A 54,816-nucleotide genomic window follows, 5' to 3' on the forward strand; every position below is an offset into this window, starting at 1 on the left:
CGTGCCCATGGATTCTCCTTGCTGTTCTCCGGCGGCCAGCCGCCCGGTGGTGGTTCCACCGATCTTGGCACCTTCTAGTCTGAAACTCAACTAGTCGAGATGCTGATCAGTCCAGTTGGCAGCCCCGCCCCGCCCCCTGGACGCCTATCCCGTCTCATTTCACGGGACCAGCCACCCGACAGCTAGGCTGGCCCGGTGATTTCCGAAAACCTCTTCGCCCGCCAGGCCACCCTGACCACCGAGCGGCTGCGCCTCGAGCCGCTGGGCCCGGAGCATTTCGACGGCGCCTGGGCGGGCCTGCAGGATGAGGAAGCTATGCGTCTGACCGGAACGCACGCGAATTTCGCGCCGGCGCAGATCCGGACTTGGCTGGCAGGACTGGCCGGACGGCACGACCGGGCTGACTGGGCCGTCATCCGGATCGCCGATGACCGCAACCCGGATGAGCGGTACCGCCGGGAGCAGTATCTGGGCGAGGTCGTGCTGAATGACCTGGACCCGGACAACGAATCCGTCGGCTTCCGGATCGCACTGGCACCGGCCGAGGTGCTGGGCCAGGGGTACGGCACGGAGGCGACCCGCGCCGTCGTCGCGCATGCGTTTGATGATCTGGGCCTGCACCGGGTGGCACTGGAGGTTTTCGCCTTCAATCCGCGGGCGCAGCGCGCGTACGAAAAGGCAGGCTTCACTGTTGAGGGCCGCCAGCGCGAGGCCCTGTTCTGGGAGGGCGAGTGGGTGGACGCCATCAGCATGGCGATGCTCGCGGGTGACTCCCGGCCCTAAGCCATTCAATGTCCGGATGCGGCTCTAGGCGATGCGCCGGCGGATCTGCACGGCCGCCAGCAGGGTAAACACCACCGCCATGACGCTCAGGACAGCCACCACGTAGCCGTTGCTGATCTCCCAGTCCCCCATGGTTGCCGTGATGCCGAAGAGCTCCTGCAGTTCCGCCACCGCGCCGGGCTGGTCACCGGCCATGGCCTGCAGCGAATCCGCCGTCATCTCCTGCCGGACCGGAACCGACGCCTGCATAAACGGCAGCGCGTTGATGACCGTCCGGACACCTTCGGGCAGTGCGCCCACGGGAATGTAGGCACCGGCCAGGAAGCCCAGGATCGTTCCCACAATGGTGGACAGCGCGGAATAGGCTCCGGCTGTGCGGACAAAGGAAACCACAAACGCACTCAGCGCCGCGAATGCCAGACAGCTCAGCGCCAAAAAGCCGTACACCGTGGCAATTTGCGCGGGACCGAAGCTCACCCCGTCCACCAGATACAGGTATACGAGGCTGATGATCAGCACCACGGTGGTCATGATCAGGGCCACGACGCCGGCGGAGAGCAGATAGCCGAGGATCAGTTTTTCGCGGCGGATCGGTGATACCAGGAAGTCCCGGAACCGGCCGGACGCCGAATCCTCCACAAAGACGTTCATGGCACCCAGGCCGGTGGTGATGGAGGTGATCCCGACAATGCCGGCGAACATCCAGGTGTCCACAAAGCCCTTCACCTCGGCCTCGGTGGCGCCGGGAAAGGACTGCTGCAGATCATCCACCTGCCCGCTGCCGAGGAACAGGGTGTAGAGCAGGAACAGGATCAGCGCCGAGAGCAGCGAAAAGAAAACGCCCAGCCGGTCGCGGAAGAAGAGGCGGAGGTTGCGGGACATCAGGGTGAGGACCACACTCATGCTGCTTCCCCCTCGCGTCCGGTGAGCGCCAGGAACACGTCGTCCATGGTGCCGTGCCGGAACTCAAAGTCCAGGACGTGGTCTCCGTGCCGGTTCAGGATGCGGCGCGCCGCGGCGGCGTCGCCGGCCACCAGCCGGAGCACGCCGCCGTCGTCCGCATCTCGGACTCCGACACCCTCCTCCGCCGCGAGAGCCAGCAGCGCGGGGCGGTCGTCGGTGGTGATGCTGAGGATTGAGCTGCTGTGCCGTGCGCGCAGCTGCGCGGGAGTGCCGTCGGCAATGATTTGGCCGCGTTCAATGATGCAGACCCGGTCTGCTTCTTCGGTTTCCTCCATGTAGTGCGTGGTCAGGAAGACGGTGAGGCCGTGGCGGTCCCGCAGCTCGCGGATGGTGGACCAGACCAGGGCCCGGCTGGCGGGGTCCAGACCGGCGGTGGGTTCATCCAGGAAGAGGATCGACGGCGAATGCAGCAGTGCGCGGGCAATGTCCACGCGCCGGCGCTGGCCACCGGAGTACGTGCCGTAGGGGCGGTCCACAAACTCCTCGAGACCGATCAGCGCGCTTAGCTCCGTAATCCGGGCCTCGTTGGCCCCCGTGTCCGGGGAGTAGAACCGGGCACGCGTCCGCAGGTTCTCCCGGCCGGTGAGCAGCGGGTCCAGGACCGAATCCTGAAAAACCACGCCGATGTTCTTCCGCACGGCGCCGCCTGCGGTGCGCACGTCGTCGCCGTCCACCGATGCCTCTCCGGCGTTGAAGGGAATGACCGTGGTCAGGCAGGAAATGGTGGTGGATTTGCCGGCTCCATTTGTGCCGAGGAAAGCGAAAACCGTGCCGGCCTGCACGTCGAAGGACAGATCGTCGACTGCGGTGGTGGCGCCGTATTTCTTTGTCAGTCCGCGGACCGAGATGGCCGTTTCCGTGCTCACAATTCCCCCGAATTTCTCGGCCGGCGGCCGGTTATTTCTCCAGAGTCTACGGGCAGGCGGGCGGTTCCCCGGTCAGGCCGGCAGGTCATCCCATTCGAACCATGTGGTGTCCTTGCTTTCCCAGTCCTGGCGCAGGATGGCGTAGGCGACGGAGGCTACCCGGAGACCTTCAGCGGTGGGCCAGCCCAGACGGTAGTGGGCTTCCTTCAGGAATCCGGTCCGGAGGAAGGTTTTGCGCATGGCGATGTTGTCCTCCCGTGTCTGGCCCTCAAACCGCACCGGTTCCGGGAACTGCTCAAACACCTTGGCGCACAGCGCGGTGAGCACCTTCGGCCCCAGACCCTTGCCGCGGAACTCCTCGGCCAGGCGTAAATCAAACATGGGAGTGTCCTCGTCGAGGTCTTCCAGGACCACCAGCCCAATCCGGGAGGCGCCGTCGTTAATCCAGTAGCCGAGGGATTCCTCCGACCAGAAGCGCCCGCTGGCCACGGACTCCCGCGCCGACTCCTCCGAATGCCGGGCCCGCACGTGGAACGGAAACCGGTTGGACGTGAGGAACTCCACCAGGTCACGGGAATCCTGCTCGGAGTTGGCCATGGGGCTGAAGGTAATGGGCATGGTCGAACTCTAGAGAACGACAGTAGGGTGTGGAAGCAACACCTGCTTTATGACTTTCCAACCCACCGACGGGGGAACCATGAAACGCGTTATTTCGACGGGCGAAATCACCGTTGATACGGCAGCGCAGAATCTGCGGGATTTCTTCACCGAGATTATGCCGCGCACCGGAATGGTCCGCAGCAGCTCCCGGTTCGATTCCTGGGCCGGCGGAGGTGATGCCCCCGAAACCGTGAACCGGATTACCGCCGATGACCTCGTAGCAGCATCCTTCAGGTCGGTGAAGATTCCGCCGCGGACCGCAGTAGCCGTCTTGGAGACGCGGGCGGAGGAAATCTCCGATCTCCTGGCGCAGATTCCCGCAGACGTGGACCTGCCCGACGCCGATCCGGTGCGGGACCTGGGCGCTGACAGCCCCGCCCGCCAGCTGTGGAACCTGCTCCGCGGCAAGGCTGGCGACGCCGGGTGGGGAGTTGGCCCCAGCACCACCAGTAAGATCATGGCCCGGAAAAGGCCGCGGCTGATCCCGGTCTACGATTCCATCATCCGCCGGGTGACCGCGCTGCCCGGCCCCAAGGACCAGTGGCTCTACTGGCACACGTCCTATGCCGACGGAGTGCTGACCGAGCGGCTGGCCGAGATCCGAACCAAGTCAGGGATCACCGAGCCGATTACCGACCTGCGGGAGCTGGACATCGTGCTCTGGATGCACGGCAAGCGGCAGGGTTTCGAGCCGCAGGCCGAGGACATTGAAACCTGAGCCGTCCACCCGCACAACTACCCAACTGAAGGAACTGCCATGAACGCGGACGCGGACACTCATCCCGAGCACATCGTTGCCCACCCCCTGGTCCGGGCGTATCTGCAGGATCTGGACCGGATGCTGGCCGGGACCGAAGACCGCGCCGAAGTCCTCGACGCCGTGACGGAACACATCACCTCCGCTGCGGCCGCGCTGCCCGGCCCGCCCACCACGGCTCAGGTGCAGGACATTCTGGCCGGCTTGGGTCCGGTGGAACGCATTGCGGCAGCAGGAGCCCCGGCTAGGGACCGGGAGGAAGGCACCGCGCCCCAAAGCGTGCCGCCGCAAAGGCAGGCCGACGGCGCGTGGCTGGGAACGCCGTCGGGCATCGTGGCGCTGGTTTCACTGATCCTATCGGTGTTCCTGTTGCCCCTTTTCCTCCCGCTGGCAGGCCTGTCGCTCGTGCTGGCAATTATCGCCCTGGTCAGGCGCCGTCCCCGCCCGCGCAGTGCCCTGGTCATCACGATCAGCAGCAGCGTGCTCATCGTGGCGTACCTGGCCATCGGAATCCTGGCCACGCTGGCGCTGTTTTCGGTTACCACCGGCGATGGGTCCACCTCCGAACCAGCTATGCCCAGCCCCGCAGTTACGTCGGCGCCGGCTTCGGCTCCCGCAGGCCAGCCCTAGCCGATGACTAAAGCCGCGCTTTGGCTGTTCCTTGCTAGCGAGACCATCCAGCAGCAGAGAGAGGGTTAACGCCAACAGGCCAACGATTGCACGGCAGACCCGCGGGAACGAAAATGCAGCTGCCTCAATGCGCCTTATACGGGACGGGCTCGGGGAGGCCCGCTTCCCGCCGCACCCGCCGGGAAAAACGTTCGATGGACTTCAGCGCCGCCACCACATCCGCGGGACCAACGTCAAACGGCATCGACTTCATGGTTTCACCCGGCACCGTTGCGGCCTCCGCCACCAAATCCAGTTCCCGCGCGTCGTCCACGGACAAGCCCACCTCGGTGAGAGTGTTCGGCAGGCCGACCCGGGTAGTGAATTCGACAAAGTCCCTGATCTCCGCGGTGGGGGCGCCTTCAAGCACCAGCTGCGTCAAAGACCCGATGTTGACCTTCTGCCCGTGGGCGAGTCCGTGCGTCTGCGGCGCGGCGGTCAGGCCGTTGTGGATGGCGTGCGCTGCCGCCAGTCCCCCGGATTCAAACCCGAGCCCCGAGAGCAGCGTGTTGGCCTCAATGACCTTCTCCAGCGCCGGCGTGACCACATGGTCACGGGCCGCATCCAGCGCCGGCAGCGCGAATTCCCAGAGCACGTCCCAGCTCAAACGGGCCAGGGCGGTTCCGGTCTCGGTCGGAAGCCCGCCGGCCATGGTCAGCGAGAAGGAGGCTGCCGTGGCCCGCGCTTCGAGCCAGGTGGCAAGTGCATCCCCCACCCCGTAGGCGAGGAACGACGCCGGGGCGTTGGCGACAATCTGTGAGTCCACCAGCACCAGGTCCGGGTTCCGGGAAAAGAACCGGTACTCCTCGAACGCGCCGTCGGCGGTGTACACGACGGCGAGGGCGGAGGTCGGCGCATCGGTTGACGCAACCGTCGGCACCGAGGCCCAGCGGGCCCCGGCCGCATCTCCGGCGGCCTTGCACGCATCGATGGTGCTGCCTCCGCCGACGCCCACCACCACATCGGCTTCGGCTGCACGAATGGCCTGGGTCAACCGGTCAATCTCGGCAGCAGTGGGGGTGCCGTTGAAGACTTCCCGGGTCACCGGCAGTTCCTGCACCTGCAGCGAGACGGTGATGTCATGACTCACGAAACCCCAGACGACGTCGTCGGCCACCAACAGCGGTTTCTTCCCGATCTGCGCCAGGAACTCGCCCAGGCGGTGAATGGCCCCCGCCCCCTGGACGTAGCGGCCGGGACTGATCACGGTACGAACTGGTGCCTGCTTCATATTGAGCTCCTGATCCACGTCTGGGACGGCTGCGCCGCCGCCCGGATTTCAGCGTAGGGGGCGGGCCATAGCCACGGCTAGGGAACAGTACTGCAGCCCGGGGCGGGCCCACCCAAGTGAACGTCAGGCGGAAGCTTCCGGTTCGGTGCAGGAATTGCGCGGCGGCAGCCCGGCCCGGCGGCGGCGGTGCTAACCTGAAGTCATTCGAAAGTGTGTTCTAGGGAGGCGGGTAATGGCAGTCTTTTCCTCGAACCCTTCCCCGCGCCCGGGCGCGGGGGAAGCGGCAGCAGCAACCCGCTCCTCCACCCTGCCGGCCGGCTTCGCCTCCCCGGCCCAGGACTATTACGACGCCGGCATCGACCTGAACCGGCATCTGATCCGGGATGTGACGTCAACGTTCATCATGCGGGTTTCCGGCGATGCCATGGACGGCGCCGGCATCAGCGACGGCGACGAGATTATCGTGGACCGTTCCCTGACGCCCAAGGACGGTTCCGTCGTCGTCGCCGTCCTCAACGGCGAGCTGACCATCCGGCGTTTGCTGCTCACCGGCCAGGGCATCTTCCTGCATGCGGACAGCCCCGGTTCAACGGATATTCCGGTGCCGGATCCGGCCGAACTGTCCGTGTGGGGCGTGGTGACCCGGTGCCTGCACCACGTCTAGCTTGCAGTATTGCCGGTTGGTGCGGCCGCAGCCGAGGAGCTCGCCGTGGCTGAGCAGCAGCGGTTCGCCCTGGTGGACGTCAACAGCTTTTATGTTTCCTGCGAGCGCGTTTTTGATCCGTCGCTCGCCGGCATTCCGGTAGTGGTGCTGTCCAACAATGACGGCTGCGTGGTGGCGCGCTCCGATGAAGCCAAGGCCCTGGGCATCAAAACCGGAGAGCCGTGGTTCAAGCTGGCCGAGGCCGCACCAAAACTCGGCCTGGTGCAGCGCTCGAGCAACTATGAACTGTACGGAGACCTGAGTTCGCGGGTGATGCAGCTGCTGGCCCGGTTTTCCTCGGAGCAGGAAATCTACTCCATCGACGAGTGCTTCCTGCACCTGAACGGAACCGATGAACAGCTGCGCAGCCGCGGAACCGAAATTCGGGCCGCGGTGGCGCGGAACATCGGGCTGCCCGTCTGCGTGGGGATTGGCAGCACCAAAACCCTGGCCAAGTTCGCCAACCGGATTGCCAAGCAGAATCCGCATCTGGGCGGGGTGTGCAACCTGGACGCCCTGGGTCCCGCCGTCGTCGACACCATCATGTCCCGGGTGCCGGTCACCGGACTGTGGGGTGTGGGCGCGCGGAACGGAACCCGGCTGAACGCTCTGGGCATTCACACGATTGCGGACCTGCGCGACGCCGATCCCACTATGATCCGCGCCAAGTTCTCGGTGGTGCTGCAGCGGACGGTGCTGGAGCTGAACGGCACCGCGTGCATTCCAATGGAAACCGAATCCGCCGACAAACAGCAGGTGCTCTTTTCGCGCAGCTTTGCGACGCCGGTGACCACCCGCGAATCCATGCGCCAGGTCATGAGCCTCTACGCACAAAAAGCAGCCATCCGGCTGGCGAAGGAGGGGCAGCTAGCCACGGTGATGACCGTGTTTGCCGCTACGTCCCGGTTCAATACGACGGCGGCATCATCGCCTTCAGCGACAGTGCGGCTCGAGCGGCCCACAGCCGATCCGTTGGTGCTGACCCGCGCCGCCATCACCGCCATGGACTCACAGGTGGTGGAGGGTGCGCCCTACGCCAAGGCCGGCATTATGCTCACCGGCCTGTCCCCTGCCGGGGCGGAGCCGGTGTTTGATCTCTTTGACGCCGGCCCGGAGCAGCCGGACATCGGTCCGCTGCTGGCGCGGGTCACGGACAAGTACGGTGCCGCCAGCATCGGCCTGGGACTGGCCGGGATGGCTTCCGCAAAACCGGACTGGACCATGGCCCGGAAGTTTGCCTCGCCGCGCTTCACCACGGAGTGGTCGGACCTGCCGGTGGTGAAGGCGGTTTAAGCGGTCACATGCTCCTCGCACAGCCAGGCACGGAGACGGAACAGTGAAGTGCAAACTATCCCTGGCTGTGCACCGTGACGGCGTATCCTTCGGAATCGAGGAAGGTGAAAGTAATGCCGAACGGCCCCTCGAAAGGCGGCTGCACGATCCGCACTCCCGCGTTGGCCATGGACCGGTGAAGCGTCTCCGCCTCCGGGTCATGCAGCCACAGCGCCACGCCCAATCCCGGCTGTTCGACAGCGTCCAGGTTCACTCCGGGCGCCGCTTCACGCACGGCAAAAGCTATAGGCGAGGTTGCAAAGACAACGGCGCCGGGAGGGGAAGCAGGCGCCCGGGTCAGGCCGACCATATCCTCATAAAAAGCTGCGGCCTGTTCCAGACTTCGCACCTGAAGGGCGATGAAATCGGGTCCTGTGACGGTCATGGTGTCTCCTTGGATTATGTGTCAGGTTCCTGACATGCGTCATCGTATGTCAGGATATTGACATGAGCAAACCTGACCGTCCACAGATCGGATATCTCCTCAAAGAGGCCCAAGCTCTGCTTCGGGTGCGCATGGATGAGGTGCTGCGGCCGCTGGGCCTCAGTGTTCCGCAGTACGTATGTCTGCATCTGCTCGAGCGCGAGCCGGGGATTTCCGCGGCTGAGCTCGCCCGGGGCGCCTTCGTCACGCGGCAATCGATGAACACCCTGCTGCAAAACCTGCAGGACCGGGGTCTGGTGGAGCGTCCGGCGCGGCCGGTGGCGGGCCGGACCTTGCCGGCGGTTCTTACGGGGCCGGGAGCTGAGGTGCTTGCGGACGCGCAGGCTCTGGTTGACCAAGTGGAAACCCGAATGCTCTCCCGCCTTGATGCGCAGGGCGTCGAAGGGCTGGGCGCGGCACTGTCCCTGTGTATCGAGGCCTTGGAGACGCCGGCGTCGGACAGCTGACAGCTTGGGGCCCCCGCATAGCCGGACCCGGCATGGGACGCTGGTGACATGGATTTGATTGTCTCGCCCGCGCTCACGATCCCGGCGTCGGAACTGAGCTGGCGGTTCTCCCGCTCCTCCGGGCCGGGCGGACAGCACGTGAACACCTCGGACAGCCGCGCTTCCGTGTCCTGGAACATCGCCGATTCGGCGGTGTTGTCGGAGACCCAGCGGGTGCTGCTGCTGAGCCGCTTGCAGCGGCGCCTGATCGACGGCGTGGTGACGGTAACGGCGTCTGAACAGCGCTCACAGCTACGCAACCGGGAGATAGCTCTGGCCAAGCTGGCCGACCTCGTGGCGGAAGCCCTTGCCCCCGAAGCTGCCCTGCGCAGGAATACCAAACCCACGCGGGGCTCGAACTATCGGCGGCTCGACGCCAAAAAGCAGCGGGCTGCGACAAAACAGCAGCGCAGAAGGCCGCCGACGGACTAGCGGCTGCTTCGGAGGTGACACGTTCAGCTCGCCTGCCCGGACAACAAAAAACCCCCGGTATCCGGGGGCATCCTGTGGAGCTTAGGGGAATCGAACCCCTGACCTTTTCATTGCGAACGAAACGCTCTACCAACTGAGCTAAAGCCCCTTCCCCGGCACCAGCCGGGCGGCTCCGGAGAGCTAACCCCGATTCTAGACCCGCTCCCATGCCCCCGCGCAAATCGCAGCCGCCAAACGAGCGCCGGAGGCCCCCGAACCGAGCCCGACCCTGCCTCCGGAACCGCACCCCGGGCTATCCTGACAGCCCGGCCGCCAGCATCCGGCCGGCCGGAAACGCACCTCTATTCCGCAAGCGAAAAGGAGCAGTGCCATGTCCCTCATCGAAGATGTGATCAGTGAACGGCCCGACGGCGCCGGAACAGACCTCTTGGCCGTATCCACCTGCGTTATTGCCTGCTTTGACTGCGTGCAGGTCTGCAACGCCTGTGCGGATGCCTGCCTCAGTGAAGACATGCTCGGCGACATGGTCGAGTGCATCCGCATGGATCTGAACTGCGCCGACATCTGCGCAGCTACCGGCGCCACCGTGGCGCGCACGGGAACCCGGTACGGCGGATACGACGGGAGCACGGCAACCCTGCTGCGCGCCTGCGCCGCAGCCTGCCGCCGGTGCGCCGAAGAGTGCGAACAGCATGCCGCCGCACACGGGCACTGCCGCATCTGCGCGGAAACCTGCCGCCGCTGCGCCGCCATGTGCGAGGAACTGCTGGTGGTGCTGGAACGCGGCTGAGGATCCCCCAAAAAGAACCCGGCGTACGCACAAACTAGGCCCCCGCCCAACGCCGGCACGACGGCGGGGCCGGGCTATGTGCTCGACGCCAGAACCATCCCGCGCAGGTAGGCTGCCTGGCCCGCGTGCTCCAGGCCATCGCCCAGGATGCTGACCAGCCGGACACCCAGAGTGACGGGCGGATCCCAGGCGGTGTCCACCACCTGGTCAAGGTCCCCGCCGTTCACACCGGAGACAAAGGCGGCCGTACGCGAATGCACCGCCTCGTAGTAGTCCAGCAGCACGTCGGCCGAATGGACCTGGACCAGGGCCACCTGCTCCGAATCGTGCCCGTAGCCGGTGTCATCCACCGCCAGCGGCAGCCCGACGCGTTTGTACCAGCCTTCTGCCGTCCACGCCTGCTCGTGCCCGGCCAGTGGAGCAATCTGGGCATCTTCGCTCCGCGCCAGGTGCCAGACCAGCCAGGTAATCGAATTTCCCGCCGGGTACGGGCGGTGGTTCAGGGCTGCAGCATCCAGGCCGTGCACAGCCCCGCGCACGGCCTGGGGCAGGCGGCCGAAAGCATCAATGAGAAGATCGCTCTGTTCCATGGCGGTTGACTCCGTAGGTCGCGTTTCGGCGCCGGACTGCGGCGGGGGATCGCGGCCATCCTTTCACGCCCGGTACCGCCGGGAAAGGGAGGAAGCACAGAAGTGCCCTCCTCAAAAAATTCGGCGGCCGGCCGGTTCCATCTGCCGGCCGCGGCCCTAAAATTGCCAGATGAGTTGGACTGACGAGCGTCCTCCCTGGCTTCCGCCCCTGCCGTCGCCAAACCGCGGGAGAGTGCGGATCATCGTGGGCATGACCCTGATTATCGCCGTCATGCTCGGCATCCTCGTGGTCGCTTTCCTGGGCGAAACACTGAGCATGTATTCCTGGTGGCCGCTGGCCGCCGGCCTGGCGTTCCTCATGTCCGGGCTGTTGAGCCGCCGCCGGATGCCGTGATGTTCCAAGCGGGTTAGGCAAGCTTTCTCTTGCTGGAATTACCCCGCCGGCAGGCCTATAACGAAAGCATGAAGAGACTCTCAGCGATCCGGCGATACCCGGTGGTGGCGGCAACAATCGCCGTCGGGCTGGCAGTCCTGGCGCTGCACGGAGCCGGCCTGCCGGCTGCCGCCGCCTGGCTCGCTTCCGGCTACGCCCTGCTCGTCGCCGCAGCCACCGGCGTCCGGATGATTCGTGACCTGCGCCGCGGCCACTGGGGACTGGACATCCTCGCCGTACTGGCCATTCTCGCCACCGTTGCAGTGGGCGAATATGTTGCTGCCCTGATCATCGTGCTGATGCTCTCCGGGGGTGAAGCGCTCGAAGACTATGCGGCCAGCCGGGCCCGTAGCGAACTAGATGCCCTGCTGGAACGGGCACCGCAGACAGCGCACCGGATGCAGCCCGGAACGGAGACGCCGACGGACATCCCGGCCGCCGAGGTCAGTGTCGGGGACATCCTGCTCATCAAACCCTCCGAACTGGTGCCCGTGGACGGCATCCTGCTCAGCGCTGAAGCTTCCTTTGACGAGTCGTCACTGACCGGCGAATCGCTGCCGGTCTCCCGCACCGCAGGAGAGACGGTGCTGAGCGGTTCCGTCAACGGCTCGCAGGCTGTCCGCATCCGGGCCGCGGCCACGACCGAGGACAGCCAATACCAGCGGATCGTGGCTCTGGTCCGGGAAGCCTCGGAGTCCAAAGCACCCGTGGTGCGGCTGGCGGACCGGTTCGCGGTGCCCTTTACTGCGGTGTCCCTGCTTATCGCCGGCGCCGCATGGTTCCTCAGCGGTGATCCGGTGCGCTTCGCCGAGGTGCTTGTGCTGGCCACGCCCTGCCCGCTGCTGATCGCCGCCCCGGTGGCTTTCCTGGGCGGCATGAGCCGGTCCGCCCGCAACGGCATCATCGTCAAGGGCGGGGCCACCCTGCAGCAGCTGGCACGGGCCCGCAGCATTGCCTTCGACAAGACCGGCACCCTGACCTACGGCAGGCCCCGCCTGGTGTCCGTTCACCCCGAGCCGCCGTTCACCGCCGATGAGGTGCTGCAGCTCGCTGCCTCCGCCGAGCAGTACTCTTCCCATGTGCTGGCTGCCGCCGTGCAAACTGCCGCCCAGGACCGCGGACTGGCCCTTCGCCCGGCCGCCTCGGCATCGGAAGTGGCAACTAACGGAGTGCAGGCCAGCATCGGGGGCCGCACCGTGCTGGTCGGCAAACAGCGTTTTGTCGCGGCTGCAGTGCCAGACGAGGTCAGTGCACCGGCGGCCGGGCAACTGATGGTTTATGTGGGAATTGACGGGCGGTTCGCGGGCACGCTGGCCCTCAGCGACACTCCGCGGGAAAACGCACAGGCCACCCTGGACCGCCTGGCGGGAATCGGGCTGCAGTCTCCGGTGATGCTGACCGGAGACGGCAAGGCCTCGGCGGAAGGCACCGCCGCCGTACTGGGCATCAAAACCGTCCATGCGGAACTGCTGCCCGAGGACAAGGTCCGCCTGGTCGCGGCCCTGCCGCAGCGGCCGGTGATCATGGTTGGCGACGGCGTGAATGACGCGCCGGTGCTTGCAGCCGCCGACGTCGGAATTGCCATGGGTGCCCGCGGATCCACGGCCGCCGGAGAATCCGCCGACGCCGTGATCGTCACCGACGACATCTCCAAAGTGGCCGACGCCGTCGACATCGGCCGGCGGACCATGCGCGTGGCGCTGGGCAGCATCTGGCTGGGCATCAGCCTCAGCGTAGGACTGATGCTCACCGCAGCCTTTGGATTCATCCCCGCCGTTGCCGGGGCCCTGACCCAGGAGCTGGTGGATCTGGCAGCCATCCTGAACGCACTGCGGGCGCTGGGCGGCGGAAGAAGCGCGGCGCCGGTGCCCTCCGTTCCGCCGGAGCCCCGGAAAGTCCGCGAAGTGCGGGCCTAGGGAAGAATGGAGGCCGCTTCGCAGCCCGGGGCAAACCCTGGATCCGCACCACTCCGGCATGAGTTTGCATGAGGACGGCAGGCCAAAAGCCTTTACCCACCGGGCTTCCCCGTACCCCTGGCCGGCGGAATCCCTCCCCGGAACCTCGACCAGCCGAGGGCAGGAACTGTGAACCGTCAGAAGCCGGCATCTTTCTCCCCTACTTCAGAGTGGAGGATGCCGGGCAGGTGCGAGCTGTGTTTCTGGCGGCCGGCCGCGCCGAAGGGTATGAGTCCTTGTCAGACTTGATCGAAGCAGCAGTGCTCCGCGAGGTGCGCAGGCTGCAGCCCAAACACAACAAGGGCAGGAAGTGGCAACCGGTCAAAGCCGGCGCCCTCCGCCCCGGCCGGCGCACCCTCACCGAAGAGGGACGCCAGGCACCATAGATTTCCTTCGTTGGTTGCGGAGGACAGTAAGGGAAGTGGGAACCGTTGGCGCGGTTCCCGTTGTGCCACCCTTTAACGGCACAGCGGCATAACGGCGCCGGCAGCTGGAGAACGACGTGCGGCACCACCGTGGCGGAACCGGCCAAGATTTGCTTGGCTACGGCTATGACCCGCACCTCAACCCTGGATCCCGCGACCCGGAGTCCTGGACCCCGCAGCACTGGTCCCGGGAAGAGTGGTTCTACATGTGGACCAAGGGCCTGGATCCGTGGCGCATCGCCGTGCTGTGCAGGGTGCCGTATCGGAAGGTCTACGACCATATCCGGACCAGGATCACCTATGACCCCGAACTGTTCGGGCAGCGCCTCGTGGTCCATGACCAGCCGGCCCCTCCCCCGGGCAGCCTGAAGAAGCCGAAACCCACGTGGGAAGAACGAGCCGCGGACCTGGTCGACTTCCGCCAGGTCTATGGGAGGTTCCCTCGCGGGTACCTCGAGGGTGAGAGCTCGCTGTACAGCTTCCTGCAAAGCGAGCGCGGAAGGTACCGGACAGGCAAACTCCTTGAATCCAGGAAACGCTATCTGGATGACAGAGTGCCTGGATGGCTGACGCCCCCGAAAGCAGAACGAGAGCGGGCCCTGTGGCAGCAGCGGGTGAAAGAACTGGAGACGTTTTTCCGGGAAAATCAGCGCTACCCTCGCTACAAAACTGCCGCGGATTCTTCGGAGAAAGTTCTGGCCGTGTGGCTGGAACGCCAACGGCACTGCCTCCGCACAGGCAAGCTGGGTCGGAACAGGGAAAGCCGGCTAAACGCAGCTGCACCAGGTTGGCAGATCTTTCGTGGCCGCCGGAAAAACTCTGCCTAAAGTGCTCTCCGTCTATGATGTGAGGCTTCGTGCAGAGATTGGCCCTCAACACCTAGATAACCGCTGTCCGTCGAAGAAGTACGCACCGTCATAGAGGTGGCGTACGTGTCGCACCGTAGGTGATCGTCATCGGATCCGGGTCCATCCTGTCCGGGCTGCACAGGTCAGCTCAGATGGCGTGCCCAGAACTCGTTCTCCGCCCAGTCGGCAGGCACCCCCATACCCCTGAGGTTCTCCGGCGGCCGCGTGGCCAGCAGGTCATGCAGCCGCTGCGCCCAAGAGCTGCGCGGGGACACCACATCCAGGACAGCCTGTAGCGAGACCAGGACTGGATACAGCCTCTGCCTGGACTGCAGGGGAAGGGCATTCTCACCTTTCAGCCAGGAGATCCTTGGACTCCCGGGAATCATCGGGTAAACGCCGAGGCCGACATTCCACAGCCGGCCATGATGGGCACAGATGTTCCGCACGCGCACATACGTCTGCAGCCAGGACGTCAGCACCGGCTCGTTCAGGCCAATGCCGCCGGCGATCGCCGTCTTGTCGGATCGGCGTTTCAGATTGCGGATCAAATTGTTGAGCTGGCCGATGGTCAGCATCTCTGCGATCAGCCAGGAGGGCGGCAGCTCCGGCTCGCCGTAGGTGACCAGATAGTGTTCGAGAGCAGACCGGTCCACAGGGTACTTCCGGTCCGAGCCTCTCTGCTCAGGCGGCCTGGAGAGCCGTTCCTCGACCTGGCGGCGAACGATGTCCAGTAGTTCATTGTGCTTGCGCAGATCTTTGAAGTGCGCAGGATCGATGTACCAGCACGGATCCTGATACACCGTGGCCATATGATCCGTCAGCGCTGCGCGGATCGCGACCTCCGCACGCTCCAGAGCATCTATGACCAGCAGCCGCAGCGCCCGGTCAAAGACGTACAGATTCAGCACATCGTCAAAGACAGTGCCTTCGCGGAAGAGATGCTGAACCCGGTCGCTCTGGAAAGGAATCGTGTAAGGCGAGAGCCGGAAGTAGCCCAGATGCCTCAAATAACGCACCGCACGATCATGGTCAGGCACCACCAGGCCTCGATTTTCGAGCTGGACGGCAAGGTCTTCGACCTTCACCGCCGGCTTCGTGAAGACGAGAGCACCGCGCGGCCGTGTACTCCTGCGGTGCCGGCCTGCTCCAGCTCCGTTCATCGGGGCCTCTCTGTGTCGTCCGGTGCGCTATCTGTCTTTCTTTACTGCTGTGTTCCCTGCCAAGGAGGGGACTACAAAAGCACAAAAAAATGCCCCAGGTGCGCGTCTACAAATATTTGCAGAGAGGCGAGGGGCATGTAGTGCTCCCGACTGTATCACGGGTACGCGCGGAGGTGCAGACTCTGCTGAAATTCAGCCCCACCCAGCGCACGATGGCTACTTGGCATACTGGCGCTTCACCTGATGAGCGCTCAGCCTTCAACTTCCAGAAGGATCACGTGACAGAGGATGCGTTCGTCAGCCGATCCCCTTAGTCAGTTCGAGATCCTAGGGACGGACGAAACAGACTATGAGCCGACTAAGGTCTATCGGGCCAAGAGCAAAGTAGTCAACGGCAAACCAGTTAAATCGAACACCGGCTCCGGCGGCGGCTACATTCGCACTGAATCATTCGGGACTGGGACCTATTTTGACGTGGGCTATCCCGTGAAGCGAATGTTCAAGCGAATCTTCATCCGCCACGTAAAGGGAACCTCATGAAAACCGAGCTCAAGCACTACACAATCGGCGAGGTGCTGGCAGGTTTCGTCTACAACGAGCTAGAAGGCAAGGGCCTTTTCGGCCTCTCTGGCCGGCTTGTCATCCAGCCGGAATACCAGCGCAACTACATCTACAACGACGGCAAGCGCGACGTCGCTGTCATTGAATCGCTGTTGAAGGGGTATCCGCTCGGGTTGATCTACTTCAACGTTGCAGGCGACGTTCTGGAAGTCCTTGATGGCCAACAGCGAATAACCAGCGTCGGACGATTCGTGGGCGGCAAGTTCGCGATCAAAGTCAAGGGTAAGGAACAAACGTTCTCGTCGCTTCCGTTAGAGGACCAAGTGCTGCTGAAGGAGAGCAGACTGCTGGTCTACGAATGCCAGGGCACCGAGGCCGAGATCAAAGAGTGGTTCCAGACGATCAACATCGCCGGGGTCCCACTCAACAAGCAGGAGCTGCTGAACGCCATCTACTCCGGGCCCTTCATCACCAAAGCCAAGGCTGAATTCAGCAACTCACACAACGCAAACATGCATAAGTGGTCGTCATACATCAAGGGTGATGCGAAGCGGCAGGAAATCCTCGCAGTCGCGCTGGACTGGGTTTCATCGTCCGAGGGCATCAGCATCGACGCTTACCTGGCACAACACCGACAGGACGCCGAGATCGTTCCGCTGAAAACCTACTTCACGTCCGTCATCGATTGGATCGGCAGCGTGTTCACCCGTCCGCCAGATACGGAGATGCGCGGACTCGAGTGGGGACGGCTTTACGAGCTCTACCATTCGACTTCGTACAACGCGGGTGTACTCGACAGCGAAGTCGAAACTCTCCGTGGTGACCCAGCCGTCCGCAACAGCAAAGGGATCTACGAATACCTGCTGGGCGGAAAGAATGATCCGCAGCTGTTGTCGATCCGGCTGTTCGACGACACTATGAAACGTGTCGCTTACCAGCAGCAGACCACGCAGGCCAAAGCGGACGGCACCTCGAACTGTCTGTTGTGCGCAATCGGAACTGATGCCAACAAAGCCCGTGTCTACAAGCAGAATGAGATGGATGCCGACCATGTGACCGCTTGGTCCAAAGGTGGGGCCACGGATCTCGCCAACCTAACGATGCTTTGCCAGACCCACAACCGAGCTAAGGGAAACAGGTAGAACGGTAGAACCGCCAGACCCTGCTTACCGGTCAGAGACGATTTCGCGCCGGATTGGGTTCGCATGAATCGCAGCAGTGAATGACCTGGTTTTTGTAGCGGTTTGTGGCCGACCAGTCTCGTAAGCCCATGGACCCCTGGGACAGCACGTGGTCCGACGGCCGGCACCGAACCTGGCACAGCGCCGCGGCTAATCCCGGCATTCTGCCGCCGGTACGCAGTAACTCCCTGGGGCGGGCCAATACTGAAGACATTCCCCGGTCTTGGCATGAATGCTCACTGAGAGGGTGGCTTCACGGTGTGTGGCCTCTCCCGGTGTGGTGGGCGGGATTTTGCCGACCGCCGCGAGGGTTAATGCCTTCTCGAAGCATTGGTTTACCGGGTCCATCCGATCCAGCCAGATCAGCTCCTGGAACCGTTTTAGGTCGGCTTTGAAGAGAGTTTCCCTGGGGGATTTCCGCGTCTAAGGCGGAGGAGATATCCACGCCACAGACCCGTATAACCCACATGCCGTTATCATTGCTGGAGCCGCGAGTCGAGGGCCGCTAGGACGGGCCGCGGGCGGGTTTCTTGGCCGTGGTCCGTGATCTGATCTGGCCCGCTCTGTTTCCCACCCGATGGCGTGACCAGGCTCGTGAAGGCTCAACAGCACCGTGACGAGCTGTTGGACCAGATCAAAGAGGCCGAACGCGAATACAAACGCGCATGCTCCCGTGCCCTTTGAGATGGCTGGAGCCAAGACGAACTGAAGAAGTTAGGACTCGATGACACGAACGGCGTTCGCCGCCGCTCCCGCAATCCGATTGATGCCGGCTAGTCCTGCACCAAGGGTTCATGCAGGTGGCGAGAGGTCATCCTGTAGAAGTGTTCATGAGCTCCTACACCTCAGCCGCTGCGGAGTCGTCCTCTGCAGTCTTCCGATCACGCTGCAACTTTTCGATAGCCCACTCATAGGGCTTCTGACCCCTGTCGTTCGCTAGCGGCCGCCCGAATATCTTCTGAGCGAATTCGCGGCGGAGATCATTTGCCTCATCTTCGTCCAACTTAGTCAGGAACGGATCAAGTGCATTCAGATCAAGCTGGGTTCGTCTAGCATCCCGTGCTTCCTTGCGGTGCCCCGAAGACTCGCGTGACATGAAGCCGGCCCCGAGAACAACAAGAGATGAGACGGTGGCCTTGATGATCGTCTCGGAAACTGTCGCGTCATGAACCCCGGTCAAGACAAACGATAGATATAGAAACCCTCCAATGGCGGCTGCTACGGCCCCTGCGCTCCACCAAAACGCTGCCCTCTCCTGGTTCCTGGCATATATTCCGTACTCGGCAGTAATCGTGTGGCGCGAGGTCGCATCGACGAGATTCCGGGATTGGCCTTCCATCTCATCAAGTTTCGCCAGTTGTTCTTCACCCCGGGTGAGTATCGAAGCAGCAGCCCTATCCGAAGCCTGTTTCCACTCCTCAACGCGGCTCATGAACGTGTTGTTCTGGTTATTCAGCGCCTCATCGAGTCTCTTTACCTGCTCGGCAATCTTGGTTTGCTCCGCAGTAATGACCGTCTGGAGACCCTCCACAGATTGACGCTCGTCGGCGACCGCACCATGTAACCACTGAACAGTTTCACCCAGGAAACTGCGGTGTGATGTCAATGCCTCCTCCAGCGCCATAGCAGCGTCCGACTGCACTAAGTAGAGAGGGAAGGGTTTCAAATCCTCTACAAGTTCATCGAGCAGCATCGGCAGATGAGGATTGTGTTCCGTTGGGTTTTCGACGAGCTCGTTAAGTTCCTCATGCACGCGCAGCAGCACCGATGCGAGAGCGTCTAAAGAGCCGGACCTCGGGATACGCCACGATTGGATGCTGAAGAGGCTGCGGACGTCTGCTAGGGCCAAACGGATGTGGTTCAGCGTCTCTACATTCTGCACCGCCTCGTCTTCAACCGAGTTGGCCGCCTTTTCCAGGAGGCCCTTGACGCGGTCCACGAGCGGCCACAACTCGTGTTCTTCGAAATCCATTTGGCTCAACGCCATTGTTGCTTCCCCCAGATAGTCCAGTTTGAGAATCACCATTCGACCAGACCGAACGGCATCCTGTAATCCTAGACAGTTAGCGAGACGGACCTGAATCCCGGACAGCCTCAGCGCAGTAAACGCCCGTAAGCCGGTCCTTCAGTGGAACAGCTCACACCGGCCCGAGGCGGGGGTGCGCGCTCATAGATGCGACCGTCCCGATTCCCTCAAGCCCCGCCCAATAAAGTGCTCGGTAGGCGCCCGCTAAACGGGAGGCATGGCGAGCTATCAACGGGTGCACGAATACGACCCTTTCCGTGCATGCTGATGTATCCCCAAAGACCAGGTGCCAGATCACTTAACTTCCGGGGCGCTGGTGCACGGAAATGTGCACGAAATACTCCTGAACGTTTCGTAGTACCGTTGCGAGTTTCGTTCACAAGAACCCCGTACCTAGGAAGCCTGCGCTTAGAACTGGATACCGCGCGAGAGCGCGCCGTCCACGAGGAGGTTTGCGCCGGTTGTCCGGCTGGAAACCGGGCTGGAGAGGAAGACGACGGCGTCGGCTACTTCCTGCGGGACCCCCATCCGCCCGGTGGGGTTAAGTGCCATCGACGCGGCGAACAGCTCCGGGTCGTTTGCCTCGATGCTCGGCCACACTCCGCCGTCGTGATACGTGTTTCCGGGCGAAACGGTGTTGGCCCGGATCCCCTGGTCCGCCAGCTGGAAAGCCAGGCCGGACATGTACGCAATGAGCGCGGACTTCACCGTTCCGTAGGGGCCGGAGGTGAAGTCCACTTCCCGTCCGGAGACGCTGGAGATGGCAACGAGGGAGGGAGAGGAACTGCCCCTAACGTGTGGAATCGCTGCCTTCATGAGGCGTACGGTGCCCAGCAGATCCACATCGAGGGAGGCCTGCCACCCTGCGTCGGAATCGTCGATGGCGAGGGCGCTGACGTTGCTGATCACCGCGTCGATTCCGCTAAAGCGTTCGGCCGCGCCCTCAACCCAGCGTGCCACCGCCGCAGCATTCCCCATGTCCACCGCCGTGCCCTCCACCAGCGGTCCCACGGCAGCCAGAACCTCCTCCGTCTCCGCCACTTGGGAGGCGTTGCGGGCGCAGAAGGCCACGTTGGCGCCTTCGGCCAGGAACGTTTCCACGATGGCCCGGCCAATCCCCCGCGTTCCTCCGGTCACCAGCGCGGTCTTTCCGGTCAGCTGCAGATCCATGATGATCCTTCCGGGTGAAGGTTAAACGAGTTCGGTACTGGTTAGACGAGTTCGGTACTGCGGCGGCGAAGATCGGCGTGGAGACCCTCATAGGCGTCCGCCGGCGGAAACAGTGCCTTCCGCGCCTTGACCACCACGCTGTAGTTGGCGTCCACCGCGTTGGCAATGGGGGCAAGCGCGGTCTGGGTCAGCAACTGGTACGCATCCATCTGATGGAGCCCGAAAAGCTCACCAAACCAGCGAACCATCTCCACCTGCCCAATCCGCCAGGAGTCCTCCATGGGACGCGAGGAGCCAACCGCCATCCACTCCGTGTCGGTCTCCAGCCGCGGCCAGGCCGGGGCTCCGCCCTTGATCAGTTCCACGATGATCGTGGAATTCATCGCTCCCTCAACGGCGGTGCCGCAGGCTTCGCCCTCCCCCTGCCGGTAGTGTCCGTCACCGACGGAGAACAAGGCACCCTCCTGGTTGACCCCGAGGTAGACCGTCGTTCCAGCCTTTACCTCCGGGGAATCCATGTTGCCGCCGAATCGCTCCGGCACCAGCGAGGAGCGCACCTCTCCGCCCGGCGGCGCTACGCCCACGGTGCCGAGCATCGGTTCAAGGGGAAGCGCAATCTCGAAGTCTCCGAAGCGGGCCTGAAATCCCACCGTCTGCCGTACGGAGTCAACGTGGTAAATCCAGGTGGTGTCGGGCAGCGGATCCTGCAAAAAAGCTGTCCGGTCGGTACTCGTCAGGCCGCCGAAAAATGGAATGGTGGCTGACGCGCCGTAACTCCGGGCGGGAGAGAGCTCCACGATATGAAGGGCCAGCGTGTCCCCGGGCTCTGCCCCTTCAACATAAAAGGGTCCGGTCTGCGGATTCACAAAATTCAAATCGACTTTTTCACTGGACAGGTCCTCAACCGACGTCAAGGCATTGTTGAAGGCATCCTCGGACCATAATTTCAGCGCTGTTCCCGGTTTTATCCGCAGCACCGGAGCTGCTCCCCCGAAGGTATAGACAAGTTGTTCACGACTGGGCCTGTATTCGACGGTCTCCATGCCCGGATACTATAGGCGCCGCTTTTCACAAACAACAGGTCTGGAGCACCGCGAAAAAGCCCCTCCGATTGACCTGCAAACGCTTGCCCGTCCCTCCGGCTGCCGGCGGGAGGGATAATGGACACCGGTCCGGATCAGCCGCGGCCGGAGCTCAGATCTACCAGCTAGGGGACGTCCATGACCTTGATCGACAACGGTGTGTATGTGGACGGCAAGCGGCAACACACTCCGGACAACCTCGACGAGACCTTCGAATTGACGCGCACGTCCGGCGGGATGGCGTGGATTGGCCTGTACCGGCCCGACGACGTCGAGCTGCTGGCAGTCGCCGAAGAATTCGGCCTGAACCTGCTGACCGTGGAGGATGCCCTGGCCGGGCATCAGCGGGCCAAGCTGGAGCACTACGATGACACCCTCTTTGCGGTGCTGCGCCCGGCCCGCTATCTCGATGAGGTGGAGCGCGTGGAGTTCGGCGAGCTGCACGTCTTTGTCGGTCCCAACTTTGTTGTCACCGTCCGGCACGCCGAATCTCCGGATCTTGGCCGCGTGCGCAAGCGGCTGGAACAGGAGCCGGACCTGCTGGCACTTGGTCCCCATGCCGTCCTCTATGCCGTGATGGACCAAGTGGTGGATGAATACGCACCTGTGGCCGCCGGGCTGGAGAACGACATCGACGAGATCGAGGACCAGCTCTTCGGCGGCGACGTGGAGGTGTCCCGCCGCATTTACGAGCTCTCCCGCGAGGTTATCCAGTTCCAGCGGGCGCTCTCTCCGCTGGAAGGCGTGGTGGGAGCCCTGCAGCGCAACGCAGACCAGTTTGGTGTTCCCGCCGAGCTGCGGGACAACCTTGGGGACGTACTGGACCACGTGCTGCGGCTGATCGACCGGGTCAATGCTTACCGCGCCCTGCTGGAGAACGCCCTGAACCTTGCCTCCACGCTGGCCTCGAACCGGCTGGCCGAAACCAGCATTGAACAAAACGAGCAGGTCAAGCGCATTTCTTCCTGGGCCGCCATCCTCTTTGCCCCCACTCTGGTGGGAACCATCTACGGCATGAACTTTGAACACATGCCGGAGCTGGGCTTGGAATGGGGTTATCCGCTGGCCCTGGTGGCGATGGTGGTTATGGGTGTTGCCCTGTATGTCACATTCAAGCGGAACAAGTGGCTTTGACGTTCAGCCTGCCGGCTTACTGAGATCCGTTTTTGCGGTATTCTGCACTGGTTTTGCGACTCTCACGCCATTGCGTTCAGTAACTGCTATGCCAGCGATGAAAACAGTGACGGCGAAATACAGGGGGATGAAACCCCCGAACCCGTCATCCTCCGGCATCCTCTGATTAGCCAGCAGGAACACCGCCGCCGCCACGGCTGCCCAGACGGCACTCCAAGTGAGCTTCACGGCCGTGCGTACGCCATGCCACATGGGAACTTTGCCGGTGACTCCGGTTTCCGTGCCATTTGCAGTCATACCCAGCCACGCGCCGACTTTACCCATGTTTTGGATCACTCCATTTCCGAATAATTCGTTGAACGTCGAAAGCTGCGGTCCTGCTATTCCCGGTTTCCACGCTCCCAGATCATCATCAAGGATCCAACTTATTCCGGCCCACCCGGAATGCGACAATTGACGGGTTCCTTCCCAGTGGGGATAAGGGATACGATCCGGGCATTCTCCCACTGACAGGAAAAGGACGGCCATGATGCGTTTTAGGACACCCGGCGGACGGCTGCTGCCGGCCGCCGCCCTCAGGCTGGCAGCGGCACTGCTGGTCGTGGCCGCCTTGGCTTCCTGCGCTGACAGTCCGGGCTCCGGGACGCCGTCGGTCGAAGGAACGTGGGGTGACACCGGCGATTCCAGTGCCCCCTCGCTGGACTTTGCATCCGATGGACGCGTTAGCGGAACCGACGGGTGCAACCGGCTGATGGGTCACTGGACGCAGGACGGCGCGTCAGTGGCGCTTAAGGAGATGGCCTCCACCCTGATGGCGTGCCAGGATGTGGACACGTGGCTCTCCGCAGCAGCCACCGCCGAGGTGGACGGTGACACGCTGGCATTGTTCGATTCGGACGGCGAACCGATCGGCACCCTCCGGCGCTAGGGCTGGCCGGCCGGTTCATCGAAGTGGATGATCTGCCGCAGGGCACGCCCTTCAGCCAAATCGTCCATGGCCCGGTTGATATCCCCGAGCCCGATCCGGGAGGAGACCAGCTTTTCCACCGGCAGCCGGCCCTGACGCCACAAATCGGCAAAGACGGGAATATCCCGGGACGGAACGGCAGAGCCCAAATAGCTGCCGATGATCGTCCGGGCTTCCGCAACCAGTGTGAGCGGCGAAACCCGGGCCATGGCATCCGGTGCCGGCAAGCCCACGGTAATCGTGGTGCCGCCCGGCTCCGTCAGGGCGACGGCGGTCTCGAAGGCCCGGGCGTTCCCGGCCGCTTCCACCACCACGGGCGCCGTAATTGCTCCGGACTGCGCATCCGCCGGGCTGTAGGCAGCAGCAGCTCCCAGCGCCACGGCCTGGTCCAGTTTGTCAGGATTTGCATCGATGCCTATGACTTCCGCCCCCAGCGCCCGGGCCGTGAGCAGGGCAGCCATGCCGACGCCGCCCAGGCCCACCACGATCAAGGTGTCCCCCGGCACCGGCTTGGCCAGGTTCAGTACGGCACCTCCGCCGGTCAGGACAGCACACCCCAGCAGGGCAGCAACCTCGGGTGGAACGTCCGCGTCCACCTTCACCACCGACCGCTGGTCAACGACGGCGTGGGTGGCGAAACCCGAGACGCCCAGGTGGTGCAGCACCTGGGCGTCTCCCCGGTGAAGCCGGACTCCTCCGGAGAGCAGGGTCCCCGCGGTGTTCGCCGCCGTCCCCTCGCTGCACGGCAGCAGGCCATTGGATTGGCAGCCCCGGCAGGACCCGCACCGTGGCAGGAACGTCATCACCACGCGGTCCCCGGGGACCAGGTCCACCACGTCGCCGCCCACGCTTTCCACGATGCCGGAGGCTTCGTGGCCCAGCAGCATGGGCACGGGCCGCACCCGGTCCCCGTTCACCACGGACAGATCCGAATGGCAGATTCCTGCGCACTCTATCCGGATAAGGATTTCACCGCGCTCCGGGGCATCAAGTTCCACATCACAAACCGTGAGCGGCAGCGAGTCCGCGTACTTTGCGGATTTACCCACCTGTTCCAGAACTGCACCCCGGATTTTCATGCGCTCCGCCTCATCTGTTGACCGTTAGCTGGCTTCTTTCCTGCAATCTACCGGTTCCTCCCGAAGCCCTGCCTCAATTTCTCAGGCCCCGGGATCAGGAGCGGCTCTGCGTCTGGACGTCTTCCACGTGCAGGTCCGCTCCCTTGGTTTCCCGGACCATGGAAACGGCAACAAAAGAGATGACGCACAGCACCATGATGTAGATACCGATGGACGGGGACCAACCCGTCTCGTTGAGCAGCATCTGCGCGATGGTCGGGGCAAACGCGCCGCCGAGAATCGCGCCGAGCGCGTAACCGATGGAGACGCCGGAGTAGCGCACCCGTGCCGGGAACATCTCCGCGTACAGGGCCGACTGCGGACCGTAGGAGAGCCCCAACCCAATGGTGAGCACGAAGATGGAGACCGCAAACAGCACGATGTTGGCAGTGTCGATGAGCAGGAACATCGGTACGGACCAGAGGAAGACCCACGCGTAGCCGATCTGGAACGTCTTGATCCGGCCGATCCGGTCGGAGAGTATTCCGCCGTACAGCGTAAAGATCAGCCAGCCGAAGGAGCCCAGGGTGGTGGCGAGCAGGACTGAAGGCCGGTGCATGCCCAGCCCTCCGGCATCAACCTTGCCCGTGGCATAGGAGGCGAAGAAAGCGATGACCAGGTAGCCCGCGGCGTTGTTGGCGATGAAGATCAGGGCGCTCAGGATCACTTCGCGGGTGTTGTGCTTGAACAGCTGGGCCAGCGGTGCGGAGGATTCCTTCTTGCGTTCCTGGATTTCCTTGAAGACCGGACTTTCCGAAACGGAACGGCGGATGAAATACCCGACGCCGATCAGCACCACGGAGAACAGGAACGGGATCCGCCAGCCCCAGGACAGGAACTGCTCCTCGCTGAGGGTGGTGCTCAGTACGTACATGACGAAGGTCGCCAGAATCATGCCGATGGGAACACCGATTTGGGGGTAGGCCCCAAAGAGCCCGCGCTTGTTAACCGGTGCGTGTTCCACCGAAAGCAGGGCCGCACCGCCCCATTCTCCGCCGGCGGAGAAGCCCTGCAGGATGCGCAGCAGCACCAGCAGGATCGGGGCGGCAACGCCGATCTGGGCGTAGGTGGGAACCAGGCCGATCAGGGCCGTTGACGCGCCCATCATGAGCAGGGTGAAGACCAGCATTTTTTTCCGTCCCAGCTTGTCGCCGAGGTGCCCGGCGACGACGGCGCCCAGCGGACGGAAGAGGAAACTGATGCCGATGGTCGCAAAGGAGACCACCTGCCCCAGCGGCCCCTCGCTGACGGGGCCGAAGTAAAGGGTCGCCAGAACGAGGCCGGCAGCCTGGGCATATATAAAGAAGTCGTACCACTCGATGGTCGTGCCGACCAGCGTTCCGGCGAGGACTTTCCGTTCCTCCTGCGTCATGCGCCCGTGGGGCTTCGCTGCAGTGTTGTTGCTCATGAAAACTCCGTTGTTGTCTGGGGGGGTCAGCTGTGTGATCAGCGGGTGCGCAGGCAATAACTGAAAGAACGGTCGGTCACTGCCTGCGGTAAAAATACACCCAATGAGAGGTAGATCACAGAAGGCGGCCCGAGATGCCCGTTTATGACGAAGACGGGCCGGGTAAATGAAGCGATGCTGCAGCCGAGCCTGGGCTGGCCGGGCTGGGGGTTGGAAGGGCGGCAAAAGAGGTTCAGAATGGTTTTCGGTTTCTGACCTGCCGCATCCCGCATGCCCATCCGCATTCCCCACCGGACCCCATCCCATCCCCATCCCCCACCGAACGGCGCCTTCCCCTTGGACACCATCAACCCGGGAACCCTTAAACCCTGGCCGGCCCTTTGGTCGCTCGTCATCGGCTTTTTCATGATTCTGGTGGATTCCACCATCGTGAATGTGGCCACCCCGGCCATCATGGCCGACCTGAGCGCCGACATCGACAAGGTCATCTGGGTCATCAGCGCCTACCTCCTGGCCTACGCAGTGCCGCTGCTGGTCACCGGCAGGCTCGGCGACCGCTTCGGCCCCCGGCGCATCTACCTTGCGGGACTGGTGGTCTTCACCGGATCCAGCGCCTGGTGCGGCTTCGCCGACACTGTGGACATGCTCATCCTGGCCCGGGTGGTGCAGGGCCTGGGCGCAGCGCTGATGACACCTCAGACAATGTCCGTCATCACCCGGATCTTCCCGCCGCAGAACCGCGGGACCGCTCTCGGGCTGTGGGGCGCGACGGCGGGCGTGGCCACTCTGGTGGGCCCGGTCCTGGGCGGCGTCCTCGTGGACAGCCTGGGCTGGGAATGGATTTTCTTTATCAATGTTCCCGTGGGAGTTGTCGGGTTCATCCTGGCCTTCCGCCTCGTGCCGAAGCTCCCCACAGCCGTGCACCGCTTCGATCTGCCGGGCGTCTTCCTCAGCGCTGCCGGGATGTTCTGCCTGGTGTTCGGCATCCAGGAAGGCGAATCGTACAACTGGGGCACGATTGCCGGTCCGCTCTCCGTGTGGTCACTGATCATTGCGGGCCTCGTCCTGCTGGCACTCTTTGTCCTCTGGCAGCATGTGAACCGCAGCGAACCGCTCCTGCCGCTGAGCCTGTTCCGGGACCGCAACTTCTCACTCGCCAACGCTTCCATCACTGCGATGGGGTTCGCCATTACGGCATTCTCACTGCCGCTGATCCTCTATGCGCAGACCGTCCGCGGCCTCAGCCCCACCCAGGCGGCACTGCTGCTGACACCCATGGCGGTGCTTTCGGGCGTGCTGGCACCGCTGGCGGGCAAACTCGCCCAGCGGGGCAACCCGAAATTCATGGCCGTCGCAGGTTTCGCAGCCCTGTCCGTATCCCTGTTCTGGCTCGGGAGCATCCTGACCCCGGATACGCCGTACTGGCTGCTGATGCTGCCCGTCGCACTCATGGGCCTGGCCAATTCCTGCATCTGGTCTCCAGTGTCCCTGACCGCCACCCGGAATCTTGCCCCCGACGTTGCCGGCGCCGGCTCCGGTGTCTACAACACCACCCGGCAGTTTGGCGCCGTTATCGGCAGCAGCGCGATTGCCGCCATGATGCAGTCCCGTCTTAGTGCACAACTGGGTGCCGACGCGGACGGCGGACAGGCATCGGGCGGCGTCCTGCCGGAACCGCTGGCCGCCGGCTATGCAACAGCCATGGGCCAGTCCCTGTACCTGCCCGGCGTCGTGATTCTGATCGGCCTGGCCACGGCTCTCTTTTACGCCCGCCCCGCCGCGGAAAAGGCCGCAGCCGGATCCTCTCCGGCAGCCACCCCCGGCACGGAGAAATCCTCCCGCGGGCACTGACCCCCGGCCGCGCGCATCCTGCGGAGCCGGCGTACTGAGTGTCCGGCCGTGCGCAGCCGCGAGTCGCCGTAGGGAATGCCTCCGCGCAGACGCCAGCCCACTGCCAGCCACACACACAGCGCCCGCTCCAGTATCCACAGCGGGGCCCAGAGTGCGGCACCAGGGCTGAACACCCCGGCGCCGTGCGCCCGCCGCCGGCCCGCTTCGGCCGCGAGAATGCCCGCAGCCGCGAGTGCCGCCAACCCCGCAGGTTTCCGCAGGCACACCAGTATTGCGGGAAGCAGCGCCAGCTCGGCGGCCAGGCGCACGGGCTGGGCAAAGTCGTCATACGCCTGCCGCACCCGCTGGCGCCGAAAGTGCGGAGCCGAACACGGGACCCGGGGAACAAACAGGTCATCAGCCCTGATCTCGCGTCCCCCCGCTGCGCGGACGGTCCGCAGCAGCTCCAGGTTTTCGAACAACACGTTTCCGCTGTACCCGCCGGCGGCCTGAAGGGTTGATCTGCGGAGAACAAGCGTCCCGGGGTAATCCGATCCGAAGGCCCGGTTGATCAGCGTTCTGGCCGTATCCCAGCGGGCATGCCAGGGAAGCGGGCCAGGGAAAAAATTCTGGGGACGGACGACGTCGGCCCCTGCCAGCAGCGCGACGGCGCGCTCCAGCGCCGCACGCGTGTACCGCACGTCGTCGTCGGCAATCACGAGGTATTCGCGCTCCATCAACTGGACTCCGGTCAGCACCCCCGCCACTTTTCCGTTGGCGCAGCCCGAGTGCCGGGGCCGGCAGTGGCGCACTGCACGGGGAAGGGCACGGGCGTGGGCAGCAAACACCTCCGGAGGTGATCCATCAACCACCAGGACCGGGATCCAGCGGCTCAGCTCCTCCAGATAAGAGCACAGCGGTTCCAGATCCGCGTCATCGTGCCATTTGAGCGGCAGTATGTATCCGGCCTCCGACAGCTGCGGCCCTCCACTCGTCACTGTTTTCCTCCTTGCCCCCGCACCGGCCCCGCAGTCCCTCCCGTGGCTCTTCATCATGGTTCCTGCTCCGGTGGCCGGCGCTCCGCGGCTGCCGGGAAAGGGCAGCCGCGGAGCGGTCCTGCTATTCCTTGTGCAGTTTGTCCTGCATGCTGCCAGCCATCTTCTCGACGACGTTCGGCACATCGGTGGTGCCGTAGTAGCGGGCATCCACGCGGGTGGGCGGCGGCATGGGCGACGACGTCGTCGGTCCGTCGTGGTAGCTGAACTCGCCGTGGCCGTCGGGCGTGGGGCCCGAAGCCCAGGTCCCCTCGGACGCAGCTTTCCCGTCGGAGAAGTTCAGGTACTGGTAAGACACTGACCGTTCTTCCTTCTTGATCGGGAAGTTCGACGGAACGGGCAGCAGTTCGGCGCCTTCCGCCTGCAGTTCCTTCGCCGCCGCCATCCACTGGTTCTGGTGCATGGTGTCCCGCGCCAGCAGGAAGGACAGCATGTCCCGCACCCCGTGGTCATCGGTCATGTGGTAGAGCCGGGCGACCTGAAGCCGGCCCTGCATTTCCGCGTTGGCATTGGCCGTGAAGTCAGCCAGCAGGTTGCCGCTGGCGGTGATGTAGCTGCCCTGCCAGGGGTTTCCGTTGGAGTCCACGGGGCGTGCTCCGGCACCGGCAACGATGGCCTGCTGGACGTCCATGCCGCCGACGACGGCCGCCACTGTCGGGTCGGACTGAACGGCGTCTTCGGTAATGCCCAGCGGCGCCTTTTCCAGCAGCTGGGCGATCATGATCGCCAGCATCTCCACGTGGCCCATCTCCTCGGCGCCGATCCCGTAGAGCAGGTCCCGGTACTTGCCGGGGATGTGGGAGTTCCAGGCCTGGAAGCCGTACTGCATGGCAACGGTAATTTCACCGTACTGGCCGCCCAGGACTTCCTGGAGTTTGCGGGCATAGACGGCGTCCGGCTTGTCAGGCGTGGCCTTGAACTGGAGCTCCTGTTTGTGAAAGAACAATCTGCACCTCCGAAAGACGTTTCCGGCTTACGGTCCGTGAGGGGACCTGCGGTCTTATGCTGAAAAACTAGCCCAAAGACAAACTTGTAAGCAAGCTTTGTATTATTATGGCTGCATGGGCCACGGCGTATTCCACACAAGTAACGGTGCAGGCCAGGGGCGAAAAACCCCGGTGGAGGCCTTTGATGAGTTCCTTAGTGATCATCTCCAGAACCTGATTCTGGACAGCGCTGATGTGAAGGAATTCCTCTCCCGATTTGCCGACTATTCGGCGAGGCGCTTCTCGACGGACGACTCTGAAGTTATCTGCGGCCTGACCCTGCTGCGGGAGCGGAAACGGATCAGCGTTGCCTTCAGCGATGAGCGGGCGCACCGGCTGGACGAGATCCAGAACGACTTCAGCGAGGGGCCGTGCCTTTATGCTGCACGGGAGCAGGCCACGGTCCATCTTTCCGATCTGGGTCGCGAGACGCGGTGGCCCGAATATGCCGCAGTTCTCCGGGAGCACGGCATTGCTTCGCTGGTTGCCGTGCCGTTCAACCTCGAATCGGACGGATCCGCAGCCCTCAACCTCTACTCAAGACGCCCCAATGCCCTGGACGCCCTGACGATTGCCGCAGCCGAGGAGTACGCCGGCAGGGCAGCCAAGTCCCTGCGGCTGGCCGTACGGTTCTCGGTCCGCGAAGACAACGCCGCTGATCTGGCGGCTGCGCTGGAGTCACGGACGGTGATCGATCTTGCGGTGGGAATCATCATGGGCCAGAACCGCTGCAGCCAGCACGAAGCCTTCACCATCCTGCGGACAGCGTCCGGGCGGAGCAACATGAAGCTCCGGGACCTGGCCGCACAGCTCGTAGCCTCCGTAGGTGAACCAGCACCGCAAACACATTTCGACACGTAAGCCTCGGCCGTCCCAGTCTCGTCAGCACCGTGCAAAGTGAGGGTGCCTGGGGGATTGCGGGCACAGCGACCCGGGCGTTACCGTTGTTACGGCCCAGAAGTGCGCCATGCTTTCCACCAACACGTCATGGTCCGGGGAAGATATGGAACATAAACTTAACGCACTGATCCGGCTGGACCTTGATCCGGCCTCTGCTGTCATTGAAATTACCGGCTGCCTAACCCTGGGCGGTTCCCAGGCGCTCCTGCCGGTGATCCGCCGCCTCGGGAACCTGATCCCCGGCGGACACCATTTCGTTACGGTCAGCCTCCTGTGTGCCAGACACATAGACGCCGAGGGGCTTGCCTACCTGCAGGGGCTGCGCTCCATGTCGCCCGAGTCATTGACGGGCGCTCCGCTGACGCTGCGGATCCAGGCTCCGGACATCCTGCCGGAATGCCCCGCCCGGGCCTACGTTTCAGCCGGGACCGGCCGCAGCACCGAAAGGGGGGCTGACTGGTGAGAACCAGATACCTGAAACCTTTTTTCCCCGACCAGTTGAACTCGATGGGGCTTCCCACCGATCCGACTGACACCCATGGCTTGGCAGCCCTTCCGACCCCGACCCTCCAGGGACTGGCGGACCGGGTTTTTGAGCAGCTGGACACCGACTATCCCTCATTGGAAGCCGCTGACTGGTACAACGCCCTGGCTGACATCCTGAACCAGCGTGCGGAGAGTCCCCAAGCCTTGGACCGCCCAGCTTGAGCGCTGCCGCACAAGCCGCACAACCTCCCCGGTGGGGCCGAAATTTTGCGCTCGCCTGTGTAGTATCGGATATATCCGAGCGTGGCACGGACACTGTCTCCAAGCACTGTCCCTCTCACGCGGCCCACCGTTGGACCGGCACTCACTGGCCCCGAAACGAATGCGAGGCCAAGCATGACTGCCGAACTTCCGCTCGATGAACTGTCCACCACCTTTGCCCGGATTCAGGGGCTGCTGCTGACCGAGGAAACGGTCAGTCATGCCGTGGACCTTCTTGCTGATGCTGCCAAGGAAGCCATTCCGGGAACCTCGGGGGCGGGCGTGTCCCTGATGGACGAACAGGGGCGCCGAACCAGCCGCGGAGCCACCGACGATATTGTGAAGCAGGCCGACGCCCTGCAGTATCAACTCGGTGAAGGTCCGTGCATCACGTCCTGGGCAACAACGGGGACCGTGCGCTCAGATGATCTGATCACTGAAGAACGGTGGCGGCTCTGGACCCCGCGGGCCGCCGCACTGGGGCTGCGTTCCGTCCTGAGCGCACCGCTGGTCTTCCAAACCGAGTCACTCGGAGCCATCAAGGTTTATTCGAAGCTCCCGGGCGCCTTCGATGCCCGCAGCGAACGGCTGTTGACCCTCTTTGCCGGTCCGGCCGCCACACTCCTGGCCAACGTTCAGTCCGCCGAGGCTCCCCGCCGCCTCAGCAGGCAGCTCAAGGAGGCCATCACCAGCCGTGACTCCATTGCCTTTGCGCGGGGCGTCCTCATGGAGCGTGAAGGGCTGAGCGAGGACGACTCCATGGCGCGCCTACTCGAGATCGCGCGCAGCAGCAGGGCGACCCTCCGTGCTGCCGCCGAGTCGATTGTCTCGGGCAGCGGAAAGCCCCAGGGCTGAGGACGGGAAGAATGGGCTTTGATGCAGTGGAGCCGGAACAGCGGAGACGGCTGAGGTTGGCATTGACCCAGGCCGGCCTCGGGACTTCCCAGCTCTGGATGAAGTACTTCAGCATTGGCGGCGAGGCCGGGGAGTATGAGGTGGATGCGTACCTGAACGGTTCTTTGTCCCTTCCCCCGCTGCAGCGCGACATCCTGGCACATGCGGCAAACGAGCTGATTGACGACCTGCCTCCCCGGCTGCGTGCACCCTACTGCGACGACGATGACCTGGCCGGGCCAGGCAACCGCCGGGAGCAGTCCTCCGATGAGTTGCGCACCGAAGGAGAGTCCGGCCGGGAATCAGGCAGACCCCGCAGGGATGCCGGTCCGGACCAGGGATGATCCGGACCGGCAAAGGTTCCTATTCCTTATTCAGCTTGTCCTGAACCGCACCGGCCGTTTTTTCAACGGCGTTGGGCAGCTCGGTGGTGCCGTAGTAGCGGGAATCGGGGTGGGTGGGCGGCGGCATGGGAGCCGACGTCGTCGGTCCGTCGTGGTAGCTGAACTCGCCGTGGCCGTCGGGCGTGGGCCCCGAAGCCCAGCTCCCCTCGGACGCTGTTTGACCGTCGGAGAAGTTCAGGTACTGGTAGGAAACCTCGCGGTATTCCTTGTTCAGCGGGAAGTTGGACGGGACGGGCAGCTGCTCCGCTCCTTCCGCCTGCAGTTCCAGGGCTGCGGTGGTCCACTGGTTCTGATGCATGGTGTCCCGCGCCAGCAGGAAGGACAGCAGGTCCCGAACCCCGTGGTCGTCGGTCATGTGATAGAGGCGGGCCACCTGCAGGCGGCCCTGCATTTCAGCGTTGGCGTTGGCCGTGAAGTCGGCCAGCAGGTTGCCGCTGGCGGTGATGTAGCTGCCCTGCCAGGGGTTTCCGTTGGAATCAACGGCACGGGCGCCGGCGCCGGCCACGATGGCATGCTGGACATCCATTCCGCCTACCACTGCCGCCACCGTGGGATCGTCCTGCACGGCATCCGACGTAATCCCCAGCGGAGCCTTTTCCAGCAGCTGGGCGATCATGGTGGCCAGCATCTCGACGTGGCCCATTTCCTCGGCGCCGATCCCGAACAACAGGTCACGGTACTTGCCCGGAACGTGCGCATTCCAAGCCTGGAATTCGTACTGCAGAGCCACCGTGATTTCACCGTACTGTCCGCCCAGGACTTCCTGAAGCTTGCGGGCATAAACGGCATCGGGCTGGTCAGGCGTGGACTTGAATTGAAGCTCCTGCTTGTGGAAAAACATATGTACCTCCGGGAGGGTTGAAGCACCCGGTTCCGCACCTCCGTCAGGGGCCGGCAAGCCGGTGCACGTGTGCCCAACGTAATCCCGGCACCCCTCCCGGCGGAAGGGTAATCAGCGTACTTATCAATTTCCTTTTCCAAGTCGCTGCCGGTTCCGCGGCAAGCCTCCGGTCCTGTGACCGGCCCCACCCTCAGGAGTCGCTAGACTACCCCAATGCCCCATGACGATCAGCCCCGGGACGCCGGAAACCAGCCCTCGAGCCAGCCCTCCCCGATGGAAGAAGCCAGCGACGACTTCGTTGTCCGCCGCCACACCCTGCCTTCCGGACTCCGTTACACCACCACCGCCGGGCGCATGGTGCTGCGGAGCGAAGAAACCAAGGACGGCAAGGCGGACGGGTTCCGGCCCCGGGCGGAGATTTTCCTCGTGGCCTACACCGCAGACGGGGAAAGTCCCACCCCTGCAGCGGCTGCCGCCAACACCCCGGAGACAGCAGCGGAAACTGCCGCACCAGCCAACCGGCGCCCCGTAGTGTTCGCCTTCAACGGCGGGCCGGGATCCTCTTCGGTCTGGCTGCACATGGGCCTGCTGGGGCCCCGCATGGCGGACTCCGGGGACGTCGGATCCCTGACCCCTCCCCCGTTCGGGCTGACGGACAACCCGGAAACGCTGCTGGAGCACGCGGACCTGGTGATGATCGATCCGGTCAACACCGGTTTCTCCCGGGTGGTGGACGGCGTTGAGTCCGGCCAGTTCCACGGCTTCGAGGCGGACCGGGATCTCGTCGCCGAGGTCATCAGGCTGTGGACCACCCGCAACAACCGCTGGCTTAGCCCGAAGTATCTGGTGGGAGAGTCGTACGGCACGCTGCGCGCGGTCGCCGTGGCCGGGCGCCTGTTTGACGCCTACGGGATGGCGGTGAACGGGCTGGGCCTGATCTCCACCGTGCTGAACATGGCCACGCTGAACTTCGCACCGGGCCGCGACACGCCCTATGCGCTGCACCTGCCCACCTATGCGGCCATCGCCCATTTCCACGGCCGGCACGGGGACCGGGAACTGGCCGACGTGGTGCGCGAAGCCGAGGAGTATGCGGGCCGGGACTTCGGCTACGCCCTCACGCAGGGAGCGCGGCTCAGCGCGGAAGAGTTCGACGACGTCGTCGGCCGGCTGGCCGAGATCACCACCCTTGACCGCGGGTTCATCCGGCGCACCAACCTGCGCTGGGATTACGCGCAGTTCTCCGCAGAACTGCTGCGGGACAAGAACCTGGTGGTGGGCCGGATCGATGGCCGCTTCACTGCACCGGCGGCCCATCAGCAGGATTCCATCAACTGGGACGATCCCAGCCTGGCAGCCATCAACGGGCCGTACTCGTCGGCGGTCAACCACTACGTGCGGGCCGAACTGGGCTACGAAAACGACCTGCCCTATGAAATCCTCACCGGCCGGGTGCAGCCCTGGAGTTACAAAAACTTTGAAGGGGTTCCCGTGGACGTTACCGACACGCTGGAGCGCCTCCTGACGCACATTCCCTCCCTGCGGGTGCATGTGGACTACGGATACCACGACGGCGCAACGCCCCATTTCGCCGCGGAGTACGTTTGGGCACACATGCGGCTGGACGACGCAGCGCGGTCAAGGTTTTCGCACCACTACTACGAGGCCGGACACATGATGTATGTGAACCCCGGGTGCCGGGTGGACCAGCTCGCCGCGCTGCGGGAGTTTGTCAGCGCCGGCTGAGCGGGGCTACCGGGAGGCGAAGTGCCACCAGATCCCGCCGACAAAGACAGTGCCGGCCGCAAAGGCGAAGGCGAGCTCCAGCAGGATGCCCAGGCCCATGGCCTTCAGTGCCGCATAGCTGGCAGACCAGGCCTGCGGCAGGCTGCGCCGGCGCAGGAATTCACTCAGCAGCAGCCCGAGGGTGAACCCGATGATCAGCCCCACCACGGGAATGACAAACATCCCCACAATTCCCACCACCACCCCGGCCAGGACCGAGGCATTGGGGACCTTCCGCTGTTTCAGCCGGCGGCCGGTCAGCACCGCACTGGACAGCAGGCCGGCCGCGGCCAGCACTGCACCGACGCCGAAGGCCCACCAAGCCGCGGCGCTCTGCATACCCAAAGCCCATCCCAGCAGCGCGGCAATGATCAGGATGCTGCCCGGCAGAACCGGAATGACTATGCCCGTCATACCCACGGCGATGGCCAGGGCGGCAATGACGGTGATGATGATGTCGGGGTCCATCCCCCCAGTCTTCCACCCGGGCCCCGGTCTTCCACCCGGGCCGCGGCGCACCGGCTGCGGCCCATCGGTCGCCAACCCGCGGCGGTCGATACTAAGCTTGCTTACAGAGCGGCAACCCCGGTCTGCACCCAATTGCATCAGGAGAGACAGATGAGCACCGACTCAGGCAACAATGGCCGGCCCGGAGCATCCGACGGCTCCACCGGCAGCACCGGCAACCCGGTGGGACCGGACGGCGGACGCCTGCGGGACCGTTCCGGCCGGGTCCCGTCAGCGGACGAAACCCAGGTCCTTCCCGCCGGCAACAGTGATGCCGGGACACCTCCGGCAGCCGGGGCAACCGCGGCCGGGGCCTCTTCGACGGCATCGTCCGGAGCCTCCCCCGACGCCGGGCACAGCGGCCCGCAGCACGACGACGACGGCCGCACCCGGGCCATGCCCCTCAGTGCCACCAAGGACCCCGACGCCGACTACGCCGGCGACGGCTCCCGGTCCGGACACAGCGGGATGGATGACGGACGGGCTACGGCAGGCAGCGGCCGCGGCACCGACAGCCGCACGGCACTGCCCGGCAAGGCAAACCGTGAGGCCCTGCTGGCCATGGAAAAGGAACGGTTCGGCGGCATGAAGTTTGGTGCGGCCTTTTTCGGCTGGCTGACCGCCACCGGCATGGTGGTACTCCTCTCGGCACTGGCCGCCGCCATCGGTGCCGCCGTCGGCTTCTCCACCGACAATGACCTGGGCCAGTCCCTCGACCAGGCAATGGCCAACCAGAGCGCCGGCATTATCGGGACAGTGATCCTGCTGGTGATCCTCCTGCTCGCCTATTACGCCGGGGGTTACGTGGCCGGCCGGATGGCCCGCTTCAACGGCCTGAAGCAGGGCCTGGCGGTCTGGCTCTGGGCCCTGATTGCCGGAGTGGTTGTGGTGGTGCTGGGACTGATTTTCGGGGATGACATCCGCAGCATCACCCAGCTGAACACCGTCGCGCCGCTGCCCGAGGATCTCGGCGGAGCAAGCGCCGTAACTTGGCTCGCCGTTGCCGCCACGCTGGCCGCGACGCTCATCGGTGCACTGCTCGGCGGCCTTGCCGGCATGCGCTACCACCGCCGCATCGACCGCGCGGACTACAGCGACGCCGACGTCCGCGCCTAGCAGGACGGCTCCTCCCAGGACGGCTCCACCCGATTAACAGCAAACCGGCCCGCACCTTCGAAAAGGTGCGGGCCGGTCCTTGTTAAGGCAGCTTGGCGCTAAGGCAGCTTGGCTGCGCCCTGCTTACGGGGAGGGCGTGCCGCCGTTGACGTTCAGGGTTTCGCCGATCACGTAGCTGGACTCGGGCGACGCCAGGAAGACGTAGGCCGGGGCGAGCTCGGTCGGCTGGCCGGCGCGGCCCAGCGGAGTGTCCTTGCCGAACTCCGGCAGCATCTCCTTGGGCTGTCCGTCGGACACCTGCAGCGGCGTCCAGAACGGCCCCGGAGCCACCGCGTTGACGCGGATGCCCTTGGGTGCCAGCTGCTGGGCCAGGCCCTTGGTGAAGTTGTTGATGGCCGCCTTGGTGCTGGCGTAATCCAGCAGGAACGGCGACGGGTTGTACGCCTGGATGGACGTGGTGTTGATGATGCTTGATCCGGCCGGCAGGTGCGGCAGCGCGGCCTTGGTGATGCGGAAGAACGCGTAAATGTTGGTCTTGAACGTGTCATCGAGCTGCTCGTCGGAGAGGTCCTCGAGGTTCTCCACGGCAACCTGCTTGCCCGCGTTGTTCACGAGGATGTCCAGCCCGCCCAGGGCCTCGACGGCGTCGGACACCAGCTGGGCGCAGTACGCTGCGTCGCGGACGTCGCCGGGAAGCGCCACGGCCTTGCGGCCGGCAGCCTCAACGAGGCGGACAATTTCCTGCGCGTCTTCCTCTTCCTCGGGCAGGTAGGCCAGCGCGACGTCGGCACCTTCCCGGGCGTAGGCGATGGCCACTGCCGCGCCGATGCCGGAGTCGGCCCCGGTAATGAGAGCCTTGCGCCCTTCCAGCCGGCCGGTGCCGCGGTAGGATTCCTCGCCGCGGTCCGTCTTCGGCTCAAGGTCTGCATCCAGGCCGGGCTCGGGCTGGTCCTGCTTGGGCGGAGTAATCGTCGGGAAGCGGTCCACCGGGTTCTGGAAGGTGTACTGATCGTTTGTGCTGCCGTTTGTCATGGAGTTTCCCACTTTCGGTAGGTCATTCTGCATGCGGTACGCCCGTCCCGGGCGAGCGGATTCCCGCCGGGAGAACAAGCGTAAGTATGCTTACTATCCTAGACCTGCAGGACTTCCCGGCTCAAGTTTGGCTCTGCCGGAGGCTAAAACAGCATGCTGAGGAACCCCACGCTGACACTGGCCACCAGAGCAATAATCAGGAGCCAGACAATGACGGTTCGGTACTTATTCATGGTTCGCATAGTCAGACGAGTCTACCCAGCCGGCGCCCTGCGCGTTCGGGTGGAGTACAGGGCGGTCACGGCAGCGAGCGCTGACAGCGTCATGATGACCGCCAGCGGCAGTGCTGATTCTCCCCCTGCCAGCCCGGTGAGCGGTGACACGAGTGCACCCGCGAAGAACTGTCCGCCGCCCAGGACCGCCGAACCGCTGCCAGCCGCCCGCCCCACTTCGGCCAGTGCCAGGGAGGTGGTGTTGCCCATGATGAAACCCACCGAAGACGCTGCACAGAAGATGGGCACGGCCAGCAGCAGGGGCGGGGCTGCGGTGACCGTCAGCGCCAGTATCGCCAGGGACATCGCGAGCAGCACGGAAACCGCGGCGGTGACTGTTTTCCGCGGCGGAACGCGCCGGGCCAGCCGGGCGGAGATGAACCCGGAAGCCACCAGCCCCAGGGCATTGATGCCGAAGGCCATTCCGTAGGCCGACGCCGAGAGCCCCATGAGGTTTTGGTAAATGAACGGAGAGGCTGAAATGTATCCCATCAACACTCCAAAGGTGCTGGCAAACAGGACTGCGTAGCCCAGGAACTTCCGCTTGCGCAGCACGCCGGCCAGGCCCGCCAGCATCGGCCCGCTGCTGCGGTGCGTGCGGGGCTGGGTCTCAGAGAGAACGGAAGCGGCACAGACGAACATCACCAGGGCCAGCCCCGCCAGCACCCAGAGCACTCCCCGCCAGCCCGCAGTTTCCGCCAGCAGGCCGCCGACTGTCGGTGCGACGACCGGAGCCACCCCTCCGATCGTCATCAACAGGCTGAAGGTGCGGGCCGACGTCGCTCCGGTCGTCAGATCCGCGACCATGGCCCTGGCGATGACCACTCCGGCGGAGGCGCACAATCCCTGCACCAGCCGGGCGGCTACCAAAACTGCCAGTGTCGGGGCGAGCGCGCAGGCGGCTGAGGCCAGAACGAAGCCCGCCGATCCCAAGAGGAGCGGGCGGAAGCGACCGTAACGGTCGGACAGGGGTCCGAACACCAGCTGCCCCGTCCCCATGCCGAGCAGGAAGGCCGTGAGCGTGAGCTGCACGCCCGTGGCTGACACCCCGAGATCGTCCGTCATAACCGGAAACGAGGGGAGGTACAGGTCCGTGGCGAACGGACCGGTGGCGGAGAGCAACGCCAGGACCAGGAGCAGACCGGTGGTCATAACGGTGGCCGGAGTGCGGCGAAGGGCGCGAAACATACGCATGATGCTACGTCCCCCTCGCCTGCGGCCCCGCCGGAGGGGAGGATGAAAGGGACGGCGGGCAGAATTCCGGCACGGCCCGCAGACCGAAAGGAACGGTTTCGCGATGAGCACTGGCGACGAGGACCGAAAGCAGATTGTCGTGGGCGTGGACGGCTCCCGCCTCTCCATCGAAGCACTGTGGAAAGCCCACCGCCTGGCTGCAGTGCTCGGCTGCCCGCTGCGGGTCATCACGGTGTGGGAGCAGGCCATTTCGCTGACCTCCCCCATCCCCACCGGCATCTGGTCTCCGCACGTCGAGGCGGAGCACACACTGGACGACGTACTGCAGGAAGCGTTCGGCACCGACATTCCGGCGGACCTGACACGTACCGCGCTGGTGGGCCCGCCGGTGGAGCTTCTGATTGAAGCCAGCCGCGGCGCGGAGATGCTGGTGGTGGGCAACCGCGGCCGGGGAGGCTTTGCCGGGCTGCTGCTCGGTTCCGTGAGTTCGGTGCTGGCCGCCCACGCGCACTGCCCGGTGCTTATTGTCCACCGCGGCGAGTCCGGAGAACCCGCCTAGGGGAACGGCGGCGGCGCGGGCGGCAGCTGTGGTGTCTAGTTGTCCGCCGTGGCGCGGCGCAGGATGAGCACTGCCCCCGCGGCGGCAACCAGCATCAGGACCACGCCGATAAGGGACGTGGTAACCACGCCGGAATCAAAGGCGGCCCGGGCGGACTCCAGCAGCTGATGCGCCGCACCTTCCGGCAGCCGCTGCGCCGCCTCGACGGCACCGCCGAGGGTTTCGGACGCTGCTTCGGCATCAGCGGGGGCGAGCCCCTCAGGCAGCACGACGCCGTTCCGGTAGCCGGCGGTCAGGATGCTGCCGAGCACCGCAGTGCCCAGGACCGCGCCCACTTCATAGGCGGTCTCGGAGATCGCCGAGGCGGCGCCTGCCTTGGTGGGCGGCACGGACGAGAGGATCAGGTCATTGGAGATGGTCTCCGCAGCGCCGACCCCGAGGCCCAGCACCATGAACGCGGCCATCAGTTCACCCACCCCGCCGCCTCCGGTCACCAGGATGACGGTGTAGCCCACGGCGTTGAGCAGCAGTCCGCCGGCAATGATGTAGCCGGGACGCACGTGCCGGACCACGCGCACCACGGCCAGGCCGGCGATGATGGTCAGCACAAGGCCCGGCAGCATGATCAGCCCGGCCTGCTGGGGAGACTTCGCCAGGACCAGCTGCAGGTGCTGGGACAGGAAGAAGATGAAGCCGACCAGTGAGAAGACGCTGAGCAGATTGGCGCCGATCGACCCGCTGAAGGTGGGGTTGCGGAACAGCCGCACATCCAGCATGGGATGCAGCCGGCGGAGCTGGCGGCGGACAAAGAGCACGCCGAAGACCAGCCCGACGGCGATCGGAACCAGCGATTCCGTGCCGACCCCCGACGTCGCAATCGCCTTGATGCCGTAGACGACCGGGAACATGGCGGCCATGACCAGCAGCACGCTCCACAGGTCCACCGGACCCGGGTTGGGGTCGCGGGACTCGGGCAGCAGCATCGGGCCGAACACCAGGAGCGGAATGAGCACCGGTACGGAGAGCAGGAACACCGAACCCCACCAGAAGTGCTCCAGCAGCAGGCCGCCGACGATGGGGCCCAGCGCAGCGCCGCCGGAGAAACCTGCGGCCCAGACGGCAATGGCGATCCTGCGCTGGGACGGAACGGTGAAGATGTTCCGGATCAGCGACAGCGTGGCCGGCATCAGCATGGCGCCGAACAGGCCGAGCAGGGCCCGGGCCGCGATGAGCGCTTCGGCGGTGGGGACAAAAGCTGCTGCGGCGGAGACCAGGCCAAACCCGGCGCTGCCGATCAGCAGCAGCCGGCGCCGGCCGATCCGGTCGCCCAGGGCACCCATCGGCACCAGCAGCCCGGCCAGGACCAGGGCGTAGATGTCCACGATCCACAGCAGTTCGGTCCCGGAGGGCGCGAGCGCACGGGACAGTGACGGGATCGCAAAGCTCAGGACCGTATTGTCCACTGAGATCAGCAGCACCGGCAGCATGAGCACAGCGAGACCCAGCCATTCACGCCGGCCGGCTCGTTGGGTGTGGGGTGCTTCCTGTACCGCGGGCACAGCTGTCTCCTTCGCTCATCGTTGGGGTGTGTCAGCACGCGCGGACGGGGCCGCAAGCTTTACTGTACCGTCTAGACTGTACAGCACAGATGGCGTAGCGTAAACGTATGCCTGAGCACACTTCCACCCGGGACCGCATCCTCTTCGCCTATGAGGAGCTGCTGATCAATGAGGGTCCCCGCGGCGCCACCATGGACGCCGTCATCGCACTGGCCGGAGTGTCCAAAGGCGGACTGCTCTACCACTTCAAGAACAAGGAAGCCCTGGCCGCAGCACTCATCACCCGGCTCGGGGAACTGGCAGCCGTTGACATGAAGGCAATGAGCGCGGACCCCGAGGGTCCGGCCCGGTATCTGGTCCGCGAATCCGTCTACGTGGGCAGCGCGCTGGACCGCGCGCTGATCGGCGTCGTCCGCCTGGCCCAGGCCTCGGACCCGGACGCATCGGCCATGCTCGAACAGATTCACCACAATTGGATGCAGCTGATCCTCCAGGAGGTCGGCAACCCGGCCATCGCGCGTGCCATCCTGCTCCTGGGCGACGGCCTGTACTACAACCAGGGGCTCGCCGGCGGCTGGCCCCGGGAGAAGAGCACGTCCACAGCGGAATCCGTGGCCGAACTGCTGGAAGTCGTGGAAGTCCTCAAAACCCATGCAGCTTCCCTCCAACGCTCACGCTAGGGCCTGTGCCACAGTAGGACCATGGAAATCAGCACAGCAGACCTTTACGACCGGCACGGCGAGAACCTGGCCTCCGTGTCACTGCAGTTTCAGGATCTGGGCGGCAGCACCGCTTTCACCGGACCCGTCCGCACCATCCGCTGCATGGAAGACAACGGGCTGGTCAAGTCCGTCCTGAACTCCCCGGGCGACGGTGCGGTCCTTGTGGTCGACGGCGGCGGGTCGCTGAACACCGCACTCATGGGGGACATGATCGCCGAGGCCGCCGTGGCCAACGGCTGGGCCGGCGTCGTGATCAACGGCGCCGTCCGTGACCGCGCCGCCTTGGCCGGACTGCCGCTGGGGGTGAAGGCCCTGGGCTCCAACCCCCGCAAGAGTGCGAAGGAGTCTGCAGGAGAAGTGGACGTGACCGTGGAATTCGGCGGCGCCGTCTTCCGGCCGGGAGCCGTTCTTTACGCCGACGACGACGGAATCCTGGTCGAGCGCTAGGGACGCGCTGCCGGCAGCAGATCTGCTGCCGGCAGATTCGCCTATCCGGCAGCAGGTTCCGGGGGCACCGTGGAGTCATGAATGATTCCGGGAAAACACCCCTGTTCACTGAAACTATCCGCCGCGAATTCTACGAGCGCCGCGTCCTGATTCTGGACGGTCCGCTGGATGACGACAATGGAACACTGCTCGCCGCCCAACTGATTGCCCTGGCCGCCGAGGATCCGCTGACCGACATAGCCCTGTGGATCCACTCCCCCGGCGGATCCGTCCCGGCGATGCTGGCAATCCGGGACCTCATGCGGGCCGTGCCCAACGATGTCTCGACACTGGCGTTTGGCATCGCGTGCTCCGCCGGCCAGTTCCTGCTCTCCGCCGGAACGCACGGCAAGCGCCGGGCCCTGCCTCATGCCCGGGTCCTGATGCACCAGGGATCCGCGGGGATCGCAGGCACCGCCGTCGACATCGAACTGCAGGCCGACGACCTGCGGCACACCCGGGACACCGTGCTGCGGCTCATTTCGGAAGACACCGGGCAACCCGCGGAACGGGTTTTTGAGGACTCTCTGCATGACCACTGGTACACCGCCCGGGAGGCGCTGGATTACGGGTTCATCGATTCCATCGTCCGGGACTTTGACGAGTTCCGTCCCCGGCACCGGGTGGCCGCCGGGTTCGGCCGCCCCGCCGTCCCCCTTGCAGGGGAGACACGATGAGCAGCTACACCATTCCCACTGTGGTTGCCCAGCATCCGCGCGGCGAGCGGATCATGGACATCTACTCCCACCTGCTCACGGAGCGGGTTGTCTACCTCGGCACCGCGATTGACGCCGGGGTGGCAAACGCCCTGATCGCCCAGCTGCTGTACCTGCATTCGGCGAGCCCGGACAGGGATATTGATCTGTACATTAACTGCGACGGCGGAGACCCCAGCGCCATGCTGGCCGTCTACGACACCATCCGGTTCATTCGACCGGACGTGGCCACCACCTGCGTTGGCCAGGCTGTCGCCGTCGGCGCGGTCCTGCTCGCAGCCGGCGCCGAGGGGAAGCGGGCGGCGCTGCCCCATGCGCGGATTGTCCTCCACCAGCCGGCAGCCCAGGGCCGGGGCACCATCCCTGATCTGATCCTGCAGGCCGACGAGCTGGTGCGGGTCCGGTCCGACATGGAGGCCATCCTCTCCCGCCGGACGGGCCAAAGCGTGCAGACGCTGCGCGCGGACACCGACCGGGACCGGCTGTTTACCGCTGCTGCGGCCCGGGACTACGGGCTGATTGACCGGGTGATCGAGCAGGCCTGAGCCCGGCCAGGGTGAGCCCGGTCAGGCCTCAACCCGGTCAGGCCGCGAGGGTAAAGGAGGCCCGGCCGCCGGCCCGGCCGCCGGACGTCCGGGCGAGCGGGGCTCGGACTGCAGCTGCAGGGGCGGCAGGCGCATCGCCGGCGAGGATCAGCGTTTCAGCGACGGCCAGCGTCAGATCAACCAGGGTGACGCCCAGCGCCCCGGCTACTGCCTCGATCATCTCGCTGGACGGCTCCTTGAGGCCCCGCTCGATTTCGGAGAGGTACTGCGGAGACAGCCCTGCCCGGTCTGCAATCTCGCCCAGCGTGAGGCCGCGTTCATGCCGAAGCCTCCTCAGCAGCTCCCCGAGGACCTCCCGCCACAGCGGCTCCCGGGGCTTGAGGGGGTGCTGCCGGCCGGACCGCTGTCCTCCGGCCGTGCTGCGCGTTCCCGCTGGACTCTGAATTCCACTGATGTCGGCCATGCTTGATCGTAAAACGGTGCGGGCGGGCGGCAACAGGGGCTCTGCTCTCAGCAGAGTTCTGCGGGGACGCGAATAGGATGGGTCCGTCCGCTTTTCGACCAGCGATGGGAGCTCCCCTTGGCCAATGTCCTGATGTTCCACCATGCCCAGGGGCTGACGCCGGGCGTGGATGCCTTTGCAGACGTACTGCGGGAAGCCGGGCACACCGTCACCGTCCCCGACCTCTTTGACGGGCGGACCTTTCTGGAACCGGGCGACGGCCTGGCCTATGCCGAAGAGATCGGCTTCCAGGAGCTGGAGGACGCAGGAGTGAGGATCGCCGGGCGCTTTCCGCACGAGATGGTCTACCTGGGATTCTCACTCGGCGTTCTGCCGGCACAGCGGCTGGCGCAGACCCGGCCCGGCGCCCGGGGCGCTGTCATGATCAGCGGCTGCGTCCCGCTTGGTGTCTTTGGTGATTCCTGGCCCGCCGGCGTTCCCGTGCAGATTCACGGCATGGATGCAGACCCCATTTTCGTGGACGAGGGAGACCTCAGCGCAGCGGAAAACCTGGTGGAAAGCTCCGCAGAAGCCGAGCTGTTCCTCTACCCGGGCAGCTCCCATTTGTTCGCGGACATCAGCCTGGAGGACTATGACGAAACAGCAGCACCCGCGCTCACGGCGCGGGTGCTGGATTTCCTGGCCCGAACGGACGCTTAGGCCAAGCGGCCCGGGTTCCTGAAACGGCCCGGAAAGCTGGAGCTTTTAGGCGTTCCAGAGCCCGTAGGAGTCGGCCAGCGAGGAGATCTTCTGCGCGCGCGCCAAGCGCGGCAGGTAGGACCCGTCGCCCACCACTGCACCGGCGGCGTGCGCTTCGAGCAGTTCATGGGCCCACTGGACTTCCGACTCGCTCGGCGACAGCCCGTGATTGATCGTATCTGCGGCGTCGGGCATCAGGCACAGCTTGCCGGTCATGCCCATGGACTGGGTTACCTTGCAGGCTTCCAGCAGCTTTTCACCCAGGGCGCCGACGGTGGGGCCGTCGATCGGCCCGGGCAGCTGCCCGACGCGGGAAGCGACCACAAGCTTGGAGCGGGCATAGGCCAGCGCCATCGGATCATCGGAGGCACCGGTGTCGCGGCGGAAGTCACCCACCCCGAAGGCCAAACGGAACGTACCCGGGGCGGAGGCAATCGCCGTCGCGTTCTCGATGCCCAGTGCGGATTCGACGAGTGCGAGCACCGGAGTTCCGGCCTGCAGGCGCATGGCCGTATGGGTGACCTGCTCGGGCTTTTCAGTCATGGCCAGCATCACGCCGCGCAGGCCCGGTGCCTTGGACAGCGCAGCCAGGTCATCTGCCCAGTAGTCGGTTTCGATGCCGTTAACACGCACCCAGGCGGTCATGCCGGTGGACAGTGCCTCAACTACTCGTTCGCGGGCTTCAGCCTTGCCGGCGGCCGGAACGGCGTCTTCCATGTCGAACACCACGGAGTCCGCTTCGGACGCCAGCGCCGGCGCAAAGTTCGCTTCGTCGGCTGCAGAGGCGAGCAGCCAGGAACGGGACAGTTTTGCGGGCAGCGACGCGGCGCGGCTGTTTCGAAAGGGGGCCATGGATAAGACACTACTTTCACGGCGCCGGTTCCTAAAATGGGACGCCTCATATGTGCCGACGATCACTTTAACCGCGCGTTCCCCGCAGCTTGCCGCGCTTCCCTAGCGCGTGCGCCCGGGAATACCGGCCGAGCCGGCAGCAGCCCGCAACTCAGCGATCCGCAGCCTGAGGAAGATGATCAGCAGCACCAGCACCCACACCGCCATGACCGCCACCGCGGCTACGGCCAGATACATGAGCAGGGCGAAAATCAAACTAACCCCAGAAGCGGCCATCATTGTTTTCCCCCGCTGTTGCCCGACAAGTTCTCCGAGGCTACACGACGCCCTCAGATAGCCTTGCCGGGATTGAGGATGCCCAGCGGATCAAGGGCCCGGCGGATGGCGTGCTGCACCCCCAGCGACACATCCCCCAATTCGGCACCGACCCAGTCCCGTTTCAGCAGGCCCACGCCGTGTTCACCGGTCAAGGTTCCGCCGAGCCGGTTGGCCAGGAAGAACATCTGGCCCAGGGCCTCCTTGGCCGGCCCCTCGTCAACCGGATCCTGCGGGTCCATCACAATCATGGGGTGCAGGTTTCCGTCCGAGGCATGGGCGATGGTGAAAATGCGGGTGCCCGTGTCCGCCGCGATCCGCTCAAGCCCGGCAACTGCCTCGGCCAGCCGGCCCCGCGGCACTCCGATGTCTCCGATGGAGACCCGCCCGATCTTCTCCAGGGACGGGATAGCTTCCCGGCGAGCCCTGATAAAGGCGGCCGCTTCGTCGTCGTCGGCCGCTTTGCCGCAGGACCCGGCATGCGGGCGGACGGCTTCAAGGACCACATCCTGTTCCAAAAACGCACCGTAGCCGTCGGTCTGCACCAGGAGGAAGGAGGCGCCGCGGGAACGGTAGTCAGTGCCCAGCGCCGCATCGACAGCCTCCAGGGTGGGCCCGTCGATCAGTTCCATCATCGAGGGCTGGATCCGCGCCGCAACCACGGCGGACGCTGCCCGGGCCGCGCTTTCGACGTCGGGAAAGAAAGCGGCCACGGTGGCGGTGGCCACCGGCAGCGGGCGCAGCCGCAGGGTGGCTTCGACAACGACGCCGAGGGTTCCTTCGGAGCCGATCATCAGCGCATTCAGGTCATACCCGGTGACGCCCTTGATAGTCTGCCGGCCGGTGCGCAGCTCACTCCCGTCTGCCAGGATGACCCGCAGCGCCAGCACCGATTCCCGGGTCACGCCGTACTTGGCGCAGCGCATCCCGCCGGCGTTGGTGGCTATGTTTCCGCCGATGGAGCAGATGGCGGTGCTCGCTGGGTCCGGCGCGTAGAAGAGTCCGTACTCGGCCGCAGCGGCATTAATCTCGGCGTTCAGCACCCCGGGCTGGACCACGGCCAGCTGTTCCACTGGATCGATGCGCAGGATCCGGTTCATCCGGGACACATCCAGCACCACTTCGCCGGAGCGCGCGGACGATCCCCCGGCCAGCCCGGTGCCGGCCCCGCGGGGGACCACCGGCACGCGGTGGGCGGTCGCCAGCTTCAGGGTGGCCGCGACGTCTTCCGCAGATTCAGCAAACACCACCCCGTCCGGGTGGGACCGGGCCACGAAGCCGGAACGGTCGGTGCTTGCGTGTTCACGGTGTCCGGCGTCGCGGGAAGCGTGGGGGGCCGCGCTGAGCAGAGTGTCGCTGGCGCCCGGCGCCGACGAGTCGAGCAGGGGCCCGGAGTCGGAAAAGAGGCTCATGCTAGGGCACCATCCAGCCCAGAATCGACGTCGACTGCAGCCAAATCAGCAGGGTCATCAGCACCAGCAGCCCCAGGCTCCAGCCGATGAGTTTGCGCAGCAGCGTGCTTTCGGCTCCCTCCAGCCCCACCGCCGCAGAAGCAATGGCAAGGTTCTGCAGCGAGAGCATCTTTCCGAGTACGCCGGCGGATGAGTTCGACGCCGCCATCAGCGTTGCGGACAGCCCCGTTTCATTGGCGGCGGCCACCTGCAGCTGGCCGAACAGCGAATTGGAGGAGGTGTCCGACCCGGTGAGGGCAACGCCGATCCAGCCCAGCAGCGGTGACAGGAGAGCAAAGAATCCGCCGGCCGAGGCAAGGGCGACTCCTAGGGTGGTGGTCTGGCCCGAGAGGTTCATGACGAAGGACAGCGCCAGCACGGCGCAGACGGTCACGATCGTCCAGCGCAGCTGCTTCAGGGTTTCCCCGTAAACCTTCAGCCCCTGTGCGGGCCGGATGCGGTAGAGCAGCATGGTCAGGATGCCGGCAAACAGCAGCAGGGTTCCGGTGGCGCGGATGTGGTCGAAACGGAGCGTCTGCGCGCTGATCGCCTTGCCGTTTGAATCCACGACGTCCAGGCCCGGCCAGCGGAAGGTCACGCTGCCGATTTCGGTCAGCCAGGCCTTGATTCCCGGTACTTGGGCCAGGGAGAACACCGCGATGATGATCAGGTAGGGAGCGGTGGCCATCCAGACGCTGCGGGCATCGGGGCGGGTTGTGCCCGCTGCGGATGCGGGGGCAGCTTCGGCAGCGGATGAGCCGCCGGACATGCCGCCGGAATCCGGCTCCGGCGCCGGCGTTCCGGAGGCGCTGACGGGCACCGCATAGGCTGAGGCACCGCCAACCGGCGCCGCAGCGGAACGGCGCCGCCTGCCGCCGCCCTCCGGAGGAGAAACACTCCCCGCGGCCGTCGCCTGCCCGGAGCTTTCCGGCCCCGTCTCCTGCCCGGAATTATCCGCACCCTGGACCTGTCCGGACATGCCGATGAGTTCCGCCGGCTGCCAGACGCGGAGCATGAGCAGCACGGCGATGACGGTGGCCACCGCGGCAACGACGTCGGTCAGCTCCACCACGAAGTAGTTCGAGGCCACAAACTGCGCCAGTCCGAAAACGACCCCGGAGACGAGAGCCACCGGCCACGTTTGCCGCAGTCCGCGCTTTCCGTCCACCAGGAACACCAGGATCAGGGGTACCACCAGCGCGATGAAGGGTGTTTGCCGGCCGGTCATGGAGGACAGCTCCTGCAGTGGAATCCCCGTTACGCCGTTCAGGGCAATGATGGGCGCCGCCATGGCTCCGAATGCGACGGGTGCGGTGTTGGCCAGCAGTGCGACCATGGCCGATTTCAGCGGTTTCATCCCGGCGGCCATCAGCATGGCTGCGGCAATCGCCACCGGCGCCCCGAACCCGGCCAGGGACTCCAGCAGTGCGCCGAAGCAGAAAGCGATAAGGATGGAGAGGATCCGCAGGTCGTCGGAGATGGAGCGGATGGTTCGTCCCAGCACTTCAAACCACGGTGTTGCCACCGTGAGCTTGTAGATCCACAGCGCGTTGATCAGGATCCAGAGGATGGGAAAGACGGCGTAAAAGGCGCCCAGCCCGGTGGCTGCCGCAACCTGGTCCACCGGCATCCGCCACACAACCGCCGCCAGCAGGATGGAGAGCACCAGGCTGATGATTCCGGCCTGATACGCCTTCATGCGGAAAACGCCCAGCAGGACAAACAGCAGGATCAGCGGCAAAGCGGCCAGAGCCGCCGAAAGCCCCAGGGACCCGCCCGCCGGATTAAGGATCTGTTCAAACGTCTGCGCCTGGATGTCCACGAAAACCCCTTTGTTCCGCCGTGGCCGTCGCTCATTCCGGACAGGGCGTCCCTGTCGCCGTGAGCGTAGCGTCACCCTAGGCCCGCAGCGGCCGGCGGTCAACGGGGCCGGCGCCCAACAGCGCACCGGCCACCGCAGTTGGGGGTTAGCTGCTGGGGGCTGCGTCCCTAATATCCTGGGCGTCAATACCGAGCAGCTCGAGCTTGCCGCTCTTGCGGTCCGCCAGGTAGGCCTTCATTTCCCGTTTGATGACCGGCAGCAGCAGGTAGACACCGAGCAGGTTCACGAAGGCGCAGACAAAGAGCGCGGCGTCAGCGAAGCTGATGACCTGGCTGAAGGACAGGACACAGCCGGCCACGGTGAAGGTCAGGAAGATGACCTTGTAGGTGATTTCCCGGCGGCGCCCGCGGCCCAAGAGATATTCCCAGGACTTGAGGCCGTAATAGGACCAGGTAATGAGGGTGGAGTAGGCGAAGAGCGCGACGGCGATGGAGAGGACAATCGGGAACCACGGCAGAACGGTGGCGAAGGCGTCGGAGGTGAGGATCACGCCGTCGGGCGCATCTCCGCCGCTCTGCACCTGGTCGATACCCGCCTGCAGGCTGGGTGTGGACGCCATGATGATGGCCAGCGCGGTCATGGTGCAGATGAGCACTGTATCCACCAGCGGCTCGAAGAGCGCCACGAAACCCTCGCTGACCGGGCGGCGGGTCTTGACCGCGGAGTGCGCGATCGCTGCGGAGCCAACACCTGCCTCATTCGAGAAGGACGCCCGCTGGAAGCCGACAATCATGACGCCGAGGATTCCGCCGGCAAAGCCCTCCGGCCGGAAGGCACCGTTGATAATGGCGCCGAACGCCGCCGGGACGTTTTCGAAGTTGACGATGATGACGAACAGGCACGCCAGGATGTAGACGCCGCCCATGGCCGGCACCAGTTTGGAGGTGGTCGCGCCGATGGACTTGATGCCGCCGAGAATCACCACGGCCACCAGGGCCGCCAGGACCAGCCCGAAGATCAGAGCCGCTCCGGCGCTGCCGAGGAGCCCGTCGTCGCCGCCGGTGACGTTCTGGATCTGCGCGAAGGTCTGGTTGGCCTGGAACATGTTGCCGCCGGCAATACCGAAGATCAGGATGGCCACCGCAAAGGTTCCGGTGAGGATCCTGGCGGGCCACCGGCCGAACCGCTTGAAGGCCACCGGCAGGTACTTGAAGGGGCCGCCGCTGATGGAGCCGTCTTCGTGGATTTCGCGGTATTTCACGCCGAGCGTGCATTCCGCGAACTTCGAGGCCATGCCCAGCAGTCCGGCAAGAATCATCCAGAAGGTCGCACCCGGCCCGCCGAGCGCCATGGCTGCACCGACGCCGGCAATGTTACCCAGCCCGACCGTGCCGGAGAGAGCGGAGGTAAGGGCCTGGAAATGCGGCACTTCCCCCGGATCATCCTTCGAGGAGAACTTACCGCGGACCACCTGTGCGGCCACCCGCAACCCGCGGAACTGGATGAAACCGAAGTAGAAGGTGAAGACCACCCCCGCCACGATCAGCCATGCGACGACAACCGGAAAGCTGATGTCACCGATGGTGACGGGAAAGAACACGATCGTGTTGAAGAGGGTGGAAATCGGTTCGAACAGGGAGTTGATCGCGGAATCCACGGATCCGAGCCAGCCAACCTCTTCGGAGGCCGGCGCCATGGGAACTGCCCGTGCTGCGTCCATTGTAGAGTCCTCGGGTTTGAAGTAAGCCTGCTGCCGAAACGAAGTCCTCAGCCTTACTTAAACCATGGGGTAATCCAAATCACAAGCGGCTTCCCGTACCGCTGGAAGAGACCTGGGCGGCCGTCCCGCTGCACACCGAAACGGCAGAGGATGCCCTTCGGGGCGCTCAGACGCGCGCCTTCCGCTTTTTCGGGGAAGCGCTCATTTGATGGGTCCGCGGCCGCTCACATGCTAGATTGATCGGCACCTATCCGCCTCGTCCCCAGGTGTGACCATGACCAAACTCAGCACGTCTTCGCTGCCCGGCATCTCCGCCAACGTGGCGGTGCCGTCCTATGACCGCTCCAGGCTCACCGTGGGAATTGTCCACTTTGGTGTGGGCGGCTTCCACCGCGCGCATCAGGCCATGTACCTGGACCGGCTGATGAATGCCGGAGCCGCCGGCGACTGGGCCATCTGCGGGGTGGGCGTGCTGCCCTCCGACGCCGCCATGAAAACCGTCATGGAAACCCAGGACTGCCTGTACACGCTGGTACTCAAAAATCCGGACGGCACCCGGGAGGGACGCGTTATCGGCTCCATGATCGAGTACCTGCTGGCGCCGGAGGACCCGGAAGCCGTCATCGAAAAAATGGCGGCACCCGGCACCCGCATTGTCTCGCTGACCATCACCGAGGGCGGGTACAACTTCCACCACGTCACCGGTGAATTCGACGCCGCCAACCCCGCCGTAGCGGCGGACCTGGTGCCGGGCGCGGTCCCGTCCACGGTCTTCGGACTGGTCACCGAAGCTTTGCAGCGGCGCCGGGACCGCGGACTGCCGCCGTTCACGGTCATGTCCTGCGACAACATCCAGGGCAACGGAGACGTTGCCGCCGGCATGTTCACCGCCTTCGCACGTCTGCGCGACCCGGACTTCGGTCAGTGGATGCAGGAAAACGTCGCCTTCCCCAACTCCATGGTGGACCGGATCACGCCGGTCACCACGGACGAAGACCGGTCCATGGTGGCGGAGGACTTCGGCGTGGAAGACGCCTGGCCGGTCGTCAGCGAGGACTTTGAGCAGTGGGTGCTTGAAGATCATTTTCCCCTGGGGCGCCCGGCCTTTGAGGAGGTTGGCGTCCAGATGGTGGACGACGTCGAACCCTACGAACTCATGAAGCTGCGCCTGCTTAACGCGAGTCACCAGGGGCTGTGCTATTTCGGTTACCTTGCCGGTTACCGGTACGCCCACGAGGTCTGCCAGGACCCGCTGTTTGCCCGGTTCCTGCTGGATTACATGGACAAGGAGGCTACGCCTACGCTCAAGCCGCTGCCGGGCGTGGACCTGGCCGGCTACAAGCACAAGCTGATTGAGCGGTTCTCCAACGAATACGTCCGTGACACGCTCGCCCGCCTGTGCGCCGAGAGCTCGGACCGGATTCCCAAGTGGCTGCTGCCGGTTATCCGCGAGAACCTGGCCGCCGGCGGCGACATCCACCGCTCCGCCGCCATCGTCGCGAGCTGGGCCCGGTATGCCGAGGGAACCGATGAACAGGGCGAACCCATCACGGTGGTGGACCGGCTGCGGGAACCGCTGACGGCGGCCGCGGCACGCAACCGCGAAGATCCGCTCGCTTTCATCTCCAACCCGGAGCTCTTCGGGGATTTGGCGTCCAATGACCGGTTTGTCACCGCCTACACCGGCGCTCTGGCTTCGCTGCACGACGCCGGGGCGCGGGCCACGGTCGAAGGGCTGGTCCGGAACGGGGAAAACCACACCCAGGGGAACTAAGGGCTCCCGCCGCCGGCCAACAGGGCAGCAGCGAGCTCTTCATCCACCAGCAGGGTGGTGATGAATCCGGCCGCCAGCACCGCGCGGACAGCATCGGCGCGGGCGGCCCCCTGCGCTACGGCCACCACCTTGGGGGTGTTCTGCAACTGGGCCACCGTAACTGCCAGCACCCGGTCCTCGAGTTCGGAATCGACCGGCCGGCCGGCTGCGTCCAGGAGCCGTCCGGAACATTCGGCGACGGCCCCGGCACGCGCGGCCTGCAGCCGGAGCCGGTTGTCCACCCTGTCCCACACGGTGGAAAGTCCCGGCGTCCAGGCGCCGACGGCGACCACGGCGGCATCCAGCGTGTCCGCCCGTGCCAGCGTGTCAGCGATTTCCGGCTGGCGGCGCAGGCTGTCTGCGGTGTCGGCGTGCTCGACCACCAGCGGAGCCCACAGCGGCCAGGTGCTCACCCCAGGGTGCCTGCCCAGGCTCTGGATCAGTTCCAGAGAATTGCCGCTGCCCGGAACCGGGAGGGCACCGGCCAGCTGGACGATGTTGCACGGCGGCAGATCAGTGACATAGCCGGCGGCCAGGTCCAGCGTGCGGGACCAGGAAATGCCCACCGTGGCGCCGGGCTGCGCTGCATTCATCAGTTCTTCGGCCGCTTTTTGAGCCATGGCTTTGCGGGTTGTCCGGTCATCCGGCCCGGTGGGAGTGACTTCAACCCGGTCTATTCCGAGGAGTTCTGCCAGCCGGCCGGGTTCCGGATCCGAAGCCGGACGGGGAAAGCGGACGTCGATGTGCACAATTCCCAGCGTTCGGGCCTCTTCGAGGTGCCGGGCCACTTGAAACCGCGAAATCCCATAGCTTCGGGCAATCTCCACCTTCGAGTGGTTGGAGAGGTAATAATCCCGGCCGATCCTGGCCAGAAGTTCCTCGTGGGACCAGCCTGATTCGGTAATGATCGATCCTGCCCGTTCTCGAAGATAAACGCCCGTAGTTGCCCAATTGAGTCTATCTGCCTAGAGTTACTCCACAAATGAGCGCAGGGCGATTCTCACATGAGCAAGGACGACGTATGAGATCACGACGCAGCGGCCCGATCCACTACAGACGCAGGCACCTGCGGACCGCGGCAGCCTCGGCAGCGGCGCTCTCCCTCGTACTGACCGGATGCGGCGGTGACAGCGCAGCGGGCCCGGAGGAGATTGTGGTGGCCATCGTCTCCAATCCGCAAATGACCGACGCCATTTCCCTGGAGGAGAATTTCCGCGAACAATACCCCGACGTCGATGCGCGCTTTGTCTCGCTGCCGGAGAATGAGGCCAGGGCAAAGATCACCGCGTCGGTTGCCACGGGCGGCGGGGAGTTC

59 protein-coding genes and 1 tRNA gene (2 of these 60 cut by a window edge) are annotated in these 54,816 nt (G+C 64.8%); 31 read left to right on the top strand and 29 right to left on the bottom strand.

Annotated elements, in window-relative coordinates:
- Window positions 1–90, bottom strand: partial view of a hypothetical protein gene (locus M1D40_RS16955; RefSeq protein ID WP_461169589.1) — the 5' end (the start) only. 1,035 nt of this gene lie to the left of the window's left edge; 90 of the gene's 1,125 nt are visible here — the first part of the coding sequence; the start codon lies at window positions 88–90; its stop codon lies off the left edge, out of view.
- 105 nt (window positions 91–195) lie between these two features.
- Between M1D40_RS16955 and M1D40_RS16960 the strand changes: the two genes are divergently transcribed.
- The gene (locus M1D40_RS16960; RefSeq protein WP_461169590.1) at window positions 196–783 is read left to right on the top strand and encodes a GNAT family N-acetyltransferase; all 588 of its coding nucleotides are present in this window, start codon (window positions 196–198) and stop codon (window positions 781–783) included.
- A gap of 24 nt (window positions 784–807) precedes the next feature.
- Here the strand turns inward: M1D40_RS16960 and M1D40_RS16965 are convergent, their stop codons facing one another.
- The 3 genes from M1D40_RS16965 to M1D40_RS16975 all read right to left on the bottom strand — a co-directional run bounded on the left by M1D40_RS16965 (window position 808) and on the right by M1D40_RS16975 (window position 3,230).
- On the bottom strand, window positions 808–1,686 hold the full coding sequence (locus M1D40_RS16965) for an ABC transporter permease (RefSeq protein ID WP_461169591.1): 879 nt from the start codon (window positions 1,684–1,686) through the stop codon (window positions 808–810).
- Window positions 1,683–2,612: an ABC transporter ATP-binding protein gene (locus M1D40_RS16970; RefSeq protein WP_461169592.1), complete on the bottom strand. Its 930-nt coding sequence runs from the start codon at window positions 2,610–2,612 to the stop codon at window positions 1,683–1,685. Before M1D40_RS16970 ends, M1D40_RS16965 begins: the two co-directional genes overlap by 4 nt.
- 72 nt (window positions 2,613–2,684) lie before the next feature.
- Window positions 2,685–3,230 carry a GNAT family N-acetyltransferase gene (locus tag M1D40_RS16975; RefSeq protein WP_461169593.1) on the bottom strand — a complete coding sequence of 182 codons (546 nt, stop codon included), beginning with the start codon at window positions 3,228–3,230 and terminating at the stop codon, window positions 2,685–2,687.
- Window positions 3,231–3,279: 49 nt separating this feature from the next.
- Between M1D40_RS16975 and M1D40_RS16980 the strand changes: the two genes are divergently transcribed.
- Complete coding sequence (locus M1D40_RS16980) at window positions 3,280–3,990, top strand: DUF6308 family protein (protein WP_461169594.1); 711 nt, start codon at window positions 3,280–3,282, stop codon at window positions 3,988–3,990.
- A gap of 39 nt (window positions 3,991–4,029) precedes the next feature.
- The gene (locus M1D40_RS16985; RefSeq protein ID WP_461169595.1) at window positions 4,030–4,659 is read left to right on the top strand and encodes an HAAS signaling domain-containing protein; all 630 of its coding nucleotides are present in this window, start codon (window positions 4,030–4,032) and stop codon (window positions 4,657–4,659) included.
- A 124-nt stretch (window positions 4,660–4,783) separates the two neighbouring features.
- Here M1D40_RS16985 and M1D40_RS16990 read toward each other — a convergent pair whose 3' ends face one another.
- Window positions 4,784–5,929 carry a glycerol dehydrogenase gene (locus tag M1D40_RS16990; protein ID WP_461169596.1) on the bottom strand — a complete coding sequence of 382 codons (1,146 nt, stop codon included), beginning with the start codon at window positions 5,927–5,929 and terminating at the stop codon, window positions 4,784–4,786.
- Window positions 5,930–6,161: 232 nt separating this feature from the next.
- Between M1D40_RS16990 and M1D40_RS16995 the strand changes: the two genes are divergently transcribed.
- Window positions 6,162–6,593 carry a LexA family protein gene (locus M1D40_RS16995; protein WP_461169597.1) on the top strand — a complete coding sequence of 144 codons (432 nt, stop codon included), beginning with the start codon at window positions 6,162–6,164 and terminating at the stop codon, window positions 6,591–6,593.
- 45 nt (window positions 6,594–6,638) lie between these two features.
- Window positions 6,639–7,925, top strand: a complete 1,287-nt coding sequence (locus tag M1D40_RS17000; RefSeq protein WP_461169598.1) for a Y-family DNA polymerase — start codon at window positions 6,639–6,641, stop codon at window positions 7,923–7,925.
- Window positions 7,926–7,980: 55 nt separating this feature from the next.
- Here M1D40_RS17000 and M1D40_RS17005 read toward each other — a convergent pair whose 3' ends face one another.
- Window positions 7,981–8,349, bottom strand: coding sequence for a VOC family protein (locus tag M1D40_RS17005; protein ID WP_461169599.1), 369 nt, complete (start codon window positions 8,347–8,349; stop codon window positions 7,981–7,983).
- 62 nt (window positions 8,350–8,411) lie between these two features.
- On the opposite strand from M1D40_RS17005, the gene M1D40_RS17010 reads away from it, so the two are divergent.
- Both M1D40_RS17010 and arfB read left to right on the top strand, forming a co-directional pair.
- Entirely contained in the window at window positions 8,412–8,855 is a 444-nt protein-coding gene (locus M1D40_RS17010) for a MarR family winged helix-turn-helix transcriptional regulator (RefSeq protein ID WP_461169600.1), read from the top strand.
- A 48-nt stretch (window positions 8,856–8,903) separates the two neighbouring features.
- A complete protein-coding gene (gene arfB, locus M1D40_RS17015; RefSeq protein WP_461169601.1) occupies window positions 8,904–9,326 on the top strand; it encodes an alternative ribosome rescue aminoacyl-tRNA hydrolase ArfB in 423 nt (140 codons plus the stop codon).
- Window positions 9,327–9,401: 75 nt separating this feature from the next.
- Here arfB and M1D40_RS17020 read toward each other — a convergent pair.
- A tRNA-Ala gene (locus M1D40_RS17020) sits at window positions 9,402–9,474 on the bottom strand.
- 222 nt (window positions 9,475–9,696) lie between these two features.
- Between M1D40_RS17020 and M1D40_RS17025 the strand changes: the two genes are divergently transcribed.
- Window positions 9,697–10,116 carry a four-helix bundle copper-binding protein gene (locus M1D40_RS17025; protein ID WP_341394338.1) on the top strand — a complete coding sequence of 140 codons (420 nt, stop codon included), beginning with the start codon at window positions 9,697–9,699 and terminating at the stop codon, window positions 10,114–10,116.
- Between the two features lie 74 nt (window positions 10,117–10,190).
- On the opposite strand, the gene M1D40_RS17030 is transcribed toward M1D40_RS17025, so the two are convergent.
- Window positions 10,191–10,706 (bottom strand): mycothiol transferase, encoded by a 516-nt coding sequence (locus tag M1D40_RS17030; RefSeq protein ID WP_461169602.1) that lies wholly within the window; start codon window positions 10,704–10,706, stop codon window positions 10,191–10,193.
- A gap of 169 nt (window positions 10,707–10,875) precedes the next feature.
- Here M1D40_RS17030 and M1D40_RS17035 point away from each other — a divergent pair, with 169 nt between their 5' ends.
- From M1D40_RS17035 to M1D40_RS17050, 4 genes are all read left to right on the top strand, one after another.
- Entirely contained in the window at window positions 10,876–11,100 is a 225-nt protein-coding gene (locus tag M1D40_RS17035; protein WP_341394340.1) for a hypothetical protein, read from the top strand.
- Between the two features lie 68 nt (window positions 11,101–11,168).
- Window positions 11,169–13,055, top strand: coding sequence for a heavy metal translocating P-type ATPase (locus M1D40_RS17040; RefSeq protein ID WP_461169603.1), 1,887 nt, complete (start codon window positions 11,169–11,171; stop codon window positions 13,053–13,055).
- A gap of 68 nt (window positions 13,056–13,123) precedes the next feature.
- Entirely contained in the window at window positions 13,124–13,480 is a 357-nt protein-coding gene (locus M1D40_RS17045) for a ParB family protein (protein ID WP_461169604.1), read from the top strand.
- 116 nt (window positions 13,481–13,596) lie between these two features.
- On the top strand, window positions 13,597–14,346 hold the full coding sequence (locus M1D40_RS17050) for a helicase associated domain-containing protein (RefSeq protein WP_461169605.1): 750 nt from the start codon (window positions 13,597–13,599) through the stop codon (window positions 14,344–14,346).
- Window positions 14,347–14,510: 164 nt separating this feature from the next.
- Here M1D40_RS17050 and M1D40_RS17055 read toward each other — a convergent pair whose 3' ends face one another.
- Window positions 14,511–15,455 (bottom strand): Abi family protein, encoded by a 945-nt coding sequence (locus tag M1D40_RS17055; protein WP_461169606.1) that lies wholly within the window; start codon window positions 15,453–15,455, stop codon window positions 14,511–14,513.
- A gap of 611 nt (window positions 15,456–16,066) precedes the next feature.
- Between M1D40_RS17055 and M1D40_RS17060 the strand changes: the two genes are divergently transcribed.
- Window positions 16,067–17,233, top strand: a complete 1,167-nt coding sequence (locus M1D40_RS17060) for a GmrSD restriction endonuclease domain-containing protein (protein WP_461169607.1) — start codon at window positions 16,067–16,069, stop codon at window positions 17,231–17,233.
- 877 nt (window positions 17,234–18,110) lie between these two features.
- Here M1D40_RS17060 and M1D40_RS17065 read toward each other — a convergent pair.
- The 3 genes from M1D40_RS17065 to M1D40_RS17075 all read right to left on the bottom strand — a co-directional run bounded on the left by M1D40_RS17065 (window position 18,111) and on the right by M1D40_RS17075 (window position 21,511).
- Window positions 18,111–19,298 (bottom strand): hypothetical protein, encoded by a 1,188-nt coding sequence (locus M1D40_RS17065; protein ID WP_461169608.1) that lies wholly within the window; start codon window positions 19,296–19,298, stop codon window positions 18,111–18,113.
- Window positions 19,299–19,706: 408 nt separating this feature from the next.
- Window positions 19,707–20,468: an SDR family NAD(P)-dependent oxidoreductase gene (locus M1D40_RS17070; RefSeq protein WP_461169609.1), complete on the bottom strand. Its 762-nt coding sequence runs from the start codon at window positions 20,466–20,468 to the stop codon at window positions 19,707–19,709.
- A gap of 41 nt (window positions 20,469–20,509) precedes the next feature.
- A complete protein-coding gene (locus M1D40_RS17075; RefSeq protein ID WP_341394344.1) occupies window positions 20,510–21,511 on the bottom strand; it encodes an acetamidase/formamidase family protein in 1,002 nt (333 codons plus the stop codon).
- 177 nt (window positions 21,512–21,688) lie between these two features.
- On the opposite strand from M1D40_RS17075, the gene corA reads away from it, so the two are divergent.
- Entirely contained in the window at window positions 21,689–22,684 is a 996-nt protein-coding gene (corA, locus tag M1D40_RS17080; RefSeq protein WP_341394345.1) for a magnesium/cobalt transporter CorA, read from the top strand.
- A 3-nt stretch (window positions 22,685–22,687) separates the two neighbouring features.
- Here the strand turns inward: corA and M1D40_RS17085 are convergent, their stop codons facing one another.
- Window positions 22,688–23,212 carry a hypothetical protein gene (locus M1D40_RS17085; protein WP_461169610.1) on the bottom strand — a complete coding sequence of 175 codons (525 nt, stop codon included), beginning with the start codon at window positions 23,210–23,212 and terminating at the stop codon, window positions 22,688–22,690.
- On the opposite strand from M1D40_RS17085, the gene M1D40_RS17090 reads away from it, so the two are divergent.
- Complete coding sequence (locus tag M1D40_RS17090; RefSeq protein WP_461169611.1) at window positions 23,211–23,612, top strand: META domain-containing protein; 402 nt, start codon at window positions 23,211–23,213, stop codon at window positions 23,610–23,612. The two genes, M1D40_RS17085 and M1D40_RS17090, sit on opposite strands and share 2 nt — an antisense overlap.
- On the opposite strand, the gene M1D40_RS17095 is transcribed toward M1D40_RS17090, so the two are convergent.
- Together M1D40_RS17095 and M1D40_RS17100 are read right to left on the bottom strand one after the other, a co-directional pair.
- Window positions 23,609–24,730, bottom strand: a complete 1,122-nt coding sequence (locus M1D40_RS17095) for an alcohol dehydrogenase catalytic domain-containing protein (protein WP_461169612.1) — start codon at window positions 24,728–24,730, stop codon at window positions 23,609–23,611. The genes M1D40_RS17090 and M1D40_RS17095 overlap by 4 nt on opposite strands.
- 94 nt (window positions 24,731–24,824) lie before the next feature.
- Window positions 24,825–26,177 (bottom strand): MFS transporter, encoded by a 1,353-nt coding sequence (locus M1D40_RS17100; RefSeq protein ID WP_461169613.1) that lies wholly within the window; start codon window positions 26,175–26,177, stop codon window positions 24,825–24,827.
- A 405-nt stretch (window positions 26,178–26,582) separates the two neighbouring features.
- On the opposite strand from M1D40_RS17100, the gene M1D40_RS17105 reads away from it, so the two are divergent.
- Window positions 26,583–28,028 carry a DHA2 family efflux MFS transporter permease subunit gene (locus M1D40_RS17105; RefSeq protein WP_461171080.1) on the top strand — a complete coding sequence of 482 codons (1,446 nt, stop codon included), beginning with the start codon at window positions 26,583–26,585 and terminating at the stop codon, window positions 28,026–28,028.
- On the opposite strand, the gene M1D40_RS17110 is transcribed toward M1D40_RS17105, so the two are convergent.
- Both M1D40_RS17110 and M1D40_RS17115 read right to left on the bottom strand, forming a co-directional pair.
- Window positions 27,941–29,005 (bottom strand): glycosyltransferase family 2 protein, encoded by a 1,065-nt coding sequence (locus tag M1D40_RS17110; protein WP_461169614.1) that lies wholly within the window; start codon window positions 29,003–29,005, stop codon window positions 27,941–27,943. The two genes, M1D40_RS17105 and M1D40_RS17110, sit on opposite strands and share 88 nt — an antisense overlap.
- Window positions 29,006–29,126: 121 nt before the next feature.
- Entirely contained in the window at window positions 29,127–30,008 is an 882-nt protein-coding gene (locus M1D40_RS17115; protein ID WP_461169615.1) for a manganese catalase, read from the bottom strand.
- Between the two features lie 172 nt (window positions 30,009–30,180).
- On the opposite strand from M1D40_RS17115, the gene M1D40_RS17120 reads away from it, so the two are divergent.
- The 5 genes from M1D40_RS17120 (at window position 30,181) to M1D40_RS17140 (ending at window position 32,933) form a co-directional block, all read left to right on the top strand.
- Window positions 30,181–30,909, top strand: coding sequence for a GAF and ANTAR domain-containing protein (locus M1D40_RS17120; RefSeq protein ID WP_461169616.1), 729 nt, complete (start codon window positions 30,181–30,183; stop codon window positions 30,907–30,909).
- A gap of 106 nt (window positions 30,910–31,015) precedes the next feature.
- Window positions 31,016–31,411 carry a hypothetical protein gene (locus M1D40_RS17125; RefSeq protein WP_461169617.1) on the top strand — a complete coding sequence of 132 codons (396 nt, stop codon included), beginning with the start codon at window positions 31,016–31,018 and terminating at the stop codon, window positions 31,409–31,411.
- Complete coding sequence (locus M1D40_RS17130; protein WP_461169618.1) at window positions 31,408–31,656, top strand: hypothetical protein; 249 nt, start codon at window positions 31,408–31,410, stop codon at window positions 31,654–31,656. Before M1D40_RS17125 ends, M1D40_RS17130 begins: the two co-directional genes overlap by 4 nt.
- A 174-nt stretch (window positions 31,657–31,830) precedes the next feature.
- Window positions 31,831–32,550, top strand: coding sequence for a GAF domain-containing protein (locus M1D40_RS17135; RefSeq protein WP_461169619.1), 720 nt, complete (start codon window positions 31,831–31,833; stop codon window positions 32,548–32,550).
- A gap of 11 nt (window positions 32,551–32,561) precedes the next feature.
- Window positions 32,562–32,933, top strand: a complete 372-nt coding sequence (locus M1D40_RS17140) for a hypothetical protein (protein ID WP_461169620.1) — start codon at window positions 32,562–32,564, stop codon at window positions 32,931–32,933.
- A gap of 19 nt (window positions 32,934–32,952) precedes the next feature.
- Here the strand turns inward: M1D40_RS17140 and M1D40_RS17145 are convergent, their stop codons facing one another.
- Window positions 32,953–33,834, bottom strand: a complete 882-nt coding sequence (locus M1D40_RS17145) for a manganese catalase (protein ID WP_341394358.1) — start codon at window positions 33,832–33,834, stop codon at window positions 32,953–32,955.
- A gap of 213 nt (window positions 33,835–34,047) precedes the next feature.
- Here M1D40_RS17145 and M1D40_RS17150 point away from each other — a divergent pair, with 213 nt between their 5' ends.
- On the top strand, window positions 34,048–35,580 hold the full coding sequence (locus M1D40_RS17150) for a S10 family peptidase (RefSeq protein WP_461169621.1): 1,533 nt from the start codon (window positions 34,048–34,050) through the stop codon (window positions 35,578–35,580).
- A 6-nt stretch (window positions 35,581–35,586) separates the two neighbouring features.
- Here the strand turns inward: M1D40_RS17150 and M1D40_RS17155 are convergent, their stop codons facing one another.
- Window positions 35,587–36,087 carry a DUF456 domain-containing protein gene (locus tag M1D40_RS17155; RefSeq protein WP_341394360.1) on the bottom strand — a complete coding sequence of 167 codons (501 nt, stop codon included), beginning with the start codon at window positions 36,085–36,087 and terminating at the stop codon, window positions 35,587–35,589.
- Window positions 36,088–36,237: 150 nt separating this feature from the next.
- Here M1D40_RS17155 and M1D40_RS17160 point away from each other — a divergent pair, with 150 nt between their 5' ends.
- Window positions 36,238–37,242 (top strand): hypothetical protein, encoded by a 1,005-nt coding sequence (locus M1D40_RS17160; RefSeq protein WP_461169622.1) that lies wholly within the window; start codon window positions 36,238–36,240, stop codon window positions 37,240–37,242.
- A 123-nt stretch (window positions 37,243–37,365) separates the two neighbouring features.
- On the opposite strand, the gene M1D40_RS17165 is transcribed toward M1D40_RS17160, so the two are convergent.
- On the bottom strand, window positions 37,366–38,274 hold the full coding sequence (locus tag M1D40_RS17165; RefSeq protein WP_152221190.1) for an SDR family oxidoreductase: 909 nt from the start codon (window positions 38,272–38,274) through the stop codon (window positions 37,366–37,368).
- Window positions 38,275–38,528: 254 nt separating this feature from the next.
- Complete coding sequence (locus tag M1D40_RS17170; RefSeq protein WP_461169623.1) at window positions 38,529–39,734, bottom strand: multidrug effflux MFS transporter; 1,206 nt, start codon at window positions 39,732–39,734, stop codon at window positions 38,529–38,531.
- 109 nt (window positions 39,735–39,843) lie between these two features.
- Here M1D40_RS17170 and M1D40_RS17175 point away from each other — a divergent pair, with 109 nt between their 5' ends.
- A complete protein-coding gene (locus M1D40_RS17175) occupies window positions 39,844–40,299 on the top strand; it encodes a universal stress protein (protein ID WP_341394364.1) in 456 nt (151 codons plus the stop codon).
- 35 nt (window positions 40,300–40,334) lie between these two features.
- Here M1D40_RS17175 and M1D40_RS17180 read toward each other — a convergent pair whose 3' ends face one another.
- Complete coding sequence (locus tag M1D40_RS17180) at window positions 40,335–41,858, bottom strand: MFS transporter (RefSeq protein WP_461169624.1); 1,524 nt, start codon at window positions 41,856–41,858, stop codon at window positions 40,335–40,337.
- 107 nt (window positions 41,859–41,965) lie between these two features.
- On the opposite strand from M1D40_RS17180, the gene M1D40_RS17185 reads away from it, so the two are divergent.
- From M1D40_RS17185 to M1D40_RS17200, 4 genes are all read left to right on the top strand, one after another.
- Entirely contained in the window at window positions 41,966–42,538 is a 573-nt protein-coding gene (locus tag M1D40_RS17185) for a TetR/AcrR family transcriptional regulator (RefSeq protein WP_341394366.1), read from the top strand.
- Between the two features lie 21 nt (window positions 42,539–42,559).
- Complete coding sequence (gene rraA, locus M1D40_RS17190) at window positions 42,560–43,027, top strand: ribonuclease E activity regulator RraA (RefSeq protein ID WP_461169625.1); 468 nt, start codon at window positions 42,560–42,562, stop codon at window positions 43,025–43,027.
- Between the two features lie 77 nt (window positions 43,028–43,104).
- Entirely contained in the window at window positions 43,105–43,743 is a 639-nt protein-coding gene (locus tag M1D40_RS17195; RefSeq protein WP_461169626.1) for a ClpP family protease, read from the top strand.
- Window positions 43,740–44,327, top strand: a complete 588-nt coding sequence (locus tag M1D40_RS17200) for a ClpP family protease (RefSeq protein WP_341394369.1) — start codon at window positions 43,740–43,742, stop codon at window positions 44,325–44,327. The genes M1D40_RS17195 and M1D40_RS17200 overlap by 4 nt, the downstream gene beginning before the upstream one ends.
- Before the next feature lie 37 nt (window positions 44,328–44,364).
- Here M1D40_RS17200 and M1D40_RS17205 read toward each other — a convergent pair whose 3' ends face one another.
- The gene (locus M1D40_RS17205) at window positions 44,365–44,790 is read right to left on the bottom strand and encodes a helix-turn-helix domain-containing protein (protein WP_461169627.1); all 426 of its coding nucleotides are present in this window, start codon (window positions 44,788–44,790) and stop codon (window positions 44,365–44,367) included.
- A 117-nt stretch (window positions 44,791–44,907) separates the two neighbouring features.
- On the opposite strand from M1D40_RS17205, the gene M1D40_RS17210 reads away from it, so the two are divergent.
- Window positions 44,908–45,489: a dienelactone hydrolase family protein gene (locus M1D40_RS17210; protein ID WP_461169628.1), complete on the top strand. Its 582-nt coding sequence runs from the start codon at window positions 44,908–44,910 to the stop codon at window positions 45,487–45,489.
- 45 nt (window positions 45,490–45,534) lie between these two features.
- Here M1D40_RS17210 and M1D40_RS17215 read toward each other — a convergent pair whose 3' ends face one another.
- The 5 genes from M1D40_RS17215 to M1D40_RS17235 form a co-directional block, all read right to left on the bottom strand.
- Window positions 45,535–46,380, bottom strand: a complete 846-nt coding sequence (locus M1D40_RS17215; protein ID WP_341394372.1) for an HpcH/HpaI aldolase/citrate lyase family protein — start codon at window positions 46,378–46,380, stop codon at window positions 45,535–45,537.
- A 102-nt stretch (window positions 46,381–46,482) separates the two neighbouring features.
- Window positions 46,483–46,659 carry a hypothetical protein gene (locus M1D40_RS17220; RefSeq protein ID WP_461169629.1) on the bottom strand — a complete coding sequence of 59 codons (177 nt, stop codon included), beginning with the start codon at window positions 46,657–46,659 and terminating at the stop codon, window positions 46,483–46,485.
- 50 nt (window positions 46,660–46,709) lie between these two features.
- Window positions 46,710–48,107: an FAD-binding oxidoreductase gene (locus M1D40_RS17225; protein WP_341394374.1), complete on the bottom strand. Its 1,398-nt coding sequence runs from the start codon at window positions 48,105–48,107 to the stop codon at window positions 46,710–46,712.
- Between the two features lies 1 nt (window position 48,108).
- Window positions 48,109–49,968 carry an L-lactate permease gene (locus M1D40_RS17230; RefSeq protein ID WP_461169630.1) on the bottom strand — a complete coding sequence of 620 codons (1,860 nt, stop codon included), beginning with the start codon at window positions 49,966–49,968 and terminating at the stop codon, window positions 48,109–48,111.
- A gap of 145 nt (window positions 49,969–50,113) precedes the next feature.
- Entirely contained in the window at window positions 50,114–51,688 is a 1,575-nt protein-coding gene (locus M1D40_RS17235; RefSeq protein ID WP_461169631.1) for an alanine/glycine:cation symporter family protein, read from the bottom strand.
- 274 nt (window positions 51,689–51,962) lie between these two features.
- Here M1D40_RS17235 and M1D40_RS17240 point away from each other — a divergent pair, with 274 nt between their 5' ends.
- Window positions 51,963–53,462 carry a mannitol dehydrogenase family protein gene (locus tag M1D40_RS17240; protein ID WP_461169632.1) on the top strand — a complete coding sequence of 500 codons (1,500 nt, stop codon included), beginning with the start codon at window positions 51,963–51,965 and terminating at the stop codon, window positions 53,460–53,462.
- Here M1D40_RS17240 and M1D40_RS17245 read toward each other — a convergent pair.
- Window positions 53,459–54,289: a sugar-binding transcriptional regulator gene (locus M1D40_RS17245; protein WP_461169633.1), complete on the bottom strand. Its 831-nt coding sequence runs from the start codon at window positions 54,287–54,289 to the stop codon at window positions 53,459–53,461. The genes M1D40_RS17240 and M1D40_RS17245 overlap by 4 nt on opposite strands.
- A gap of 233 nt (window positions 54,290–54,522) precedes the next feature.
- Here M1D40_RS17245 and M1D40_RS17250 point away from each other — a divergent pair, with 233 nt between their 5' ends.
- Window positions 54,523–54,816: the beginning of an ABC transporter substrate-binding protein gene (locus tag M1D40_RS17250; protein ID WP_341394380.1), read on the top strand. It continues 1,089 nt past the right edge of the window; the window shows 294 of its 1,383 coding nt (coding positions 1–294); it begins with the start codon at window positions 54,523–54,525; its stop codon lies beyond the right edge, outside the window.

Source organism: Arthrobacter sp. Z1-15 (assembly GCF_054792395.1).

Bases quoted from the DNA above. Each gene is read 5' to 3' on its own strand.
- M1D40_RS16965 (WP_461169591.1), bottom strand. From the start codon at position 1,686: ATGAGTGTGGTCCTCACCCTGATGTCCCGCAACCTCCGCCTCTTCTTC.
- M1D40_RS16975 (WP_461169593.1), bottom strand. From the start codon at position 3,230: ATGCCCATTACCTTCAGCCCCATGGCCAACTCCGAGCAGGATTCCCGT.
- M1D40_RS16980 (WP_461169594.1), top strand. From the start codon at position 3,280: ATGACTTTCCAACCCACCGACGGGGGAACCATGAAACGCGTTATTTCG.
- M1D40_RS16985 (WP_461169595.1), top strand. From the start codon at position 4,030: ATGAACGCGGACGCGGACACTCATCCCGAGCACATCGTTGCCCACCCC.
- M1D40_RS16990 (WP_461169596.1), bottom strand. From the start codon at position 5,929: ATGAAGCAGGCACCAGTTCGTACCGTGATCAGTCCCGGCCGCTACGTC.
- M1D40_RS16995 (WP_461169597.1), top strand. From the start codon at position 6,162: ATGGCAGTCTTTTCCTCGAACCCTTCCCCGCGCCCGGGCGCGGGGGAA.
- M1D40_RS17005 (WP_461169599.1), bottom strand. From the start codon at position 8,349: ATGACCGTCACAGGACCCGATTTCATCGCCCTTCAGGTGCGAAGTCTG.
- M1D40_RS17010 (WP_461169600.1), top strand. From the start codon at position 8,412: ATGAGCAAACCTGACCGTCCACAGATCGGATATCTCCTCAAAGAGGCC.
- arfB (WP_461169601.1), top strand. From the start codon at position 8,904: ATGGATTTGATTGTCTCGCCCGCGCTCACGATCCCGGCGTCGGAACTG.
- M1D40_RS17025 (WP_341394338.1), top strand. From the start codon at position 9,697: ATGTCCCTCATCGAAGATGTGATCAGTGAACGGCCCGACGGCGCCGGA.
- M1D40_RS17030 (WP_461169602.1), bottom strand. From the start codon at position 10,706: ATGGAACAGAGCGATCTTCTCATTGATGCTTTCGGCCGCCTGCCCCAG.
- M1D40_RS17035 (WP_341394340.1), top strand. From the start codon at position 10,876: ATGAGTTGGACTGACGAGCGTCCTCCCTGGCTTCCGCCCCTGCCGTCG.
- M1D40_RS17040 (WP_461169603.1), top strand. From the start codon at position 11,169: ATGAAGAGACTCTCAGCGATCCGGCGATACCCGGTGGTGGCGGCAACA.
- M1D40_RS17045 (WP_461169604.1), top strand. From the start codon at position 13,124: ATGAGGACGGCAGGCCAAAAGCCTTTACCCACCGGGCTTCCCCGTACC.
- M1D40_RS17060 (WP_461169607.1), top strand. From the start codon at position 16,067: ATGAAAACCGAGCTCAAGCACTACACAATCGGCGAGGTGCTGGCAGGT.
- M1D40_RS17065 (WP_461169608.1), bottom strand. From the start codon at position 19,298: ATGGTGATTCTCAAACTGGACTATCTGGGGGAAGCAACAATGGCGTTG.
- M1D40_RS17070 (WP_461169609.1), bottom strand. From the start codon at position 20,468: ATGGATCTGCAGCTGACCGGAAAGACCGCGCTGGTGACCGGAGGAACG.
- M1D40_RS17075 (WP_341394344.1), bottom strand. From the start codon at position 21,511: ATGGAGACCGTCGAATACAGGCCCAGTCGTGAACAACTTGTCTATACC.
- corA (WP_341394345.1), top strand. From the start codon at position 21,689: ATGACCTTGATCGACAACGGTGTGTATGTGGACGGCAAGCGGCAACAC.
- M1D40_RS17090 (WP_461169611.1), top strand. From the start codon at position 23,211: ATGATGCGTTTTAGGACACCCGGCGGACGGCTGCTGCCGGCCGCCGCC.
- M1D40_RS17085 (WP_461169610.1), bottom strand. From the start codon at position 23,212: ATGGCCGTCCTTTTCCTGTCAGTGGGAGAATGCCCGGATCGTATCCCT.
- M1D40_RS17095 (WP_461169612.1), bottom strand. From the start codon at position 24,730: ATGAAAATCCGGGGTGCAGTTCTGGAACAGGTGGGTAAATCCGCAAAG.
- M1D40_RS17100 (WP_461169613.1), bottom strand. From the start codon at position 26,177: ATGAGCAACAACACTGCAGCGAAGCCCCACGGGCGCATGACGCAGGAG.
- M1D40_RS17105 (WP_461171080.1), top strand. From the start codon at position 26,583: ATGATTCTGGTGGATTCCACCATCGTGAATGTGGCCACCCCGGCCATC.
- M1D40_RS17125 (WP_461169617.1), top strand. From the start codon at position 31,016: ATGCTTTCCACCAACACGTCATGGTCCGGGGAAGATATGGAACATAAA.
- M1D40_RS17135 (WP_461169619.1), top strand. From the start codon at position 31,831: ATGACTGCCGAACTTCCGCTCGATGAACTGTCCACCACCTTTGCCCGG.
- M1D40_RS17140 (WP_461169620.1), top strand. From the start codon at position 32,562: ATGGGCTTTGATGCAGTGGAGCCGGAACAGCGGAGACGGCTGAGGTTG.
- M1D40_RS17145 (WP_341394358.1), bottom strand. From the start codon at position 33,834: ATGTTTTTCCACAAGCAGGAGCTTCAATTCAAGTCCACGCCTGACCAG.
- M1D40_RS17150 (WP_461169621.1), top strand. From the start codon at position 34,048: ATGCCCCATGACGATCAGCCCCGGGACGCCGGAAACCAGCCCTCGAGC.
- M1D40_RS17155 (WP_341394360.1), bottom strand. From the start codon at position 36,087: ATGGACCCCGACATCATCATCACCGTCATTGCCGCCCTGGCCATCGCC.
- M1D40_RS17160 (WP_461169622.1), top strand. From the start codon at position 36,238: ATGAGCACCGACTCAGGCAACAATGGCCGGCCCGGAGCATCCGACGGC.
- M1D40_RS17165 (WP_152221190.1), bottom strand. From the start codon at position 38,274: ATGACAAACGGCAGCACAAACGATCAGTACACCTTCCAGAACCCGGTG.
- M1D40_RS17170 (WP_461169623.1), bottom strand. From the start codon at position 39,734: ATGTTTCGCGCCCTTCGCCGCACTCCGGCCACCGTTATGACCACCGGT.
- M1D40_RS17175 (WP_341394364.1), top strand. From the start codon at position 39,844: ATGAGCACTGGCGACGAGGACCGAAAGCAGATTGTCGTGGGCGTGGAC.
- M1D40_RS17185 (WP_341394366.1), top strand. From the start codon at position 41,966: ATGCCTGAGCACACTTCCACCCGGGACCGCATCCTCTTCGCCTATGAG.
- rraA (WP_461169625.1), top strand. From the start codon at position 42,560: ATGGAAATCAGCACAGCAGACCTTTACGACCGGCACGGCGAGAACCTG.
- M1D40_RS17195 (WP_461169626.1), top strand. From the start codon at position 43,105: ATGAATGATTCCGGGAAAACACCCCTGTTCACTGAAACTATCCGCCGC.
- M1D40_RS17200 (WP_341394369.1), top strand. From the start codon at position 43,740: ATGAGCAGCTACACCATTCCCACTGTGGTTGCCCAGCATCCGCGCGGC.
- M1D40_RS17205 (WP_461169627.1), bottom strand. From the start codon at position 44,790: ATGGCCGACATCAGTGGAATTCAGAGTCCAGCGGGAACGCGCAGCACG.
- M1D40_RS17215 (WP_341394372.1), bottom strand. From the start codon at position 46,380: ATGGCCCCCTTTCGAAACAGCCGCGCCGCGTCGCTGCCCGCAAAACTG.
- M1D40_RS17220 (WP_461169629.1), bottom strand. From the start codon at position 46,659: ATGATGGCCGCTTCTGGGGTTAGTTTGATTTTCGCCCTGCTCATGTAT.
- M1D40_RS17225 (WP_341394374.1), bottom strand. From the start codon at position 48,107: ATGAGCCTCTTTTCCGACTCCGGGCCCCTGCTCGACTCGTCGGCGCCG.
- M1D40_RS17235 (WP_461169631.1), bottom strand. From the start codon at position 51,688: ATGGACGCAGCACGGGCAGTTCCCATGGCGCCGGCCTCCGAAGAGGTT.
- M1D40_RS17240 (WP_461169632.1), top strand. From the start codon at position 51,963: ATGACCAAACTCAGCACGTCTTCGCTGCCCGGCATCTCCGCCAACGTG.